The following is a 41375-nucleotide window of genomic DNA, read 5'->3' on the forward strand; positions in this document are numbered from 1 at the left end:
ATTTTTGTTAAATTAAAATTATTTAATAGTTTAAAATATCATCTTCAGTTTTCAAAGAAATAAGTTTAATCATAAGATTTAAATAAAAAGTTAATTCTTAAATGGTGAAGGGGGATGGATTCGAACCATCGTACCTGTTACGGAGCAGTTTTACAGACTGATGCGTTTAGCCACTTCGCTACCCCTCCGAAATATAAAAAGAAATAAAATAATTAAACTAAACTTTTAACTAAAATAAAAGTACAAATAATTTTAACATAATTTATAAAAAAAACAAAATAAAATTAAATAAAATTAATTTTTTTTAAATTCATAAATAATATTTCTATTTTTATAAATTTCAATTTTTAAAAATTAATTTATTCAATACTTATAATATTTTACATAAATTTTTTATAAAATTCCAAAAATTAAAAATAATATTTTTTTATTTTATATAAAAATATATAAAATATTAAAAATTTATTTAAATTATTAAAAAATAAATATAAAAAAATATGAATTATTATCTATTTTTTTTATCTAAAGAATTTATTTTTTTAATAATTTTATTTATATTAAAATTTGTAATTTGATTAAAAATAGTTTTTAAATGTTCTTTAGTAAGAATTTCAATTTTTTCTTCGATCTTTAAAGAAGAATTATTTAAAGATTTAGATATTTGTTTAATTTTTTCATTTTCTTCATAAATTTTTACTAAATTATTTTGTATGTTCTTTAAAGAATTATTTAAAATTTTGTCTTTAATTTTTTGAAAATTATCTTGTATTTCTTGTTCTTTATAAAATTCTTGTCTTTTTTCTGAAATAGCTAAAATTAATTCTTTATTTTTACGTCCTAAAGCAGTAATAATATTCAAAAAAATAACTAAATAAGGAGGGCGAATAATGAACATATTTTTATATCCGCTAACTTTCTTAACAGGTGCATCATTTTCTTTATCATATTCTAATTCACTTATCAAAAGAGCAAATTCTAAATTTTTATTATTACGATCTTTATCTATTTTTTTAAAAAATTGTTCGTTTTTTTGTTTTGGCCCATTTTGTAAATTTTTGACTTCTGTTTTAATTTCTAAAAGAGCTGAAGTTAAAATTTCATTTTCTTTTTTATTTTCATTAAAATGTAATTTATAAATGAAATCGCCTTTAGTGCCTTTTATAATTTCGTTATCTTTATACCAAGACACATCATCCATAATTAATATTTGATTTTGTATTTCGTTATTACACCATTTTTCTAAATTTTCGCCTATTAATTTAATATTAAAATTAGATCTGGTTAATTTTAATTTGGTAATTTCATTTTTTAATTCATAAATTTCATTATTTTTTTTATTTTCTAATTCCATTAATAATTTAGATAATAAAATTTCTTTTTCATTATTAGAAATAATTATTTTCTGTTCATATTCTTGTTTTATCTTTGAAACCATATTTTTAATTTCTTCTTCTTTTATTGTTTTTTGTAATAAAGTTAAATTTAACTCTAAACAATCTTTAAGATCAATGATATCTCCTTTAGAAGCGTTTTCTTGTAATTCTAATTCATATGAATTTTTAATTAAAACTTTTATTTTTTTCATATTTTATCTTTGCTCTATTTAATTTTTTTTAAAGAAATAATTTCGTTAAAATACATTATTTTGTCAGTTATATTTATTAAATAAAAATAACCTCTTCTAATGAATTGAAATTTAATATAATTTTGTTTTATATCTAAACCTCCTTCAATAAAACATTCTTTTTGAATCCAAGACGAATAATTAAATTCTTCTTTTAAATCTTGAGGATTTTCGCTTATAAAAAGTGGTTGATAAAAATTTATAATGGTTTTTTTTAATGTATTCTTTTCTACAAAATGAATAGTACCATTAGGTTTTCTTTCATTAAAAGAACTGCCGCTTTTAGTTTTAGGATCGTAAGTTGCTAAAATTTCAATAATTTCACCTTTATTATTTTTAATAACATCAATAGCTTTAATAAAATAAAAATAAAATAACCTAATTTCGCCATTTAAGAAAAATTTTTTAGATTTAGGATCGGATTTTTCGATTTCAAAATCTTTTTTTTCAATATAAATATGTTTAGAAAAAAATACTTTACGTGAACCTAAAAAATCTAAATTATTATGATAAGGTATTTCTCGAGATTCTATTTTATCATCAGGATAATTAATAATAGTTACTTTTAAAGGATCTATAACAGCCATTATTTTTGGAGATTTGTTTTGTAAATCTTCTCTTAAACATGAATCTAACATATTTTGATTCATATAAGAATTATTTTTTGATAACCCGATATCAAGAATAAATTTTTTTATAGATTCTGGAGTATATCCTTTATTTTTCATCCCTATTAAAGTAGGCATTCTAGGATCGTCCCAACCATTAACTAAATGAGAATTAACTAAAAATTTTAAACTTGTTTTACTTAAAACTGTTCTAGCCATATTTAATCTACCAAATTCTATTTGAGTCGGAATATGTTCCATTTCAGTTTCTTTTATTACCCAATTATATAAACATCGATGATCTTCGAATTCTATAGAACATAAAGAATGGCTAATACCTTCAATAGAATCTGATAAAGGATGAGAAAAATCATATGAAGGAAAAATAAAATGATGTTTTTGTTTCAAAGTATAAGCGTCCATAATTTTATATAAAACAGGATCTCTTAAATTCATATTAGGACTTGCCATATCAATTTTAGCTCTTAACACTTTTGTGCCTTTTTTGAAACATCCTTTTTTCATTTTGATAAATAAATCTAAATTTTCTTCTGCACTGCGATCGCGACAAGAAGAATTTTCACCTGGTCGAAATAAATCGCCTCTTTTTTGTTTTAATTCTTCTTCACTTGAATCATCTACAAATGCTAATTTTTTTTTAATCAATATAATCGCTTTTTCAAAAATTATATCAAAATAATCAGAAGTAAAACAAATTTTATCAGGAGTATAACCTAACCATTGCACATCTTTTAAAATAAAATCTAAATATTTTTTTTTCTCTACAGTAGGATTAGTATCGTCATATCTTAAATAAGTTTTACCGTTAAAAATTTTAGCTAATTCAAAATTCATAATTATAGAACGAGCATGACCTAAATGAAGAAGACCATTTGGTTCAGGAGGAAAACGAGTAATAATTGTTTTATATTTTCCTTTAGCCAAATCTTCTTTAATAATGCTTTTAATAAAATTAGATTCTTGCAACATGAAATAAATAAAAACCTCACTTATTTAAATAATATACACAATTACATTTATAAATTATTGAAAAATAAAGATAAATTTGGATCTCCTGTTAAATTATACTTTTTTTTACTTTTTGGATAGCCAAATATATTTTGATAATAAGCAGCAATCCCAATCATAGCAGCTTGATCAGTGCAATATTTCGGAGAAGGGATTATTAATTCTAAATCTTGGAAAAAAATCTGAAATTGTTTTTTTAAAAATTGGTTTGAAGCGACACCGCCTACAATTACAAGTTGTTTAGAAGGGTATATACTTAAAGCTTTCTGTGTTTTATTTATTAAAGCATCTATTATACTTCCTTGAAAAGAAGCACAAACATTATTAATATTGAAATTCTTTGTATTATGAATAAAATTTATAATTTGACTTTTTAAACCAGAAAAACTAAAATTTAAATTTTTATTATTTAAATAAGGGCGAGTAAAAGATAAATTATCTTTACCTTCATACGATAATTTTTCAATTATAGGGCCACCAGGATATCCTAAATTTAAACTTCTAGCAATTTTATCATACACTTCACCTACTGCATCATCTAAAGTAGTACCTATTTTTTCAATTTCAAAATGTTTTTTTAAATAAAATAATTCAGTATGGCCGCCCGAAACCAAAAGAATTAAAGAAGGAAATTTTAATTCATATTCTATTTGAACAGAATAAATATGACCTATTAAATGATTAACACCTATTAAAGGTTTGTCATAAATATAAGCAAATGTATTTGCTGCATTAATCCCGGCGAACAAAGAACCAATTAAACCTGGCCCTTGAGTAACTGCTACTAAATCAACTTCTTGAGGGGTTATTTTAGCTTCTTTTAAAGCTTTTTGCAAAACCAAAGTAATAGTTTCTACATGTTTACGAGAAGCTAATTCTGGTACTACTCCGCCAAATTCTTGATGATACTTTATTTGCGACCAAACAATATTAGATAAAATATTTTTTCCATTTTCAGTAACTGAAATACTTGTTTCATCACAACTAGTTTCTATTGATAAAATTATCATATTAAAAAAATATCCTATGTCTTTTTTTTAAAAAATAAAACAAAAAATTTATATTTCAAGAACGAATATAATAACGAGGAACAAACAAAGAAGGTTGTCGAACTTCCTTTAAATGTTTAAAAACATTAGAAGGAGATATTTTAAAATTGTTTCCTTCTAATAAAATATGATTTTCAAAATTATTTAAAAAAAATTTTGTATAAATATTTTCAATTAAAATAATTTTTTGATTTTTTAAACTTAAACTATAGAAACAATTTTTATTAGCATAAATTTTAGGAGTTTTTATATCTTGTTTATAACCACTAGATAAAAGTAATAAACTACTAATTTGATATAAAGGTATATTTAATTCTAAAGATAAAATTTTAGAAGTTAAAACAGCCAATCTACTGCCTATATAAGAACCAGGACCGGCGCCTACAATAATACCTTTTAATTCTTTCAATTTCAAATTATTTTTATTTAATATTTGAGAAATTAACGGAATCATTTCAGAAACAAAATTTTGTTTCAATAAATTTTTATTTATACTAATGATTTCTTCTTTTGTGATTAAAATCACCAACTGACAATTAGTAGAAACATCTAAAATAATATACTTGTTCATTTGCAAACCATATAAATACACTTTCTAAATTCAAAAAAATAATATAAAATACACATTACAATTAAATATTTTGTTTTACAATAATATTTCTGTTTTTATTATCTAAAACTTTAATTTGAATATAATAATCCCATTCATCCAATAAATGCATTATATTTATATTAGTTTCAATGACTATAATATCCCCTTTATATGTATTTTCCAATAACTCTTCTATTTCTATTAAAAAATTTTTCTCTTCATTTTTATTATCTAAAATACGATACAAATCTAAATGATGTAAATTCTTTATATCATTCTTATAAGTTTTTAATAAAAGAAAAGTAGGACTTGTAACTTCGTCTTCTCGAACACTTAATTTTTGAGCTATACCTTTAGTAAAAATTGTTTTACCTGAACCAACCCTACCTTCTATAATAATATAAATTTTTTTATCAAGGTTTACATATCTATTAAGAAGTGTTTCGCACAAATTAAAACCTAAATGTTTAGTTTGAGACTCTGACAAAGTTATTGCAGAATAAGTGATTATTTTATTTTCTAACATATTTTATCAAACCTTAAATATAAATTATTTATTTTTGGAATAACAAAAAAATAAAAAATCATCTAATTTAGATAATTTTTACTCCTTAGATGATTTATATTAAAAAATATTTAATTTAAAGCACTTCTATTTTATCTTTATTATTAACAACAACAATATTAACTAATCTATCATCTGTTTTTAATTTTACTAATTTGTTTCCTTGAGTAACTTTAGACTTAAGAATTGGTATTTTACTATTATTCAATAATCTAATAACTTTTCCGCGATCAGAAATTAAAATTAGTTCATCACCATATAAAATAGTTTTTAAAGCAATGATTTGACCATTTTTAGATGTGATTTTTAATGTTTTAATTCCTTTGCCGCCTTTTTTTTGGATTTTATATTCATTAACTTTATTTTTTTTACCATACCCTAATTCAGTTACAACTAAAATATCTTGTTTATCCGAATCAATAACAGTAGCGCTTATAACATTTTCATTAGGATCTAATCTCATCCCGATAACTCCACTGCCTTGTCTACCAGTTATTTTAACAGATTTTTCCTTAAAACGAATTGCTTTCCCATTAGAACTAGCCATAATAATATCTTGATTGCCTAAACTATTTAAAACTGTTAAAACTTCATCATCTTCTTTCAAAGTAAAAGCTTTTTTACCTTTATTTTGAATATTTTGATAATCTTTAATATTATTTCGTTTTATTAAACCTTTTTTAGTTACTAAAACTAAATAATTATTATTTTTATTTAGATCAGGATTAATACTTGTTATAGAAGTTAAAAATTCTCCTTCACTTAAAGGGATTAAGTTAATTAATGGTATGCCTTTGGCTTGTCTTGAATAATCAGGTATTTCATAACCTTTCATACGATATACTTTACCTTTATTAGTGAAAAACAATTGATAGTCATGAGTAGAAGTAGTAACAAAATGTTTAACAAAATCATTCTCATTCATAGTGATACCGCTAACACCTGTACCACCTTTGTTTTGTTTTTTGTAAGTATCTAAACCTAAACGTTTAATATAACCTTTATTAGTAATAGTAATCAAAATACGTTCTGGTTTTATTAAATCTTCATCTGTTATATGGACATCAACATCTTTTCTAATACAACTTTTTCTTTCATCTTTAAAAGTTTTTTTCAATTGAAGTAATTCTTTTTTTAAAATTTTTTCTTTTTCAGATTGGGAATTAATAATTTTTTCACATTCTTCAATTTTTTGAATTAAATTTTGTTCTTCTATTCTAATTTTTTCTATTTCTAAATTAGTTATTTTTTGTAAACTCATTTCTAAAATGTATTTACTTTGAATTTGATCAAAATTATATTTTAACATTAATTTTTCGCGTGCATCTTTTACATCTTTAGAATTTTTAATTAATTCAATAGCAGCATCAATATCATTTAAAACAATTACTGCAGATTGAATTAAATGTTTTTTATTTAAAGCGTTTTTTAATTCAAATTTTTTTTGACGATTAATTATATCTATTCTAAAATTAAAAAAAGCTTCTAAAATTTGTTTTAAATTAACAAGTTGAGGTTTTTTATTAATTAAAACAATCATATTAAAATGAAAAGATACTTGTAATTGAGAACGTTTATATAAATTATTTAAAAATACTTTAGGATTAACATCTTTTTTTAAATCAATAACAATTCTAATACCTTTACGATTTGAAGATTCATCTCTTAAATCTGTAATACCATCTAAAAGTTTATTTCTATATAAAAAAACAATATTTTTAATTAAATTACTTTTTTTAATTTGATAAGGAATTTCAGTAATAATAATTGAACTTTTATTTTTTTCGGACATTACAATTTCTGTTTTAGAACGAATAATGATTTTCCCTTTACCTGTTTCATAAGCTTCTTTTAAATTGTCAACTTCTAAAATTTCGCCTCCTGTAGGAAAATCTGGGCCTTTAATATATTGCATTATATCAACAATAGAAATAGTTTTATCATTTATATAAGCAACTAAAGCATCAACTACTTCCCCTAAATTATGAGAAGGAATATTAGTAGCCATTCCAACAGCAATTCCTGTAGCTCCATTGACTAAAAGATTAGGAAAACTTGTTGGTAAAATAACTGGTTCTTTTTCGCTATTATCATAATTATCAACAAAATCAATAGTTTCTTGATCTATTTCTTTTATTAATTCCATGGCTATTTTAGACATACGTACTTCTGTATAACGCATTGCTGCAGCAGAATCACCATCAATAGAACCAAAATTACCATGGCCATCAACTAAAGGATAACGATAATTAAAATTTTGAGCCATTCTTACCATCGCCTCATAAATGCTACTATCTCCATGAGGATGATATTTACCCATAACATCACCAACAACCCTAGCTGCTTTTTTATAACTAGATTGAGCAACAACGCCTAATTCTTTCATACTATACAAAATTCTTCTTTGAACTGGTTTTAAACCATCCTGAATTTCTGGCAAAGCTCTAGAAATAATAACGCTCATTGCATAATCTAAGAAAGATTTTTCCATTTCATCATTAATATTAACTTCTTGAACTTGACCTATATTATTAGGATCATCCACTGAATTAAATTCATCAAAAGAATTATTTTTTTTCAATTTATTTAACATAACTTTAACGCCTTTTTTTTAATACTTCGAAAAAATATTAATAAAATTAAACATCTATATCTGCTTTGGCAGCATTTTGTTCGATAAATGCTTTTCTTTGAGAAACTACTTTTCCCATTAATTTATCAAAAACTTTATCAGCTTCTAAAATATCTTGTAAAGATACTCTTAATAAAATTCTTTGTTTAGGATCCATAGTAGTATTCCAAAGTTGTTCTGGATTCATTTCTCCTAAGCCTTTATATCTTTGCGAATAGATTTTTTTATTTTGGCTTTCTATTTCATTTTTATAATCTTTAAAATCTTTTTCATTATAAAAATATTTAATTTTTTTATTACATTCTGTTTTATATAAAGGTGGTTGAGCAAAATAAATATAACCTTCTTCAATTAAAGGTCTTAAGTTCCTAAAAAAGAAAGTAAGAATTAAGGTTCTAATATGAGCTCCATCTACATCGGCATCCGTCATTATAATAATACGATTATAACGAGCTTTTTTTAAATTAAATTCTTTATCTATACCTGTTCCTATAGCTTGTATTAAAGAAACAATTTCATTATTTCCTAAAACTTTTTCTACATTTGATTTTTCTACATTTAGAATTTTTCCTCTTAAAGGTAAAATAGCTTGAAATTGAGAATCTCTTCCTTGTTTAGCGGATCCGCCTGCTGAATCACCTTCTACAATATATAATTCTGATGAATTAGGATCTTTATTATAACAATCAGTTAATTTAGAATCAAAATTTAATAATTCTAAAGACATTTTCTTTCTAGTTATTTCACGTACTTTTTTAGCAGCTACTCTAGCTTTCATAGATAATAAACATTTTTCAAGGATTTTCTTAGCTTCTTGTGGGTTTTCTAATAAATAAGTTTCTAAAGATTCACCAAAAGATTTAGATATAAACTGTCTTACTTCATGATTACCTAGTTTATTTTTAGTTTGGCCTTCGAATAAAGGATTAGAATATTTTAATGAAATGATAGTTGTAATACCTTCTAAAGTATCTTCGCTAATTAAACTAATTTCTTTTTTTAAAATCTTCTTATCCTTAGCATATTTATTTAAAATTCTATTTAAAGCTATTTTAAAACCTTCTTCATGTGTACCGCCTTCTTTAGTAGGAATATTATTTACAAAAGAATAAATATTTGAGCTATAATTTTCAGAATATTGGAAAGCGATTTCATAAAAAATATTATCAAAAGAATATTCTTTATAAAAAATTGAATTTAAAGTTTTTTTATTTTGGTTTAAATATGAAATATATTCTTTAACTCCTTCTTTATAATAAAAACTAAAATTTTGAGAAGGTGTTTTTTGATTATCGATAATATTTAATTTAATATTTTTATTAAGAAAAGCTATTTGTTGAATTCTTTCTTTTAAGATATCCAACTTATAATTAAAATTTTCTATACTTTCGAAAATAGTCGGATCAGGAGTAAAAGTGATAATTGTACCTTTTCTTTTTGTAAATCCTTTTTTAAGTAAAGGAGTTATCGGAATACCTTTTTCATATTTTTGATAATATATTTCTTTATTTAAATGAATCTCAACAGAAAACCAAGAAGATAAAGCATTTACAACAGAAGCTCCAACTCCATGTAAACCTCCAGAAATTTGATAAGAAGAATTATCAAATTTGCCCCCAGCATGTAAAGTAGTCAAAATAGTTTCTACAGCAGGTTTATTAGTTTTTTGATGAATATCAATAGGTATTCCTCTTCCGTTATCAGAAATACGAATAACATTGTTATCTAAAAGTTCTAAAGTAATTTCGTCAGCGAATCCTGCTAATGACTCATCAATAGAATTATCTAAAATTTCCCAAACTAAATGATATAAACCTTTTTCGGAAGTAGATCCGATATACATACCAGGTCTTTTTCTAACAGCTTCTAATCCTTCTAAAATTTGAATACTATCAGCATTATATTTTTTATCCTTAGCCATTTATAAATCCAAAACCCTTTGCTATTATTGATGTTATTAATAATAAAATAAAAATTTGATATAATTAAACAAATAAAAATCAATTTATAAAATATTTTATAAGATATTATAACATAAAAACAAGAATAATATTATAAAAAATAACGTTTTTTACGTATTTTTTATTTTAATAAATAATTATTTTTGAAATATATTTAAACAATAAATTTTTATTATCGCTTTCCAAAAATTAATAAAAAATTTATTTATCAAAATAAAAAAAATTATAAGCTTTGTATAAACTATTAATTAATAAATCGACATCATTTTTATTATTATGAATACCAACTGAAGCTCTTATTGTACTGATTTCTCTCATTTGTTCTAAAGTTAATTGGGAACAAAATTGTCCTGTTCTTACATAAATATTGTCTTGAATTAAAAAATGCTCAATATCATGAGAATGTAAATTTATAAAATTAAAATTAATAATATTAGTTATTTGTGAAGTAAAAATTTTAATTTTAGGTATTTGACTCAATTTATTAAACAAATATTGAGCTATTTTTTTTTCATATTCAAAAATTTGAGTTAAACCAATTTCTTCAATGAATTCTAAAGATTTTTCCCAAGCAATAATATTGGCAATACTAGGTGTACCGGCTAACCATTTATAAGGTGAATCGCGAAAAAGAAAATTATTTTTTTGAATATCAATTTCTTGAATGCTGCCGCTTCCTACAAAAGGTGGTCTTAATTTTTTTAAAAATTTATTTTTACCAAATAATATACCTAAACCAAAAGGACCATATACTTTATGTGCTGAAAAAGTCATAAAATCAACGTCTAAATCTCCAACATTTAAAGGTATATGTGCTGCAGATTGTGAAGCATCTAAAATAACTAAAGCTTTTGTTTTATGAGCTAAAGCAGTAATTTCTCGAATAGGGTTTATATGACCTAAAACATTCGATACATGAGTCAAAACTATAATTTTGGTTCTATGTGTTAAAACTTCTTTAAAATTGTCGATTTGAATTTGATATTGTGAATCTAAAGGAATGAAAACTAATTTTGCTTTTTTTTGATTAGCGATTTCCATCCAAGGCAAAAAAGAAGAATTATGTTCCAAAGAAGACACAATAATTTCATCTTGTGACGAAATAGAAGAAGATAAACTTTGAGCAATAATATTTAAACTATCTGTGGCTCCTTTAGTAAAAATAATTTCTTCTGGTTGCGATTTTAAAAAAAAGGCAGTTTTTTGTCTTGTTCTTTCTAAAATTTTATTATTTTCTAAATTCAAAGGATTAGAACTTCTAATACTTAAACCATTATTATGATAAAAATCTGTTAAAGCTTCAATCATTTTATAAGGTTTTAAAGAAGTGGCTGCTGTATCAAAATATATCAATTCAGGATGTTTTTGAAAAATAGGAAAAAAAGAACGAAAATTTTTTATTTTTTTCATTTACAACAACGTTACCCTTTCTATACAAAAAACACAAAAAAATATTTTTAAAAAATAATTATATTTAATATTACCTTATCGGAATCAAACAAATTTTATTTTAAGAACTATAATATAGAAAAAAATTATAAATATAAATAAATACAATAAAAACATTCCATCCAAAAATTTATTTATTGACTAATTGCAATTACTTTTATATTATAATAATATGTTTAATAAAAAATGATAATTTAAATTAATACGATTAGTTAACTTAATTATTTAATTAATAACTTTCAAATAAATATTATTTTGTTATATTATCAATGAATAAATAATTAAAATCATATTTTAAAATAAAAATATTACATCTAAATTAAATTTAGTTTTTAAAAAGTAAAATAAATTTATTAAAACGGATTTACTAATTTTTATATAATTTTTTAGAAAATATAAAATAGAAAAATATATTTATAGTTTATTAAATTTTTCTCATTTCAATGAATTATCATTTATGTTTTGAAAGTTTTTTTAAAAGGACAAAATAAAAAATGCAAATTACACAAAACATTTTAATAATAATTTTATGTTATTTAATTGGTTCTATACCTGTAGGTTTAATAATTAGCAAAACATTTAAAAATAAAGATTTACGTTTATTAGGTTCTAAAAATATAGGTTCTTCAAATGCAACTAGAATTTTAGGTTTCAAATACGGTTTAATTGTATTTGTTTTGGATTTTTTTAAAGGTTTTTGGTTATTTTTTATGAAAAACCACAACCAAAATGAACATTTATTTTATTATGGAACTGCTGTCATTTTAGGGCATATGTTTTCTATTTTTAATAAATTTAAAGGTGGAAAAGCAATAGCAACTTCAGTAGGTTTTATTACGGTTATAAATCCTTATATTGGGTTATCAGGTATTTTATCCTTCATTATTATTATAAGAATTTGGGGTTATGCTTCTGTTGCTTCAATTATATCTACTTTATTAGTTAATATTTTATTATGGATTCGATATATTTTTTGCTCACCATATGAAGAAGATGTTATTTTAGTTGATAAAACAAGACTTTCATTAATTTTAATTATTACTATTATTATTTTTATAAAACATCTAAAAAATATTCAAAATTTAATAAAAAAACAAGAAAATAAATTTAATTTTGTTAAAAAAAAATAAAATATTTTATTAAAATCTCTTAAAATAATTCAAACTTGTCAGTCATAATCTAAAATTTTTTATCAAAAAAAAAAAAAAAAAAAAAAAAAAATTTGAAAAAAATAAGTGATTAATATTTTTTTCAAATATTTTTTATTTATTAACGATAATAAAAATAAAAATTTGGAGGCCCTGGACGGATTTGAACCGCCGATCAAGCTTTTGCAGAGCCATGCCTTACCACTTGGCTACAGGGCCCTAATAATAAAAAATATTTTATTTTTTTATCATTAGAAATTCAATGTCTTCTATTTTTCTAGGGATATGTTCGGTTAAATTTATATTACCATCATCTCTAATTAAAATATCATCTTCAATTCTAATACCTAAATTAAATTCTTCAAAATATAAACCAGGCTCTATAGTGATAACACTATTGTGTGGTATAGGTTCATTCATATTTCCAACATCATGAACATCTAAACCTAAATAATGGCCTAAACCATGATAACAATACTTTTCTATTTTGTCATTTTCTTTTAACAAATTATGTTCTTGAAGGAATTTTGTTAAAATATCTTTTCCATATGCATTCATATCTGCAAAAGTATATCCTGGTTTAATCCATTCAATAATTTTTCTATTTGTGTCTAAAACTATATTATAAATAACTTTTTGTTGCGAAGTAAATTTTCCGCTCCCAGGCAAACATATAGAAATATCAGAAGCATAATTATTATAATTAACGCCTAAATCCAATAAAATCAAATCATTTGCTTTAATTTTATCTTGTTGTTTGTTATAATGTAAAATAGTAGCATTTCTACCAGAAGCTATAATATTATTGAAAGAAGATCTAAGATTTCTTTGTGCTAAAAAATAATTATAATATGCTGATAGTTGATACTCATATATACCAGGCTTTACAATTTGAGTTATTTCTTTTAAAGCTTCAGTTTGAACTTCAATCGCTTTTTTAATTAAATAAATTTCTCTTTCATCCTTGATAATCCTCATATCTATTAAAAAACTACAAAGATCATAAATTTTTATATAAGGATAATTTTTCGAAAGCCAATTAGCTTTAATTAAAGATAAATTAGAAAACTCATTTAAACTCTCCTTAGATAAATCCAAATAAAAATTTTCGATAAATCCATATTTAGAAATTCTTGAAGTGTTTAATAACCTAACTAAAAAAGAATCTAAATTATTAATATCTAAACAATTTAATAAAGGAATGGAACTTAATTCTGATGCTTTTTTAAAAGTTAAAGTTTCTCCATCCCATTTATTTTTTAAAACATCATTAGATTTTAAAAATAAAAAAGACTCTTCATGACCATATTGACTTTTAACAAGTAATAAAACAACGTTATCATCTTCTATTCCTGTTAAATAATAAAAATTTTTATTCAATTTAAATTTTAAATCAATTGAAAAATTACTAGGATTAGAAAATAATAAAGCGATACTGCCTTTTTTCATTCGAGAAAACAATAAAGAACGTTTGTCAGAAGAAAAAGATAACATTTTAACTAAACTCCGTAATTTTTTTTATTTTTTTTCCTTATGTACAGTATGTTTACGTAAAAAAGGACAATATTTTTTAAATTCTAAACGACCTGAATGATTCTTCTTATTTTTATAAGTATGATAATTTTCTCTACCACATTCTGTGCAAATTAATTTTACTAAAGTACTCATTTTTTTTCAAACCTTTTTTATCATTATATCTTTTCGCTCATAACAAAAATAATAATACTAAATTTAATATAATAATTTATTTCGCAAAAATATTATTTTTTATTTACTAAAGGCGTAATAGTGCCATTTTCTAAAGATAAAGGATAATCATAAATAACTTCTCTCATCCTTTTGAATAATACACAAATAAAACCTTTTTGAAAATCAATACGAGTAACAACTCCTATTTCTATTTCATTTGACACTTTAACTTTTTCACCAATAACATAAGTATCATTATGCCAAGCCATGATAATAAATTCCTTCTTTATTTTTTTATGATTATACAGATAACATAAAAAAATACTTTTAATTTTTAAAAATATTTTTTATTTAAATGAATCTTTAAATTTTTTGCTTATTTTAAATACTGGTACATCTTGAGATGGAATAGTTAAAACTTTTTCGCTTTTAGGAACTTTACAAATTCTTTCTTTTCTATGTTTTAAATGAACAGCTCCTAAATCGCCAATGATTACTTTAATCACTTTTGCTTCTGGGTTAGTTTTTTTTTCCAATTTTAAATTTTCGGCTGTAACTTCGCTTAAACAAGATAAAAATTTATCTACTTGATCTTTTTTCATGCCTAATTTACTAGATATTTCACTAATTAACTTTGATTTATTCATTATTTTTAATTCTCCTATTTTTCATTATTTTTTAAATTAAATCTAGTAAGATTCTAACATAAAAAATAATATTATCAACATAAATTAACAAAATACAAAATAATTTTAATTATTTTCTTTAATATTTATTAAAAATATTGAACAAAATATCATTAACAGATGCGTTTTTGTCAAAGACCGCTTTATAGGCGCTTTCAATAATAGGTAAATTAACCTTATTTTTGACAGCTAAATGATAAAAAACCTTCAAATTATAAATTCCTTCAATAACTTGAGTTGTTTTATTGTAAATTTGTTCTAAACTTTCGCCCATCTGAATTTGTTTGCCAGCTTTATAATTACGAGAATTTTTATTAAAAACAGTAACTATTAAATCGCCTATTCCAACTAAACTTAAAAAAGTTTCAGTAGAGTTGATATTTAAAAATAAAATTAAAATTTTTTTCATTTCAATAAGACTAAAAGTAATAAATGCTGAACGAGCATTAGTTAAAAAACGAGAATTATCTAAAATACCACTAATAAAAGCTAAAGCATTTTTAACAGAAGAACAAATTTCGCAACCTGCTACATCACTCAAAGTAGATACCTTTAAATAAGTTTCGTTAGAACACATTTGACTGATTGCTAAAGCAAACTTTTGATTCAAAGAAACAGCATTTAAAAAAGTGATTTTTCTCAAAACTACTTCTTCTGCATGAGATGGACCAGCTAAAAAAGCATAATTTTTAATTTTATTTGCTGATATTTCTTCTTGAATAATTTGAGAAATAATTTTATTACTTTTAAATTCAATCCCTTTAGATAAATTAATAAAATTTTTGCCCAAAGTTAAATTTTGATTAATTTTTTGAAATAAATTTCTCATACTTTGAGCTGGTACAGATAAAAAAATAAAATCTGAAAAATCAAGTGCTTTTTTTAAGTCATCAGTAGCTTTAATTTTATCGGATAACAAAACATCAAAGCAAGGATGTTTATGTTGATTTATTTTATTGATATATTCTTTATTAATATCATAAATTAATATTTCTTTTTTATTATCAGCTAACACTTGTGCTATAGTAGAACCCCAAGCGCCGCCTCCAATAATAGTAATTTTTTTCATTAAACAAAAACTTCTTTCTTTTTAAAAATTATTTTTAAAGGAATACCGATTAATTCTAAATTTGTTCTTAACTGATTTTTTAAAAATCTTTCATAAGAAAAATGAATAAACTTAGGATCATTAACTAAACAAATAAATTCAGGACTTTTAGTAGCTACTTGTTTTAAATAATAAAATTTAGCTTTTCCTTGATTAAAAAAAGAAGGAGGATTAAGTTGAACAGCTTCATTTAAAATATCATTTAATAAATGAGAAGAAAATCTTTGTTTATAATTTGAAAAAACTTTATCTAAGGTCGTAAACAAAGTATTAATTCTTTTTTTATTCTTAGCAGATAAAAAAACTATAGGAGCATAAACAAAAAATTTAAATTCTGTTCGTATAAGAACTTCAAATTTTTTCATATCTTTATTAGAAGTTTTTAATAAATCCCATTTATTACAAACAATAACGCAAGGTTTTGAATAATTAAAAATAAGAGCCGCAATACTTCTATCTTGTTCAGTGATAGGTTGATTAATATCCAAGACAAAACAAACGATATCGCTTCTTTCAATGGCATCCAAAGCTCTTAAAAAACTATATTTATTTTGTTTTTCATATAAATTTTTATTTTTACGAAAACCAGCAGTATCTATTATGTGATATCTTTGATTATTTTTGTCAAAAATAGTATCAACAGCATCTGTTGTTGTACCAGGTATCTCAGAAATAATCATTCTATCTTGCGACAATATAGCATTAGTTAAAGTTGATTTCCCAACATTAATACGTCCTACTAAACAAAATTTTAAATCTTCAGTTGAATTACTTATTGTTTTTTTATTTCGTGGCAAATAAGAAATAATTTTATCTAATAATTTGCCGATACCAATACCATGTTGAGTGCTAATTCCAATAATATTGTTGAATCCCAAAGAATAAAAATCATAAATATTGTCATGTAACATAACATTATCTATTTTATTAACCGCTAAAATAACATTTTTATTATTTTTATATAATAATTTAGTTATCTCAAAGTCTTCTTGTACTAATCCATTTTGACCATCAGTAACCCAAATAATTAAATCACATTCCGAAATGGCTAATTCAGTTTGATATTTAATTTGTTGAACTAGAGGTGCATCCTCAAAAACAATGCCACCAGTATCAATAATAAAAAATTTTTGATTCAACCACGTAGCTTCGGCATAAATACGATCTTTAGTAGTTCCTGCTTTTTCATAAACTATCGCTAATCTCTTATTTAAAATCCGATTAAACAAACTAGATTTTCCTACATTAGGTCTACCTATAATAGCTACTTTAAAATTCATATTTTACTCTTTATATTATTATTGATATTTAAAAATATTATTCTTCATAAAATATTTCTTTTTTTATGCTAAATAAATAAAAATATTTTTGCATTAAAATAAAACAATTTAAGAAAAATACATTTATATTTATTATTTTTTTATATATTCGAAAAAATTACTTTTTTTAAATCTATCTTTTATATCTTCTTTATTCGATAAACATAAAAAATATAAACAACTTTTTATTTGAATAAAGAATTGAAATAAATAATTCGAATTGAAATTGTCTGAAAACTTTTTACTTCAAAAAAATATATAATAAACTTGTTATTATTTCTAAAAATATATACTTTAATAAGCTCTAGCAAATAAAATTGTTTGATTAGCTTTTTTATTAGTAACAGGACATATTTTAGTAATTAATTTTTGCGAAATAATAACTCTCGCTGTCGCTCCTGTTTCTTCTTTTATAATTTTTTCTGCTTCATTCTCATGAACACTCATTTTAATATAACCTGTATTTGGAAGGTTTTTTTTGAAATCTTCATAAGTTTTTACTTCTAATATATTTTGATTTAAAAAATCTAAAGCTTTTTGAAACATGTTTTCGTGAATTGTTTTTAACAAAGTAGAGATTTCTTTTAATAAATCTTTTTCTTTAATAACTTTTTTTTGAAAATTATATCTTGTAAAAACTGTAATATTATTTTCTTTTAAATTTATGGGCCCTAATTCTATTCTTAAAGGAACGCCTTTTAATTCATAATGACTAAATTTCCAACCAATATTTTTATTTTGATTATCCAAAACAACCCTATATTTTTTATGTAATTTTTTATATAACTCATTAGTTTTTTCTAAAACTTTTAAGTCGGAAGTTTTAATCGGAATAATAACTATTTGAATAGGAGCAATGAAGGGAGGTAAAACTAATCCTTCATCATCTCCATGAATCATAATCAAAGCTCCTATTAATCTTGTAGAAACACTCCAAGAAGTTTGTTCCGCAAATTTAGTTTGTAAATTAGAATCTTGAAATTTAATTTGAAAAGTTTTAGAAAATTTAGTGCCTAAATAATGAGAAGTCCCTGCTTGAAGAGCTTGCTTATCATTCATCAAAGCTTCTATGGAATAAGTCAATTCAGCACCTTTAAATTTTTCGAATTCTGTTTTTTTACCCGAAACAAAAGGAATAGCTAAAAGATCTTTGCCTAATTTTTTATATAAATTTAATATTAAATTAGTTTCTTTTATAGCTTCTTCTTTTGTCGCATGAACTGTGTGTCCTTCTTGCCATAAAAATTCCCTACTTCTTAAAAAAGGTTTGTTAGTTTTTTCCCAACGTATAACATTACACCATTGATTGAATAATTTAGGTAAATCACGATAAGAAAATATTTTTTTAGAATAATATTGCGAAAATAAAACTTCTGAAGTCGGTCTAACTATGAATTTTTCTAATAATTCTTCTTCGTTAAATTCTTTAATTTTCAGAGCTTCAGGTGCAAAACCTTCAATATGTTCTTGTTCCTTTTTAAATAAATTTTCAGTAAATAATAAAGGAAAATAAACATTTTGATGATTAAGTTTTTTTAATTGTTTATCTATAAATTGTTGAATTAATTCCCATATAGCATATCCATAAGGCAAATAAATAAAAAAACCTTTAATATCTGAATAATCCAATAATTCTGATTTTAAGCAAATTTCTTTATACCATCTACCAAAATCTAAAAAGCGCGGAGTTATTTCTTTTACTAGTTTAAATTTTTTCATATTAAAATAAATTCCTTTTGTGTGATGGATAACCTAATTATAATAAATTATTTCTATTTAATAAAAATAAAAATTATTGTTTTTTTAATAATTGAGAAAAAAGATTGATTTGATCTATTCTTTCCCAAGAAAATAAATCATCATTGCGTCCAAAATGTCCTTCGCAAGATGTTATTCGAAACAAAGGTTTCTTTAAATTTAATTTTTTAATAATGCCTCTTGGAGTTAAATCAAAATTTTCTTCGATCATTTTTAAAATCAAAAATTCCGATACCTTATTAGTCCCGAAAGTATTTATAAAAAAACTTACAGGTTTATCAAAAGCTATAACATAAGAAATTTGTATTTCGCATTTATCACATAAACCAGCAGCAACAATATTTTTAGCTAAATATCTAGCCATATAAGCACCACTTCTATCTACTTTAGAAGCATCTTTACCACTAAAACAACCGCCTCCATGACGAATTTCTCCGCCATAAGCATCTTGGATAATTTTACGACCTGTCAAACCTGTATCAGCAAAAGGCCCGCCAATAACAAAACTTCCTGAAGGGTTAATATAAAAATTCGTCTTATCGGTGATAAGTTTAGGATCGATTACTGGATTAATAACATGTTGTAAAATATTTTTTTGTAAAAAATTTTGAGTAATATTTTCTTCATGTTGAGCCGAAATAACAATAGAATCTATATAAAGAGGTTTATTTTTCTCATCATGAACTAAAGTAACTTGAGTTTTTCCGTCCGGTCTCAAAAAAGGAAGAATTTTATTTTCTCTAACTTCGGTCAACTTTAAAGATAAACTTCTAGCTAAAAAAAAATTTAAAGGCAAAAACAAACTCGTTTCATTAGAAGCATAACCAAACATCAATCCTTGATCGCCTGCGCCTTTACCAATAATATTTGATAATTCTATAGATTGTTCGTGAAGAAAATTTAAAATAGATAAATTATGATAACAAAAATTCTCTTTTTCTCGATCATATCCGATATCTTTTACAACATTTTTAACAATTTGTTTTATTTGTTCAGAACTTAATTTAAAAGAAGTTTTAATTTCGCCTAGAATAATAACTTTTTGTTTCGTAACTACAGTTTCTATAGCTACTTTAGATTCGGGATCACCTTTTAAAAAAGCATCTAATAAAGCATCAGAAATCTGATCTGCTATTTTATCAGGATGTCCTTTGGTAACTGATTCACTACTAAATTTTTTCATACAATTTTCCTGGTAATTTTATATATTAATATTATTCTTTTAAATAATATTTAAGGTCAATTTTGTTTCTTTTTTTAATTCAAAAAATAAAATCCTTTTTTAATTAAAAAAAGATCCAATAAATCTTTTTTTGAATCTTTTTTTATAAAATATTATTTTTTTATAACAATTAAACTAAAACAATATAACAAGCTTGTTCTCTATCTTTAACTAATTTAATAAAAAACGTTACTTCATCGTTTTCTTCTAATTTTTTATATTTATTTTCTTGATAATGACCAGACGTTTCTTTGTTATTTCCTTCTATAATGTAATTAGAATGGCAAAATAAATCGTCTTCCATTTTATCTCTTTTATCAATTAATTGATCTATTTCTGACTCATTTAACGAAAATTGTTCAGCAATTTCATCATATGAAACTTCATGAAGAGGTTGTACTGATTTAAGAAAACCATAACCTTTAGTTTTGTCGAACCATTTAACAACACCTTTAAATTGGATTTTTGTTCTTTTATCCATTAGTTAATTTTAAAACTCCTTTATTTATATATTATATGAAACACCTTTTATATTATATATTAAAAATTAGGTAAATAAACATTTTTTTATAATATATTCAACAAATAATTTCAAATATGATAAAATAAATTAATAAAAAAATATAAAAAAGCCTTTATAGTTTAATGGAAAAACATGTCAATGGTAATGACAAAATACAAGTTCAATTCTTGTTAAAGGCACCAATAATTTATGCTATATATTTTTTTTATGTTATAATAATTAAGTGTTTATTTTAAATAAATTTTAAAGTTGCGAATGTAGTATAGTGGCTATTACTTATGCTTGCCAAGCATAAGACGGGGGTTCGATTCCCCTCATTCGCTCCAAAAAATAAAAATAAAATAATAATTAAAAATAAAAAAAACTATCTTGAATAAAGATAGTTTTTTTTATTTAGTTTTAGAATTTAAATATTTTATTAATTTACTTATTTTTTTCTTTTTCATTAAAAAACCACGTTTAGAATGAAAATCTAATTTATGTTGTTTTAAATGTTCGTTTAATTGATCTACTTCTTGAGATAATATATTAATTTGTACTTGAACATGACCTGTATTAATTTCAGAATTAATGGTGTCCTTAACAATTTGTTTTTTTTGTTCTTTGTTTAAAGCCATAAAATAAATTCATTTTCCTTTCAAATTAAAACTTCATTTAAATATAATGTTAATTTTAATTTTTTATAATTTTATATTTTTAAAAATTTTTCTATATCCAAAATAAAAACAGTAGCTCCTCCAACAGTAATTTCAGAAGATAAAGGTGCATAAATACTCATCTCATTTAAAATATTATTAGGGATTAATTGTGTTTTGGTTTTAGAATGTTTTCTTAAAATGTCTAAAACTTGTTCTACTTTTTCTTTTTTTAAACCTATGATAAAAGTAGTATTACTGGTTTTTAAAAAACCTCCTTTAGTAGTTAATCTAGTGCTAAAAAAATTTTCTTTATTTAAATGTTCTTGTACCTTATTGGCATCTTCATTTGACATTATTGCTAAAATTAATTTCATTTCATTATCCATAATCAATCATATTATATATTATTTTTTTAAAAAATAAAATAATTAATCATTTATTAATTACACCATAATAAAACCAAACAGAACAAACATGACATAAATTCCCTAAAATAACAAATACATGCCAAATAAAATGATAATATTCTTTATATAAATTTTTATAAAATAAAACACCAATGCTATAAAAAATACCTCCCAATAATAAAAACAACAATATTTTATAATCTTCCTTAAAATCACTCGCCAATTTAGGTATAATAAAAATACCACTCCAACCTAATAATAAAAAAAACATTAAGTGAATTTTATTACCTTTATTCATTTTAAATATTTTAAACAAAATGCCTACTAATACTAAAAAAGATTGTAAAATAAAAAAAAATATTTCTAGTTCATAAATACTTATTTTTAAAAATAAAAAAGGTAAAAAACTACCCCAAATCAATAAATAAATACAAATATGATCCAATATTTGAAAATATATTTTAGCTTTTGTAAAAGATAAAGAATGATATAAACAACTAATTAAATAAAGTATAAACATGGTTAATGTAAAAAAAAACAAGGGCCATTCAAATTTATTATATTCTCTATAAAACATAAAAAAAATAATAATACTAAAAATAGCCATTAAACCATGAGATATAGCATTTAAAATTTCTTCTGATACCATTTGTTTTCGAGTTTCTCTTGTAGGCCATTTCATATTTATTTTTTCTCTTTTTTCATTATATTAACATAATAATTTATTAAAGTATTTATTTTTTATCTAAATTACTTAAAATTTGTTTTAAAAGTTCTTGATAATTATGATTAGTCAATTTATCACTGTTATCATTAAAAATAATTTTCATATCTTCATAAGAAAAACGAGGCAATAAATGAACATGATAATGAAATATTTGTTGCCCTGCTGCAACACCATTATTATTTATTAAATTAATACCTTTACAATTAAAAGTTTTAATTAAAATTTTACTTATTTTTTGAACTATACCAAATAGATGTTGAAAAACATTCGGAGGTACATCTTCGATATTTTTATATTCTTCTTTTGTAACAACTAAAGTATGACCTTTAGTAACTTGCATAATATCTAAAAAAGCAATAACTAATTCATCTTCATAAATAACATAACCAGGAATTTCTTTTTTAATAATTTTTGTAAAAATAGTAGACATATTAAAATAACTTTCTCCCCCTTCTTTTATTTAATAACTTAAATAAAAATTAATTTAACATATTTTTTATTAAAATATATTTTTGAAAACAAAAATAAAAATATAATTAAAAAAATAATTTTAAACTTCAAAATACTTTTTAATATTTTTGAAATTACACTTAGCTATCTTTTGAAAATAAATCAAATTTTTATTTTTTTTATAAATTTGATTTATTTGTTCATCTACTTGAACGCCTGCTCCTAATAATAAATTAATTCCTATTTCATTGCTTAAATTTAACATTTCTTTCAAGAAATATCTTCTAGCTAAAATAGAAGCTAAAGCTACACTTAAATATTTAGATTCGGCTTTAGTTTCGAATATAATTTCTTTATATACTTCTTTTTCATTTCTTAAATAATGAAAATAATTTTTAGAACTAACGAATTGATCTAAAATAACAATAGCTTGTTCTTTATGTTTTTGAAAAAGTTCTAAAATCGCTTTATTATGTGATAAAGCTAATAAAGCTTTAATATTATTAAAACCATAATTTTTATATAAAAAATTATATTTTGAGGGAGATAATATTTGAATTGAATAAATAATTTTATCTTTTATGTGTGAAATAATTTCATTAATTCGGTGTAATGATAATTTTTTAGAATCTTTTACGCCTATCTGTTTTAAAAAAGATATTTGTTCTGGTTTTACTAAAACAGAGCAAACAACAATAGGACCAAAAACATCTCCTGTACCAACTTCATCTGAACCAATAATATTTTTGTTTGAATATTCATAATTATCTAAATGTAAAATTTTTTTAATATATTCAGCCGCTTTATTAACTTCATTACCCTGAAGTAAACAAGTTCCGTTATTATAACATGTTATTCTAACTTGTGTTGTGTTTATTATTAAAAAAATATTCTTTTGAGAATTTTTAATAAGAAATTTTTCAAATTTGTTTTTTAATATTTCCAATTTTTCTGGATTCAAATCTTTAAAAACATATACTTGGTCCATAAATATAAAATTATTTCACCTTTATAAATTTTATAAAATAAAAAAATATTTATTTGTCTAAACTCCAATCAATAGGTAAAATTTTATTTTTAATTAAATAAGAATTGGTTTTGGAAAAAGGTTTAGAACCAAAAAAACCTTTATAGGCCGAAAAAGGAGAAGGATGAGGGCTTTTTAAAATATAGTTTTTATCTATATCAATGTATTTCTCGTATTCTTGAGCGGATTTGCCCCACAAAATATAAACTATTTTATTTTTTTTATTCAAAAATTTAAAAATATTTTTTGTAAATTCTTCCCAACCAATATTTTTATGACTTAAAGGTTTTTCTGATTCTACTGTTAAAATACTATTCAACAATAAAACTCCTTTTAACGCCCATGAGGTTAAATTATTATTATAAGATATTAAATTTAAATCATTTTTTAATTCTTTAAAAATATTTCTTAAACTTGAAGGAGTTATTTTACTTTGAGTGCTAAAAGATAATCCATGAGCTTGATTTATGCTAAAATAAGGATCTTGACCTAAAATAACTACTTTAACATCTTGAAAAGAAGTTAGGCTAAAAGCCTCAAAAACATTTTGTAAAGGAGGATAAATTTTTTTTTCTTTTTTAATTTCATTTTTTATAAAACGCATTATATTTTGAAAATACTTCTTCTTTTTTTCTTGAGCAATAAAAGTTTGCCACATTAATTATTCCCTCTTTATTTTTTAAATTTATTATTCAGTAAGAGAGAATAATTTTTTTAACAAAAATGGTATTTTCAAAATTAAATAAATAAAACAAATTAAAAAAAAGGAGTTTTTTTTATAACTATTTTCTGTCCACTCCTTACCGAATAATTTAGATAAAGGAATAGTATTAACATGTTTAGCAAAAATATCTTTATATTGTGTACGAAAAGGATCGATATATCGATTATTATCCCCTTTTGTTCTAATTTTTTCTTCACTTACAATATTTTCTACAACTCTATGAATAATAGGTGTTTTTGGAGATACAGATTCATTATGAAAAATAACAATATCGCCTTTTTTTAAATTTTTTTTCTCATTTAACGAAATTTTTTTAACTATAACAATATCATTTACATTAATTAAAGAGGACATGCTAGGACTTATAACCCAATAATAATCAAAATAAAATGTATTAATAATTTTTTCATGTTCCCAAAATATTTTACATAAATTAACGATCAATAAACACCAAAGACTAATATTTATAACACAATTAATACAAAACACAATAATTCTAAGAAAATAATAAAAATATTTTTTATAACGATTTTTTCTCATAACCATCTTTTCTACCTATTTACATTCCTTAACATAGATCTTTTTATTATTTAATAAACTAAAATTTGACAATTATAAAAAATATATTTTAAAAATCTTTTATAAAATTATCTACAAGAGCATAATTTTGTTCTTTAACAACAATTAAATTAGTGGTTACATGAGGCAAAATATTGTAAATCCTTTGAGGAGGAATAGAAATAAAAAATTGTATTTTCAATTTATTAAAAAAAGACATCATAGCATCTATTCTATTTTCATCCATATTATTAAAAGCTTCATCAAAAAATACTAAACATCCTTTTGATTCATTCTTTTCTATTAATAATTGTTCAAAACAAACAGCGATAATTATATAAAAAGGAACTTGTGTTTCGCCACCTGATTTTTCTCTAAAAATTTTAGAAAAAAAAGACCAATTGCCTTCTTTATCATAAATTTTAATATCATAATTTAAATAATTACGATAATCTAAAAACTGATAAGATAAATTTTCATATTCCGAATCAAAAAACATTATTTTTTGAAATAATTCGTTTAAAAGAATTTCTTTATGAGATAAATAATCTTCATTAAATAAATTTGTTTCTTCTAATTCGTTATCTTTCATAAAAAAAGAATAATATTGTTGATATTCAGGAATATCAGAAGGTTTAATAACAATTTGATAATAATCATTGCCAAAAGGTCTATTTACTAAAATTTTATTTAAATCTTTAATTTGTTGTTTAACTTCTAAAATACTCTTTTTTAATTTATTAATGAATTCTTCTTTAAAAATAATTTCTGTTTTTATACTTAATTCTTTGGCTTCTTGTTCGTATTTAATTAAATTTTTAGACTGAATTAAATTATATTCTTTTATAAAAAAATCTAAATTTTCTAATTTAGCTTCAACATTAAATAAATGATAATTATCAATATATTTTTTCATAAAAGACACTAAATCTATTTCAAAAATATTTTTTTGTTTTTCCATATTTTTTAAATCTTCTTGAATACTTTTGAACATCATTTCATAATGATTAGAATATTTATTTAAATAATTATGAAATTGTACAGAAGCAGCTTCCATATTAATAATTTCTTTTTTTTCTTCTTCGAATAATTTATTTTTATTCAAAGATAAATCATTTTCTAAATTATGAATTTGTTTCAAATAAATATTTTTTTTATTTTTATTTTCCAAAATTTGAAATAAAATTTGTTCTAATTCTTGATTTTTTACTTTTTTGTCTTCTTGCGCTTGAATAATACTATTTTCTAATTGATTTAAATTAGGATTCAATTCTAATTTTTTTATTTTTTCTTCAATAATAATTAAATTAGATTCTTTGTCTTTTTTTTGTTCAAACCAATCACAATAATTTAAATTTGCAATTGAAAATATTTTACTTTTTTGAATCAAAGAAATAATATTTGCATTATTTTTAAAATAATTTTGTTTTTGGTTTAACTCTTCTTTTTGCGAATTCATTTCATTTAAAATTATATTAGCGCGTATTTTCCGAGAATTAATCCCTATATAAGGGACTTGATAAATTTTAGGATTTATTTTTTTAGCAGTATAATTGCTATACATCATACATAAAGGAGTAATAGAAGTTTTGTGATTTTTTAAATTTTCAATATTTAATTCGCATTTAATATTAGATAATAATATTTTAATATATTTTAAAGCATCATTATTATCACTAGTAATATGCGAAGCTAAACTATCTAAATTATCAGAGATATCAGGAATTTTTTCAACATTGACTAAACCAACATCATAAATTTTCAATTCATCTTGTAATTTATCATAAATTTTTAAAGCAGAATCAAAATAACGATGATCTATAATTAAATTAAACTTTCTATATCCCAAAACACCTTCTAAAGCATTTCTCCATAACTCATCTTTTACTTCTATTAATTCACATAAAGGATAGACAAAAATATTTTTATTATGTTTTTGACTTAATTTTTCTTTTAATAAATTATTTATTTTAATAAAACGATTATTAGAAGAAACATGATTTTGAGTAATCATTTCTAAATCAGAATTATTTTTATTAATGTTTTCTTTTAAAAGAATTATTTCTTTTTGTAAATTATTTTGCAAAACATTAAAACTAATTATTTTTTTAGAAAAATATTCTAATACTTCATTAATTTTTGTTTTTAATAAAAAAGAATTTTTATCTATAGATTTTAATAAAAAAGACTTAATTTTTTCAGAACTTTCCCTAAAAAAAATCTCATTAGTCAAAATAAATAAATTATCTAAAATAACAGTTTCTTCATTTAATTGTTTTATGAAAATATTTATTTTTTCCTTAAGATCTTCGATAAACTTTTTGTCTTGAATTAAATCTTTTTGCAAAGAATGCAAAACAGAACCTAAATTATTTTGGAATTTATTAGTTTGTAATTTCAAAATATAATCATTTAAATTATCAATATATTCGTTGTATTTTTGTTTTTGAGATGTTAAATGAACTAATTCTTTTTCAACTAATGCTTGTTTTTTAATATAAGACTCTAAATTTATTTCATTCTGTTGAACTAAAATCATTTGTTTAGTTAAAGATTGAATCTTCATTTGATCATCTATTTTTTTTAAATTTTTATTAATTTCGATAATCGCGGACAACTCTTTTAATTTCTTTTTTTCTATTTCCATTTGAAATTCAATTTGTTTTAATTGTCGAACATTATTCTTTAAACTATTAATATTAATAGGGTTTTCTTCTAGCAAAAAATCAAAAATAAATTTTTGTAAATTCAAAGGTTTAAAAGATAATGCTTTAGGTAATATTTTTAAATATTTTACAATATTAATTTTTAAATATTTACCAACTGCATTATGATATTGTTTTTTAGTATCAAAAAAATCAAAATCTTTATTAAAAGATCTAAAATAATCGCGCATATGTTTAATATTTCTTATTTGATTATCAAATATAAAAACATTTTTATTTAGGCGCATACTAGTAGATAAAAGATAAAATTTATCCTTTAAAATACCTCTATAAGGTAATTCTAAAACACATCCTAAAATAGTATATGTTTGTGTTTGTTCATCATAAAATTCCAATGCAATATGTGTAACAACATCTTGATTTCTTAAAAATTCTTTATTTTCGATGCCAAGTTTACCTTTAATATAACTTTCTAACGAACGCTTAGCATTATCATTAGCAGCTATATTGAATTTAACACTATTTTTCTCGCCTATCAAAACATATTGCAAAGCGTCTAATAAAGTTGATTTACCTGCTCCATTTTCGCCTGAAATCAAAACATTATCTTTAATCTCTATCTCTTGATAAGAAAATAAATGCCAATTAATTAATATTATTTTAGTTAATTTTTTCATTTTAATTTTTGTCGTCATACTTCAAATTTAATGACTCTGTATACTGTTTAATCATATCTAAATCAATCAAATAAAGAATAGAATTATAAATTGTTATAATTAAATCATCAGATAATTCATTTTCTATATAATTAATAATATTGAACCTTTTATACAAAGCTAAAATGTTTTTTATTTTTTCTTTAGTCAATTTTTTGATTTCTTTATAATCAATACTATTTAATTTATGATAAATATCTTGTAAATATATTGAAATAGTACCACTAGATTTATTTTCTCTTTTTTGTTGAAATAAAATACGTAAAATTAATAAAATTAAACTTTCTTCTTTTTTTAATTTTAATTTATTAAAATGATTTAAATTTTTAATAAAAATAACTTCATCATATTTTTTAATTTCCAATTGAAAATCAGACAACTTAAAAAAAGAAGTAAAAAGTTCTTTATATAATAAAATAAAACGATAATCATTGGCATCTTCTGTTTTTTGAATAGTTAGATAATTTATTTGAAATAATTTATTTACAATTTTAGAAAAAATATTTTTTTCTTGTTCTGTTAAATTTTGAAATTTGTCTGTAAAAATATATAATGCTTTTGTTTTTTGCTCCATCAAAAAAATCCTTTACTAATTATTAATATCGCATAATAAAAAATAATGAAAACCAATTGATGAATTTACTACAAAATCAATCGAAATTAAAAAAATTAAACTAAATTATTTTTAATAAAAAAATCATACATTGTATTTTCCATAATATGATCAGATATTAAATTAGCTTTTTTTTTAACATCTATATATTCACAATTACCCATTGCAATACCGATATCAGCAAATTCTAACATTTCTTTATCATTGCAACCATCTCCAACACAAATTAATTCGTAATCATTATATTTTGGCTTAATTTTTTGAATACCATGTAATTTATTAATTGTCTTCATTGTTAAATCAATATGAGTGTTCCAATAATATCCTTGAAAATAATCTAATTTATCTAAAAAAGTTTTTATCTTTTCTCGATCATCTCCAAAAATATTCAACATAAAAATTTTTTCTTTTAAATAAAATTGATTATCAATTTTAATATCAAATTTCTTTGTCCAATGTTTAATAATTTCTAATTGTTTCGAATCATCATTAGAAAAAAAAGCTGACCCATTCATACTAACTCCGGAAGCTAAAATTTTAAAACCAGAGTATAATTTAATTTGTTTCACAACGTTATCAATATAATTAACAGGAATTGGATGTTCATCAATAACTTTATTATCTTCTAAAACCAAAGCACCATTAACCAAAACTAAATATTTGAAACAAGGTAATAATTCCTGAATAACATCTAAATTTGCATAATTTCTACCAGTTGCTATACCTAATACTACATTAGGGTTTTGAGATAATTTTAAAATTAATTTCTTAGTTTGTGACAAAACTTCATTTTTTCCATTACTATATAAAGTGTCGTCAATATCAAAAAAAAATAATCTTCGTTTAATGATTAAAAACCTCTCTATTCTATTATTTAATTTAATTTATTTATTAAAAAAAATGAAAAATTAGTAGAAAATACTATTTATAGTTTAATTAATTATAATCCATTATATCAAAAAAAATATAAAAATTTATATCCAAACAAACCCCATAATTATAAAACAATTAAATTCCTAATTATTTTCTTTTTGATATAAAAGAAAATTAATATAAAAGAAAATAATTTTATTTATATATTCATATAAAAACTAATCCAAATAATATATGCAACCTGAAAAGGAAATTTATAATTTATAATAAACAATTTATATTTATCCAAAAAATAAACATAATGTATTTAAATATATTAACTATTATTTTTTATTTATATAAGCATAAATAAAAAATAATATAAAAATTAAAAAATAAATATTAATCATTTATTCTAAAACAAAAATATAAGGATATTTTTGGCTATTATTATTTTCTATCTTTTCTATTTCTAAATTAGGGAAATGTTCTTCTACAAAAGATTCTATTTTTTCTAAATTTCTTTTCAAAAAAGTTTGTTTATGATAAAAAATAGTTAAAAAATTATTTTTTTTACTAATCATCTTTTTTAATAAATTTTTAGTTAATAAAATTAAATCTTTATTATTTTCTATTATTTTATTTTTCATATAAGAAACAAAACAATCTAAATCCAATTTATGATCTATTTTGTTCTCAAGATACCTTGAATCAATGATTTTTCCGATTTGAATTTTTTGCATATAATTCTTCATATTAGTCAAATTCTTTTGTAAAGAAATATTTTTATCAAAAACTAAAAGAGAAATATAACTTTCAACAATATCATTAGTAGGGATAATTTCGATTTTTAATTTAGGATTTAATTCACAAGTTTCTTTTATAATAGGTATTATGTCTGATTGATTAGGGAAAATAACAATAATTTCAGCGTTAATTTCATTAATTATTTTGTTTAATTTTTCTACTGACAAAAAATTCTTATATAAATTCAAAACAATATCAGATTGTAAATCTTTAAAAGTATTTTCGATTTCTTTTCCTGAACTAGAAACAAAAGTAATAACAGAATATCTAGAAACTTTAGAATCATTTTTATGTTTTTCTTTAGAAATAAAATTATGATATTGTTCTTTCATATTCTCAATTTTAGATTTAACTAATGTCCCGTATTTAGATAATTTTGTTAAAATATTATCAGGATTATTCGTATGAATATGAATTTTTAATAAATCAGAATCTTTCAATAAAATTAAAGAATCGCCATAATTAGTCATCTTTTGCTTCTGATCTTCGACATCAAAATCATTTGAACTATTCAATTTAATAATAAATTCAGTGCAATATTTATATTTTAATTCACTATTTTTTTCAATATTATGATTGACTTTTAAATCTAAAAATGTTATATCATCGTTTTCTAACTGAACATCATCTAAAAATAATAACATTCCTTCCAAAAAACAAATAAATCCTGCTCCACCACTATCTACTACTTTATATTGTTTCAAAATAGGTAATAAATCAGGAGTTTTGCTTAAAGAAATTTTAGCATTTTCAATAATTATTTGAAGAGCTCTTTTAATTGTATTAATTTCCTTCTTTTTTTTTACAGTTTCTTCAATAGATTCTCGTAAAACAGTTAAAATAGTTCCTTCTACTGGTTCGACAATTGAGGAATAAGATTTTTTATAACCGCTAATCATAGAATCAATAAACTCTTCAGCATTAATATTATTTTTTTTCAAACTACTAATATAATCATAAATGCCGGAAAAAAATTGAGAGAAAATAACGCCTGAATTACCTTTAGAACCCATTAATAAAGCATCAGATAAAACTTTACTAACTTGAATAATAGAAGAATCATTTATCAATTGAAGTTTTTTAACGCCTTCCATCATAGTCATTTGCATATTAGTACCTGTATCTCCGTCAGGAACAGGAAAAACATTCAAATTATTTATTTTTTGATAATTTTTTTTTAAATAAAAAGTTCCGTTTATAATCATTTTTTTAAATAAATTGCCGTCTATAATTTTTTGTTCTGCCATTTTTTTATAATGTAATCCTTTTTAATTTCTATAAAATTTTCTTTTATTTGTGATTTAAATCTTTCTTAGTTATTATAATATTAAGTACTTTATAAAAAAAACGTAACTAATAAATTCTTTTATATTTTTTTTGAATAATGAAAAAATATAAAAGAATTCAAAAAAACAATTATATTATAACATATGAATATTTTTATTAATATTGTTTTTGGATTCTTAATATCTTCTGTATTATTAGGAATAAAAATATGTTATTTTTTAACAAAAATATATTATAATAAATTATAAGTTATAAACACACAAAAACATCATAAACGGAGTAGAATAAATATTATGAGTAAATGTTATATCACTGGAAAAACAACTTTATTCGGAAATAAACGTAGTCATGCGATGAATGCGACTCGTAAATTATGGAAAGCTAATTTACAAAAAGTTAATATCATTGATCAAAAGGGTAAAAAGAAAAAAGTTTACATATCAGCACGTGCATTAAGAAAATTAGAATTACAAAGAGTTTAATTGTTTAATAAACAACTTTAAAATAAAAAAATATCTCAAACGAGATATTTTTTTATTTTAAAAGCAAATAAATTCTCGAGGAATTGATAAAATAAAAATAACAAAAAAAGATAAAAAGAATAAAGAATCAAAACGATCTAAAAAACCACCATGACCAGGTATTAAACTATCAAAATCTTTAATTAAAAAATCTCTTTTAAATTTTGAAGCAATAAGATCACCTATTTGAGCGATAATACAATTACAAAAAGTAAAAATATAAAATGGTAACTTGTTTATGAGTAATCTTCTATCAAAAATACAAAATACAATAATTAAGGATATAATAACGCCGCATAAAGAACCTTCCCAAGTTTTCTTAGGGCTAATTTTAGGATATAAAAGATGCTTACCGAATAAAATACCGCCTAAATAAGCAAAACTATCATTTGCAATAGTAATAACAAATAAGTAAACGAACCATTCATAATTTAAACAAATTAAAGTAAAAAAACAAGCACTAGGTAAAACAATATATATTAAAATTAATAAAAGAAAATTTAAATTTTCTGTCCTAAACTTATTAACAAATAAAAAACAAAACCATAAAAAAATAAAAAGAAAGAAAAAATAAAACAAAAATTGTTTAAGTTGAAATGATTGTTTTAAATAAATTAATTGTGCAGGTAAATAGATTTTTTTCGAAAAAATTTTTGAAAAATCATTTAATTGAGGGTTATTACAATAAAAACAAAATAAAAAAAGAAAAAAAAGATAAAAAAAGATAAAAGAAAAAATAAAATAAATAAACTTTAAAAAATTATTTTTAAGTAATTGTTTAGATTTTAATACTTCTTTAACAGAACATATCATAATTACCAAAATAAAAAATAAACAAAAATAAATAAAAAAAATTTTATTAAATTTCTTGTCAATCCATGTAAAAAAAAAGAAAAAAAATAAATTTATTAAAAAAAGGATTAATCCTGTATAAATTTTAATAAATGATTTTTTTTTATTCATTTTTAAATTTTCAACAATTCATTATTTTTTTTAATTGTTTCAACTTCTATTAATTTAATAAATTTATTTATTAAATTTTGTATATCTTTTAAGCAAATATTTTCTAATGTGTCGTTTAAATTCATTTTTTGAATTTGTTCTTTACCTTGACGACGAATATTTCTTATTATTACTTTAGTTTGCTCTGCTATTTTTTCTACTTCTTTCACTAACATTTTTCTTTTTTCTTCTGTAGGTTGAGGAAAGATTAATTTTATAACTTTACCATCGTCTTGAGGAGTTATTCCTAAATCAGAATTTAAAATAGCCTTAGAAATATTATTGATAACAGTATTATCAAAGGGCTTAATATTAATCTGATTGCCTTGATGAACACTAATAGTACTAATATTTTTTAAAGCAATATCTTCATTATAATAATTAATAGTTATTTTATCCAAAATTTTAGGATTAGCTCTTCCTGTTCGAATGTTATTAAATTTAGATAACATAACTTCTTGGGCTTTACGTATTTGATTTTCTAATTTTATTAAAATTTCTTTTGATAAATCTTCCATATTTCTTTTATTTATCCTCCTTCGAAGTAATTAAAGTCCCTATTTTCTCTTTTAAAACAACTTTTTTAAAATTACCTTTTGCATTCATATCAAAAACTAAAATATCAATCTTATTTTCCCAACATAAAGAAACAGCTGTCATATCCATAATATTTAATCTTTTAGAAAGAATTTCTTTATAATCGATTTTTTTTAACAAAATAGCGTTTGTATGTTTTTTAGGATCTTTATCGTAAACACCTTCAACTCCATTTTTCGCCATTAAAATAACATCTACATTTAATTCTGCTGACCTCAGGGCAGCTGCAGTATCTGTAGAAAAATAAGGTAAACCTAAGCCAGTGCCTAAAATAACAACTCTATTTTTATCTAAATGTCTTAAAGCTTTTTCTTTAATATACGGTTCTGCTACTGCAATAACAGGAAAAGAAGTCATTACTCTTGTTTGGATTTGTAAATTATTTAAAGCATCTTGTAAAGCTAAAGAATTAATTATAGTACCTAACATACCCATATAATCTGAACGGCTACGTTCCATACCTAATTCTTGACCTACAAGACCACGCCAAATATTTCCTGCACCAACAATAATTATAATCTCAATACCTAAATCTTTAATTTCTTTTATTTCTTCAGCTATTTTCTTAACTGTTTGAGGATTAATGTTAAAATTTTCTCCTTTTAATGCCTCTCCGCTTAATTTTAAAAGAATTCTTTTAAACATTAACTTTTCCCTCTCTCTCTTTTTTTTTTTTTTTTAATAAAAAATTATTTATAAAATATTTTATTTAAAATTATTTTTTTCCTACTTCAAAATAATAATAGTTTATAATATCAGTTTTATTTTGGATTAAATATTCTTTAACTTTTTGATTTGATTCCATATAAAAAGGTTGTTCTAATAAACAATTTTGTTCTATTAAAGTATTAAATTTATTTTCTACTATTTTGTTTAATAGTTCATCTTTTAAAGGTTTATGACTATTTTTTTCTTTCAATTGTTCTAATAAAATTTCTTTTTCTTTATTTAAGAAATTAATATCTATTAATTCCTTACTCAAAAATTTAGGTTTCATTCCAACTATATGCACTGGAATATGTTCTTCAACATCAGCAGAAGATTTAGTTAAATGAACTAAAGCGGAAATCTTGCCTCCTTGATGTTTATAAAAACCAAAACCTTCCTCATCTTTTTTATAAATAATTTGAATACGTGATAAAACAATTTGTTCTTTAATTATAAAAGATTTTTGGGAAATCAATTCTTCAACACTTTGACCATTCCATTGATATTTTAAAAAATCTTTTAAATTTTGAATAGAAGAATCAGCTTCTAATAAAATATTTTCTAATTGATTATATAATTCCATAAAATTTTTATTTTGAACAACAAAATCTGTCTCTGCATTAAGTTCATATAAAATAGCTTTGTTATTTTTAACAACAACATTTGTTAAGCCTTCAAGAATGTCTTTTGTTTTGTTCTTTTTATGATAAAAAAGACCTTTTTCTTTTAAAAAATTAATCGCTGATTCAATATCACCATTAGTCTCTTCTAAAGCTTTTTTACAATTGGTAATACCTGCCTGAGTTTTTTGTCTTAACTCTTTAATCATTTCAATTGTTATTTTCATGAATGTTTATCCCTTTTTTAATTTTTTTCCAAATTTATTTTTATTTCAATACTGATAATATTATTTTTAATATTAAAAAAAGATGTTTATTAAACATCTTTAATTATAATAAATTACGATTTTAATAAAATAAGATTATAAATAAAATATCACTTTATAGCAAAATTTTATTTTTTTAAATTTTTATTTTGTTTTATATATTTTCTTATTCATTATTTTTTTACATCAATTTTATTATTATTTGATTTTTGAGTTCCCTCGATAACTGCATTTGCGATAATAGAAGTTATTAACCTAACACCTTTAATAGCATCATTATTAGCAGGAATAATATAATCAACTAATTCAGGATCACAATCACTATCAATAATTCCAAAAACTTTAATATTTAATTTACGTGCTTCAGTTATCGCTATAATATCTTTCTTAACATCAATAACAAAAATAGCTTGAGGTAAACTTGTCATGTTTTTTATACCACCTAAAAACTTCTCTAGTTTTTCTCTTTGTCTTATTAATTTAATAACTTCTTTTTTAGGCAAACCTTTCCACAAGCCTTCTTTTTCTTGATTATATAAATCTTTTAAAACATTAATTCTTTTTAAAATAGTTTGAAAATTAGTAAAAGTACCGCCTAACCATCTATATGAAATATAATATTGTTTGGCTCTTTCAGCTTCTTGCTGAACAATTTCTCGAATTTGTTTTTTGGTACCTAAAAATAAAATTTTCCCATTATTAGACGCTAATTCAACTATCTTCGGATAAACAAATTCAATTGCTTCCATTGTTTTCTTTAGATCTATAATATGAATTCTATTTCTTACAATAGGTATTCCTGTTTCATTTGAAAAAAGAAAAGGTTTCATTTTATAATGGCATTTTCTAGCTGCACTTCCGAAATGAATTCCTGATCCTAATAATTGTTTAATAGAAACAACAGATGACATAAAAACAAAATTAACTCCTAATTAAATTTTATTAAAATTTTTAAAATAATTAAATTATTAAACATCCATAATACAACAAATATACATCAAATTATTTATATTTATAATTTGCAAATTAAATTTATATTAAATTTTAATATTTTCCGTAAAATTATTTATTTTAAACGAATCTAAATTATTTTAACATATTTTTATTTTTTTATAATTTAAATCTTTATATAACAATTTTAATCAGTGCTTCCGAAACCATCTTGACGGGTTTTCTTATCTTGTGTAAAATCATTATTAGTTAAATAAAATTTTTGCAAAATACCTTGAGCTATTCTTTCTCTTTTTTCAATTTTTACTTCTTTATCCGATATATTATATAAAGGTACAAAAATATGTCCTTCATTTTTTAAATTATTATAATAATCACTATCTATAATCCCTACACTATTAGGCATTATCAAGCTTTTTTTTAAAGCTAATGAAGATCTAGGATATATACATAAAAATTTATCACTTTCAAAATAAGCTTTTATACCTGTAGGAATTAAAACTAAATCTTTAGGTTTTATAAAAATCGAAATAGCCGATTCAAAATCATATCCTGCGCTATAAAGAGTATATCTTTTTGGTAAACTAATATTTTTATCTTTATAAATGCTTACAACTTCAAAAAAAAAATTTACTTTATTTGGCATATTCAATATTTCCTTTATGTTTTTTTTAATAATTTTTTTTTATAAACATTTCTAGGATGTTTTTCTATAAATTTTTTTTTTAAAAAAACATCAGAAACATGAGTATAAATTTGAGTTGTTTTTAAATTAGCGTGTCCTAATAATTCTTGAACAACTCTTAAATCTGCTCCATGATTTAATAAAACAGTAGCAAAAGCATGTCTAAAAGCGTGAGGATACAAAGAAATATTTGAACTTACCTTAGAACTTAATTGATTTAAAATAAATCTAATTCCTTTTTCTGTTAAAGGATCGCCTTTATAATTGATTAATAAAAAATCATGTTTAGCCCTATTCGATTTTCTATTTTTATTTAAAAATTTATCTCTTATATAAGTTAAATAATGTTTCAACATATTTGATAAAACAATATGAAGAGGTATAAATCTTTCTTTTTTACCTTTACCATAAATTAAAATTTGATGATTCATAAAATAAATATTATTTATTTGTAAATTAACCAATTCACTTACTCTTAAACCACAACTATAAAGTAAATCTAAAATAATATAATTACGATACCCAAAAATATTTGATGTATCAATAACATCTAATAAATTTTGAATAAAAGATTCAGGTAAAATTTGAGGTAATTTTCTAGATTTTTTTTTTAATTTAATTAATTTAAAAATATTATGCTTAAAGTTATATCTTTCGATTAAAAAATTATAAAAAAGTCTTAAAGAAGAGATTTTTCTAAGAATACTAGTATTAGATAAATGTTTATTACTTAAATAAGAAACAAAATAACGAGCTTCATTTATTTCAGATAAATCAATAAAATTAAATATCATATTTTTTTGAAACAAAAAATTTTGAAATTCTTTTACATCATAAATATAATTCTTAATAGTAAAATAAGAATAATTACATTCGATTTTTAAAAATATTTCAAATTCATTAATAAAATCCAATATTTTTAATCCTACCGCTAATTTCAAAATTATTTTAAAATTGAATTCGAAAATATAATAAGTTTGTGAGTTTATATTATCTATTTATTATCTTAGAAACAAATTTATTAAATTTATAAAATAAGAAAACTTATTTTTAATAAATTTAAAAATAATTGATTTTTTAAAATTAAATATCAAAAAAAACATAGATAAAATCAAAATAATATAACCAATAATAGATAAATAAGATTTTTTTTTCTTTATAATATTTGATAATGGAATTGTATAAATAATTTTATACATAACATTTTCATAACTAATTCTTTTTTCAAAATCTAATATTTTATTATTATTTATCCCTTTAGTTGTTATAAATTTTTCATTTTTATTATTATACTGTACTCGATGGCAAACAAAAGGAATTTGTCTCAATAATTTATTCGTTTGAAATTGTTCCTCAATATAAAAAACTACATCATCACCTTCTTTTAAATTTGAAATTTCTTCTTTAGTTATTTTTTTTACAATAATCAAATCATTTTTTTTATATTCGGGAGACATGCTATCACTAGATATATAATTAATGTTCAAAAAAATAAATTTATTAGCATTTTTAGGATAAAAATAATTATACAAATTCAAAAAAATAAAATAAAAAATAATAAATACAAAAATATAATATAAAAAAAAAAATAAAATAATTAAAAAATTTTATTACTATCTTTATTGTTATTATTCTATTTAGAATCATATTAAATGCTCTACATTTACAATATTTTATTATTTTATATTAAAATAAAAAAATATTTTTTTATTCTATCAAACTAAATGACAAAAATCCAATTAGTTTTTATATTAATATTATTTTTTATTTTATCAAAATAATAATTATCTTTAAAATTAGACATATCTTTGAAATTAACTATATTGATAAATTTACCAATTGATAAAATTTATCAATTGGTAAATTTATTTAAAACTAAAATATTTTTTTATCATAAAAACATAATTATTATTATATTCTGTATTAATATTATTTTGAATAATATATTTTCGTAAATTTTTAGGCATAAAAACTCTAATATCTTCTTTATTATAACCTATTACAATAGATTTTGAATTATAAATAATAGGTTTTTTGCAAATAGATGGGTTTTTTACTATAAATTTTTTTATCTTTTGGATAGTCATTAGAAATAAATCTTTTTTCTGTTTTTTGAAAATTCGAGAACGAGTAGATATTATATTGGTAAAATCTATATTTTCATAATTCAAAATTATATCAATATCTTTTTCAGTGAAAGAAGAATGACTCAAATTTTTTTCATGATATTTAATATGATGTAAATCTAACCATTGTTTAGCTTTTTTACATGAAGAACAACGATTACTAGTTAAAATAAAAACCATAAAAATAAAATCCTTTTTTATACAAAAAAATCATTTAAAAAAATACCCTTTTAAACCTTTATAAAATAAATGCAAATAAAAATTCAAAAAAAATAAAAAAATTTTAAAAATTCAAAAAAAATAAAAAAATTTTAAAACATTAAATTTCAACAGGATAGTAAAATTATGTTTTAATTATAACAAATTTATTTTTAAAAGTCAAAAAAAGATTATGAAAAATCAAAAAAATTACTAAATAAATCTATAAACATAAAAAGAATTTAAAATAAATAAAAAAAATAAAAATAAAATTGTTTTCAAAATCTTTAAATTATGAATATTTTTAATTATGAATATTTTTAATTATGAATATTTGAAAAATTAAATAAAAATTTAATAAAATATTATTTCCAACATTCATTATAATAAGTAAAAATTTTATAATATAATTATAATTAGTGAATAAAAAAATGAAATTTTTGTAAAAATTTAAATTTTAAGAATTCCGTTTTATTATTAAAATAATAATTAATAAAAAATAATATAATTTAATATTTAATGAAAAAATATAAAAATTTATCCTAAAAATTTATTTTTAAAATATAAATAATTTTAGCTTTAATTCGATAAAAAATAAATATTATCTAGATAGGATTTTTTTTAAACAATGATAAAAAATTTTTTAATTTTATTAGAAAAGAAAAACAATTTTATTTTTTATAACTTTGTTTTGTGTTTTTAATAATATTTTTAAATCGGAACCTCGAGGTAAAAAAATATTATTAAAAGAAATGGACAACAAATTTAAGAATAAATTGATTAAAAACTTTAAATATACAACAAGTTTTAATATATTCTGCAAATTCACTATATTATTTATTAGAAGTAAAAGATATAAACAATATTTTGTATCAAACTAAAATATTAGAACCTTATGGAATAAACAAAATATATAATTTTATTAAAATTTTAAAAACAGAAAATAATTCTCAAGATACAGTATATGAATACAAAACAGATTTCGAAATTTTATCTCAAATAACTGATAAATGGCCATTTTTTCTTTTATAATCATTAATGTTTTATACAACCATACTATGTATACCATTGCATTTATTTTTTATATTATAAAACAAATACTCGGTAATATAAGAAAATCCAATTCCAAACCTTTGATTTCTTCTAAACAAAAATCTCTTTTTACTTTCTAAGATGTAACTGGTAATGAAAAAAAAGAGGAAATGAAAGAATTAATTGATTTCTTAAAACAACCTCAAAAATATCAAAAAATAGGGGCTTCAATTCC

General features: G+C 21.4%; 40 protein-coding genes, 4 tRNA genes and 1 pseudogene. 6 read left to right on the top strand and 39 right to left on the bottom strand.

Annotated elements, in window-relative coordinates; translation table 11 throughout:
* Positions 1–102 precede the first annotated feature (102 nt).
* From M8044_RS01505 to M8044_RS01545, 9 genes are all read right to left on the bottom strand, one after another.
* Positions 103–188, bottom strand: a tRNA-Tyr gene (locus M8044_RS01505).
* A gap of 317 nt (positions 189–505) precedes the next feature.
* Positions 506–1585, bottom strand: coding sequence for a DUF2130 domain-containing protein (locus M8044_RS01510; RefSeq protein WP_273585304.1), 1080 nt, complete (start codon positions 1583–1585; stop codon positions 506–508).
* Positions 1586–1599: 14 nt separating this feature from the next.
* Complete coding sequence (gene glnS, locus M8044_RS01515; protein WP_273585305.1) at positions 1600–3222, bottom strand: glutamine--tRNA ligase; 1623 nt, start codon at positions 3220–3222, stop codon at positions 1600–1602.
* Between the two features lie 47 nt (positions 3223–3269).
* Positions 3270–4271: a tRNA (adenosine(37)-N6)-threonylcarbamoyltransferase complex transferase subunit TsaD gene (gene tsaD / locus M8044_RS01520; RefSeq protein ID WP_273585306.1), complete on the bottom strand. Its 1002-nt coding sequence runs from the start codon at positions 4269–4271 to the stop codon at positions 3270–3272.
* 55 nt (positions 4272–4326) lie between these two features.
* Positions 4327–4881, bottom strand: a complete 555-nt coding sequence (gene tsaB / locus M8044_RS01525; RefSeq protein ID WP_273585307.1) for a tRNA (adenosine(37)-N6)-threonylcarbamoyltransferase complex dimerization subunit type 1 TsaB — start codon at positions 4879–4881, stop codon at positions 4327–4329.
* A gap of 61 nt (positions 4882–4942) precedes the next feature.
* Complete coding sequence (tsaE, locus tag M8044_RS01530) at positions 4943–5428, bottom strand: tRNA (adenosine(37)-N6)-threonylcarbamoyltransferase complex ATPase subunit type 1 TsaE (RefSeq protein WP_273585308.1); 486 nt, start codon at positions 5426–5428, stop codon at positions 4943–4945.
* A 115-nt stretch (positions 5429–5543) separates the two neighbouring features.
* Positions 5544–8060: a DNA gyrase subunit A gene (gene gyrA, locus M8044_RS01535; RefSeq protein ID WP_273585309.1), complete on the bottom strand. Its 2517-nt coding sequence runs from the start codon at positions 8058–8060 to the stop codon at positions 5544–5546.
* Between the two features lie 46 nt (positions 8061–8106).
* Positions 8107–10020: a DNA topoisomerase (ATP-hydrolyzing) subunit B gene (gene gyrB, locus M8044_RS01540; RefSeq protein WP_273585310.1), complete on the bottom strand. Its 1914-nt coding sequence runs from the start codon at positions 10018–10020 to the stop codon at positions 8107–8109.
* A 241-nt stretch (positions 10021–10261) separates the two neighbouring features.
* Positions 10262–11470, bottom strand: a complete 1209-nt coding sequence (locus M8044_RS01545) for an aminotransferase class V-fold PLP-dependent enzyme (protein WP_273585311.1) — start codon at positions 11468–11470, stop codon at positions 10262–10264.
* A 533-nt stretch (positions 11471–12003) separates the two neighbouring features.
* Here M8044_RS01545 and plsY point away from each other — a divergent pair.
* Positions 12004–12639: a glycerol-3-phosphate 1-O-acyltransferase PlsY gene (gene plsY / locus M8044_RS01550; protein WP_273585312.1), complete on the top strand. Its 636-nt coding sequence runs from the start codon at positions 12004–12006 to the stop codon at positions 12637–12639.
* Positions 12640–12802: 163 nt separating this feature from the next.
* Here plsY and M8044_RS01555 read toward each other — a convergent pair.
* The 10 genes from M8044_RS01555 to M8044_RS01600 form a co-directional block, all read right to left on the bottom strand.
* Positions 12803–12876 (bottom strand) — tRNA-Cys (locus tag M8044_RS01555).
* An 18-nt stretch (positions 12877–12894) separates the two neighbouring features.
* On the bottom strand, positions 12895–14151 hold the full coding sequence (locus tag M8044_RS01560; RefSeq protein ID WP_273585313.1) for an aminopeptidase P N-terminal domain-containing protein: 1257 nt from the start codon (positions 14149–14151) through the stop codon (positions 12895–12897).
* Between the two features lie 24 nt (positions 14152–14175).
* On the bottom strand, positions 14176–14325 hold the full coding sequence (rpmG, locus tag M8044_RS01565) for a 50S ribosomal protein L33 (protein WP_273585314.1): 150 nt from the start codon (positions 14323–14325) through the stop codon (positions 14176–14178).
* A 92-nt stretch (positions 14326–14417) separates the two neighbouring features.
* Positions 14418–14615 carry a hypothetical protein gene (locus M8044_RS01570; protein ID WP_273585315.1) on the bottom strand — a complete coding sequence of 66 codons (198 nt, stop codon included), beginning with the start codon at positions 14613–14615 and terminating at the stop codon, positions 14418–14420.
* A 78-nt stretch (positions 14616–14693) separates the two neighbouring features.
* The gene (locus tag M8044_RS01575; protein WP_273585316.1) at positions 14694–14993 is read right to left on the bottom strand and encodes an HU family DNA-binding protein; all 300 of its coding nucleotides are present in this window, start codon (positions 14991–14993) and stop codon (positions 14694–14696) included.
* A 118-nt stretch (positions 14994–15111) separates the two neighbouring features.
* Complete coding sequence (locus tag M8044_RS01580; RefSeq protein ID WP_273585317.1) at positions 15112–16101, bottom strand: NAD(P)H-dependent glycerol-3-phosphate dehydrogenase; 990 nt, start codon at positions 16099–16101, stop codon at positions 15112–15114.
* Positions 16101–17420 carry a ribosome biogenesis GTPase Der gene (der, locus tag M8044_RS01585; protein ID WP_273585318.1) on the bottom strand — a complete coding sequence of 440 codons (1320 nt, stop codon included), beginning with the start codon at positions 17418–17420 and terminating at the stop codon, positions 16101–16103. Before der ends, M8044_RS01580 begins: the two co-directional genes overlap by 1 nt.
* 333 nt (positions 17421–17753) lie before the next feature.
* Complete coding sequence (proS, locus tag M8044_RS01590) at positions 17754–19178, bottom strand: proline--tRNA ligase (protein WP_273585319.1); 1425 nt, start codon at positions 19176–19178, stop codon at positions 17754–17756.
* Positions 19179–19251: 73 nt separating this feature from the next.
* Positions 19252–20400 (bottom strand): methionine adenosyltransferase, encoded by a 1149-nt coding sequence (metK, locus tag M8044_RS01595; RefSeq protein WP_273585320.1) that lies wholly within the window; start codon positions 20398–20400, stop codon positions 19252–19254.
* Positions 20401–20569: 169 nt separating this feature from the next.
* A complete protein-coding gene (locus tag M8044_RS01600) occupies positions 20570–20920 on the bottom strand; it encodes a hypothetical protein (protein WP_273585321.1) in 351 nt (116 codons plus the stop codon).
* A 150-nt stretch (positions 20921–21070) separates the two neighbouring features.
* On the opposite strand from M8044_RS01600, the gene M8044_RS01605 reads away from it, so the two are divergent.
* Positions 21071–21144 (top strand) — tRNA-Thr (locus M8044_RS01605).
* A 69-nt stretch (positions 21145–21213) separates the two neighbouring features.
* Positions 21214–21288: transfer RNA gene (locus tag M8044_RS01610), tRNA-Gly, on the top strand.
* Between the two features lie 63 nt (positions 21289–21351).
* On the opposite strand, the gene M8044_RS01615 is transcribed toward M8044_RS01610, so the two are convergent.
* The 11 genes from M8044_RS01615 to M8044_RS01665 all read right to left on the bottom strand — a co-directional run bounded on the left by M8044_RS01615 (position 21352) and on the right by M8044_RS01665 (position 32394).
* Positions 21352–21579 carry a 30S ribosomal protein S15 gene (locus M8044_RS01615; protein WP_273585322.1) on the bottom strand — a complete coding sequence of 76 codons (228 nt, stop codon included), beginning with the start codon at positions 21577–21579 and terminating at the stop codon, positions 21352–21354.
* Positions 21580–21650: 71 nt separating this feature from the next.
* On the bottom strand, positions 21651–21974 hold the full coding sequence (locus tag M8044_RS01620) for a cyclic-di-AMP receptor (RefSeq protein ID WP_425306205.1): 324 nt from the start codon (positions 21972–21974) through the stop codon (positions 21651–21653).
* A gap of 58 nt (positions 21975–22032) precedes the next feature.
* Complete coding sequence (gene trhA, locus M8044_RS01625) at positions 22033–22689, bottom strand: PAQR family membrane homeostasis protein TrhA (RefSeq protein WP_273585323.1); 657 nt, start codon at positions 22687–22689, stop codon at positions 22033–22035.
* Positions 22690–22741: 52 nt separating this feature from the next.
* Positions 22742–23164 carry an HIT family protein gene (locus tag M8044_RS01630; RefSeq protein ID WP_273585324.1) on the bottom strand — a complete coding sequence of 141 codons (423 nt, stop codon included), beginning with the start codon at positions 23162–23164 and terminating at the stop codon, positions 22742–22744.
* A gap of 120 nt (positions 23165–23284) precedes the next feature.
* The gene (gene rnhC / locus M8044_RS01635) at positions 23285–24172 is read right to left on the bottom strand and encodes a ribonuclease HIII (RefSeq protein WP_273585325.1); all 888 of its coding nucleotides are present in this window, start codon (positions 24170–24172) and stop codon (positions 23285–23287) included.
* 49 nt (positions 24173–24221) lie between these two features.
* A complete protein-coding gene (locus M8044_RS01640) occupies positions 24222–24869 on the bottom strand; it encodes a uracil-DNA glycosylase (protein ID WP_273585326.1) in 648 nt (215 codons plus the stop codon).
* A gap of 30 nt (positions 24870–24899) precedes the next feature.
* Positions 24900–25481: a signal peptidase I gene (locus M8044_RS01645; protein WP_308705351.1), complete on the bottom strand. Its 582-nt coding sequence runs from the start codon at positions 25479–25481 to the stop codon at positions 24900–24902.
* Positions 25482–25563: 82 nt separating this feature from the next.
* Positions 25564–28854, bottom strand: coding sequence for an ATP-binding protein (locus M8044_RS01650; RefSeq protein ID WP_273585328.1), 3291 nt, complete (start codon positions 28852–28854; stop codon positions 25564–25566).
* Positions 28838–29449 (bottom strand): DUF4194 domain-containing protein, encoded by a 612-nt coding sequence (locus tag M8044_RS01655; protein WP_273585329.1) that lies wholly within the window; start codon positions 29447–29449, stop codon positions 28838–28840. The genes M8044_RS01650 and M8044_RS01655 overlap by 17 nt, the downstream gene beginning before the upstream one ends.
* Before the next feature lie 95 nt (positions 29450–29544).
* Positions 29545–30372 carry an HAD family hydrolase gene (locus tag M8044_RS01660; RefSeq protein WP_308705353.1) on the bottom strand — a complete coding sequence of 276 codons (828 nt, stop codon included), beginning with the start codon at positions 30370–30372 and terminating at the stop codon, positions 29545–29547.
* A 378-nt stretch (positions 30373–30750) separates the two neighbouring features.
* Positions 30751–32394, bottom strand: coding sequence for a DAK2 domain-containing protein (locus M8044_RS01665; protein WP_273585330.1), 1644 nt, complete (start codon positions 32392–32394; stop codon positions 30751–30753).
* A 333-nt stretch (positions 32395–32727) separates the two neighbouring features.
* Here M8044_RS01665 and rpmB point away from each other — a divergent pair, with 333 nt between their 5' ends.
* Positions 32728–32916 carry a 50S ribosomal protein L28 gene (gene rpmB / locus M8044_RS01670; protein WP_273585331.1) on the top strand — a complete coding sequence of 63 codons (189 nt, stop codon included), beginning with the start codon at positions 32728–32730 and terminating at the stop codon, positions 32914–32916.
* A 57-nt stretch (positions 32917–32973) separates the two neighbouring features.
* Here the strand turns inward: rpmB and M8044_RS01675 are convergent, their stop codons facing one another.
* The 9 genes from M8044_RS01675 to M8044_RS01715 form a co-directional block, all read right to left on the bottom strand.
* A complete protein-coding gene (locus M8044_RS01675) occupies positions 32974–33918 on the bottom strand; it encodes a phosphatidate cytidylyltransferase (protein ID WP_273585332.1) in 945 nt (314 codons plus the stop codon).
* A 2-nt stretch (positions 33919–33920) separates the two neighbouring features.
* A complete protein-coding gene (locus tag M8044_RS01680) occupies positions 33921–34475 on the bottom strand; it encodes a ribosome-recycling factor (protein ID WP_273585333.1) in 555 nt (184 codons plus the stop codon).
* Positions 34476–34482: 7 nt separating this feature from the next.
* Positions 34483–35199: a UMP kinase gene (gene pyrH, locus M8044_RS01685; protein WP_273585334.1), complete on the bottom strand. Its 717-nt coding sequence runs from the start codon at positions 35197–35199 to the stop codon at positions 34483–34485.
* Positions 35200–35269: 70 nt separating this feature from the next.
* A complete protein-coding gene (tsf, locus tag M8044_RS01690) occupies positions 35270–36109 on the bottom strand; it encodes a translation elongation factor Ts (protein ID WP_273585335.1) in 840 nt (279 codons plus the stop codon).
* A 212-nt stretch (positions 36110–36321) separates the two neighbouring features.
* A complete protein-coding gene (rpsB, locus tag M8044_RS01695) occupies positions 36322–37059 on the bottom strand; it encodes a 30S ribosomal protein S2 (protein ID WP_308705352.1) in 738 nt (245 codons plus the stop codon).
* Between the two features lie 227 nt (positions 37060–37286).
* Positions 37287–37745, bottom strand: a complete 459-nt coding sequence (gene dut, locus M8044_RS01700) for a dUTP diphosphatase (RefSeq protein WP_273585336.1) — start codon at positions 37743–37745, stop codon at positions 37287–37289.
* Positions 37746–37759: 14 nt separating this feature from the next.
* Positions 37760–38698 (bottom strand): tyrosine-type recombinase/integrase, encoded by a 939-nt coding sequence (locus M8044_RS01705; protein ID WP_273585337.1) that lies wholly within the window; start codon positions 38696–38698, stop codon positions 37760–37762.
* 87 nt (positions 38699–38785) lie between these two features.
* Positions 38786–39241 (bottom strand): hypothetical protein, encoded by a 456-nt coding sequence (locus M8044_RS01710; RefSeq protein WP_273585338.1) that lies wholly within the window; start codon positions 39239–39241, stop codon positions 38786–38788.
* 408 nt (positions 39242–39649) lie between these two features.
* Positions 39650–40090 (bottom strand): ArsC/Spx/MgsR family protein, encoded by a 441-nt coding sequence (locus M8044_RS01715; RefSeq protein ID WP_273585339.1) that lies wholly within the window; start codon positions 40088–40090, stop codon positions 39650–39652.
* 885 nt (positions 40091–40975) lie between these two features.
* Between M8044_RS01715 and M8044_RS01720 the strand changes: the two genes are divergently transcribed.
* Complete coding sequence (locus tag M8044_RS01720) at positions 40976–41140, top strand: hypothetical protein (protein WP_273585340.1); 165 nt, start codon at positions 40976–40978, stop codon at positions 41138–41140.
* Between the two features lie 26 nt (positions 41141–41166).
* Positions 41167–41375, top strand: a pseudogene (locus M8044_RS02615) (cell division protein FtsH); the annotation flags it as partial.

This window comes from Columbia Basin potato purple top phytoplasma, from assembly GCF_028595955.1.
Classification (GTDB): domain Bacteria; phylum Bacillota_I; class Bacilli_A; order Acholeplasmatales; family Acholeplasmataceae; genus Phytoplasma.

Coding starts and splice junctions, on each gene's coding strand:
- M8044_RS01510 (WP_273585304.1), bottom strand. CDS start 1,585: ATGAAAAAAATAAAAGTTTTAATTAAAAATTCATATGAATTAGAATTA.
- glnS (WP_273585305.1), bottom strand. CDS start 3,222: ATGTTGCAAGAATCTAATTTTATTAAAAGCATTATTAAAGAAGATTTG.
- tsaD (WP_273585306.1), bottom strand. CDS start 4,271: ATGATAATTTTATCAATAGAAACTAGTTGTGATGAAACAAGTATTTCA.
- tsaB (WP_273585307.1), bottom strand. CDS start 4,881: ATGAACAAGTATATTATTTTAGATGTTTCTACTAATTGTCAGTTGGTG.
- tsaE (WP_273585308.1), bottom strand. CDS start 5,428: ATGTTAGAAAATAAAATAATCACTTATTCTGCAATAACTTTGTCAGAG.
- gyrA (WP_273585309.1), bottom strand. CDS start 8,060: ATGTTAAATAAATTGAAAAAAAATAATTCTTTTGATGAATTTAATTCA.
- gyrB (WP_273585310.1), bottom strand. CDS start 10,020: ATGGCTAAGGATAAAAAATATAATGCTGATAGTATTCAAATTTTAGAA.
- M8044_RS01545 (WP_273585311.1), bottom strand. CDS start 11,470: ATGAAAAAAATAAAAAATTTTCGTTCTTTTTTTCCTATTTTTCAAAAA.
- plsY (WP_273585312.1), top strand. CDS start 12,004: ATGCAAATTACACAAAACATTTTAATAATAATTTTATGTTATTTAATT.
- M8044_RS01560 (WP_273585313.1), bottom strand. CDS start 14,151: ATGTTATCTTTTTCTTCTGACAAACGTTCTTTATTGTTTTCTCGAATG.
- rpmG (WP_273585314.1), bottom strand. CDS start 14,325: ATGAGTACTTTAGTAAAATTAATTTGCACAGAATGTGGTAGAGAAAAT.
- M8044_RS01570 (WP_273585315.1), bottom strand. CDS start 14,615: ATGGCTTGGCATAATGATACTTATGTTATTGGTGAAAAAGTTAAAGTG.
- M8044_RS01575 (WP_273585316.1), bottom strand. CDS start 14,993: ATGAATAAATCAAAGTTAATTAGTGAAATATCTAGTAAATTAGGCATG.
- M8044_RS01580 (WP_273585317.1), bottom strand. CDS start 16,101: ATGAAAAAAATTACTATTATTGGAGGCGGCGCTTGGGGTTCTACTATA.
- der (WP_273585318.1), bottom strand. CDS start 17,420: ATGAATTTTAAAGTAGCTATTATAGGTAGACCTAATGTAGGAAAATCT.
- proS (WP_273585319.1), bottom strand. CDS start 19,178: ATGAAAAAATTTAAACTAGTAAAAGAAATAACTCCGCGCTTTTTAGAT.
- metK (WP_273585320.1), bottom strand. CDS start 20,400: ATGAAAAAATTTAGTAGTGAATCAGTTACCAAAGGACATCCTGATAAA.
- M8044_RS01600 (WP_273585321.1), bottom strand. CDS start 20,920: ATGGATAAAAGAACAAAAATCCAATTTAAAGGTGTTGTTAAATGGTTC.
- M8044_RS01615 (WP_273585322.1), bottom strand. CDS start 21,579: ATGGCTTTAAACAAAGAACAAAAAAAACAAATTGTTAAGGACACCATT.
- M8044_RS01620 (WP_425306205.1), bottom strand. CDS start 21,974: ATGAAATTAATTTTAGCAATAATGTCAAATGAAGATGCCAATAAGGTA.
- trhA (WP_273585323.1), bottom strand. CDS start 22,689: ATGAAATGGCCTACAAGAGAAACTCGAAAACAAATGGTATCAGAAGAA.
- M8044_RS01630 (WP_273585324.1), bottom strand. CDS start 23,164: ATGTCTACTATTTTTACAAAAATTATTAAAAAAGAAATTCCTGGTTAT.
- rnhC (WP_273585325.1), bottom strand. CDS start 24,172: ATGGACCAAGTATATGTTTTTAAAGATTTGAATCCAGAAAAATTGGAA.
- M8044_RS01640 (WP_273585326.1), bottom strand. CDS start 24,869: ATGTGGCAAACTTTTATTGCTCAAGAAAAAAAGAAGAAGTATTTTCAA.
- M8044_RS01645 (WP_308705351.1), bottom strand. CDS start 25,481: ATGGTTATGAGAAAAAATCGTTATAAAAAATATTTTTATTATTTTCTT.
- M8044_RS01650 (WP_273585328.1), bottom strand. CDS start 28,854: ATGACGACAAAAATTAAAATGAAAAAATTAACTAAAATAATATTAATT.
- M8044_RS01655 (WP_273585329.1), bottom strand. CDS start 29,449: ATGGAGCAAAAAACAAAAGCATTATATATTTTTACAGACAAATTTCAA.
- M8044_RS01665 (WP_273585330.1), bottom strand. CDS start 32,394: ATGGCAGAACAAAAAATTATAGACGGCAATTTATTTAAAAAAATGATT.
- rpmB (WP_273585331.1), top strand. CDS start 32,728: ATGAGTAAATGTTATATCACTGGAAAAACAACTTTATTCGGAAATAAA.
- M8044_RS01675 (WP_273585332.1), bottom strand. CDS start 33,918: ATGAATAAAAAAAAATCATTTATTAAAATTTATACAGGATTAATCCTT.
- M8044_RS01680 (WP_273585333.1), bottom strand. CDS start 34,475: ATGGAAGATTTATCAAAAGAAATTTTAATAAAATTAGAAAATCAAATA.
- pyrH (WP_273585334.1), bottom strand. CDS start 35,199: ATGTTTAAAAGAATTCTTTTAAAATTAAGCGGAGAGGCATTAAAAGGA.
- tsf (WP_273585335.1), bottom strand. CDS start 36,109: ATGAAAATAACAATTGAAATGATTAAAGAGTTAAGACAAAAAACTCAG.
- rpsB (WP_308705352.1), bottom strand. CDS start 37,059: ATGTCATCTGTTGTTTCTATTAAACAATTATTAGGATCAGGAATTCAT.
- dut (WP_273585336.1), bottom strand. CDS start 37,745: ATGCCAAATAAAGTAAATTTTTTTTTTGAAGTTGTAAGCATTTATAAA.
- M8044_RS01710 (WP_273585338.1), bottom strand. CDS start 39,241: ATGTCTCCCGAATATAAAAAAAATGATTTGATTATTGTAAAAAAAATA.
- M8044_RS01715 (WP_273585339.1), bottom strand. CDS start 40,090: ATGGTTTTTATTTTAACTAGTAATCGTTGTTCTTCATGTAAAAAAGCT.